Annotated in this window: 45 protein-coding genes and 1 other annotated feature (2 of these 46 cut by a window edge); of the genes, 15 read left to right on the forward strand and 30 right to left on the reverse strand. The window is 51.8% G+C overall.

The features are described 5' to 3' along the window. The 3 genes from H7F31_RS30900 to asd form a co-directional block, all read right to left on the reverse strand. Nucleotides 1-483: the 5' portion of an ABC transporter permease gene (locus H7F31_RS30900; RefSeq protein WP_087572070.1), read on the reverse strand. Its footprint begins 408 nt before the window's first position; only the first 483 of its 891 coding nucleotides appear in the window; its start codon is at nt 481-483; its stop codon lies off the left edge, out of view. A gap of 560 nt (nt 484-1,043) precedes the next feature. Further along, nucleotides 1,044-1,337, reverse strand: coding sequence for an RNA polymerase alpha subunit C-terminal domain-containing protein (locus H7F31_RS30905; protein ID WP_187101956.1), 294 nt, complete (start codon nt 1,335-1,337; stop codon nt 1,044-1,046). 276 nt (nt 1,338-1,613) lie between these two features. Further along, nucleotides 1,614-2,705 carry an aspartate-semialdehyde dehydrogenase gene (gene asd, locus H7F31_RS30910; RefSeq protein ID WP_187101957.1) on the reverse strand — a complete coding sequence of 364 codons (1,092 nt, stop codon included), beginning with the start codon at nt 2,703-2,705 and terminating at the stop codon, nt 1,614-1,616. Between the two features lie 309 nt (nt 2,706-3,014). Beyond that, nucleotides 3,015-3,286 (reverse strand) — a binding site (T-box leader). A 179-nt stretch (nt 3,287-3,465) separates the two neighbouring features. On the opposite strand from asd, the gene H7F31_RS30915 reads away from it, so the two are divergent. After that, on the forward strand, nt 3,466-4,938 hold the full coding sequence (locus H7F31_RS30915) for an S-layer homology domain-containing protein (protein WP_187101958.1): 1,473 nt from the start codon (nt 3,466-3,468) through the stop codon (nt 4,936-4,938). 140 nt (nt 4,939-5,078) lie between these two features. Next, entirely contained in the window at nt 5,079-5,957 is an 879-nt protein-coding gene (locus H7F31_RS30920) for a LysR family transcriptional regulator (RefSeq protein ID WP_187101959.1), read from the forward strand. Between the two features lie 11 nt (nt 5,958-5,968). On the opposite strand, the gene H7F31_RS30925 is transcribed toward H7F31_RS30920, so the two are convergent. From H7F31_RS30925 to H7F31_RS30945, 5 genes are all read right to left on the reverse strand, one after another. After that, a complete protein-coding gene (locus H7F31_RS30925; RefSeq protein ID WP_187101960.1) occupies nt 5,969-6,700 on the reverse strand; it encodes an ATP-binding cassette domain-containing protein in 732 nt (243 codons plus the stop codon). A 15-nt stretch (nt 6,701-6,715) separates the two neighbouring features. Beyond that, entirely contained in the window at nt 6,716-8,041 is a 1,326-nt protein-coding gene (locus H7F31_RS30930) for a hypothetical protein (protein WP_187101961.1), read from the reverse strand. Beyond that, nucleotides 8,038-8,805 carry a hypothetical protein gene (locus tag H7F31_RS30935; protein ID WP_187101962.1) on the reverse strand — a complete coding sequence of 256 codons (768 nt, stop codon included), beginning with the start codon at nt 8,803-8,805 and terminating at the stop codon, nt 8,038-8,040. The genes H7F31_RS30930 and H7F31_RS30935 overlap by 4 nt, the downstream gene beginning before the upstream one ends. Before the next feature lie 52 nt (nt 8,806-8,857). After that, the gene (locus tag H7F31_RS30940) at nt 8,858-9,235 is read right to left on the reverse strand and encodes a GntR family transcriptional regulator (RefSeq protein ID WP_187101963.1); all 378 of its coding nucleotides are present in this window, start codon (nt 9,233-9,235) and stop codon (nt 8,858-8,860) included. A gap of 82 nt (nt 9,236-9,317) precedes the next feature. Further along, nucleotides 9,318-9,704, reverse strand: a complete 387-nt coding sequence (locus H7F31_RS30945) for a hypothetical protein (protein WP_187101964.1) — start codon at nt 9,702-9,704, stop codon at nt 9,318-9,320. 327 nt (nt 9,705-10,031) lie between these two features. Here H7F31_RS30945 and H7F31_RS30950 point away from each other — a divergent pair, with 327 nt between their 5' ends. After that, the gene (locus tag H7F31_RS30950; RefSeq protein WP_187101965.1) at nt 10,032-11,399 is read left to right on the forward strand and encodes a stalk domain-containing protein; all 1,368 of its coding nucleotides are present in this window, start codon (nt 10,032-10,034) and stop codon (nt 11,397-11,399) included. 128 nt (nt 11,400-11,527) lie between these two features. Here the strand turns inward: H7F31_RS30950 and gdhA are convergent, their stop codons facing one another. Further along, nucleotides 11,528-12,898 (reverse strand): NADP-specific glutamate dehydrogenase, encoded by a 1,371-nt coding sequence (gene gdhA / locus H7F31_RS30955; protein WP_187101966.1) that lies wholly within the window; start codon nt 12,896-12,898, stop codon nt 11,528-11,530. A gap of 117 nt (nt 12,899-13,015) precedes the next feature. Continuing rightward, nucleotides 13,016-13,993 (reverse strand): diaminopimelate dehydrogenase, encoded by a 978-nt coding sequence (locus H7F31_RS30960; RefSeq protein ID WP_187101967.1) that lies wholly within the window; start codon nt 13,991-13,993, stop codon nt 13,016-13,018. A gap of 866 nt (nt 13,994-14,859) precedes the next feature. Here H7F31_RS30960 and H7F31_RS30965 point away from each other — a divergent pair. Further along, nucleotides 14,860-16,485 carry an AraC family transcriptional regulator gene (locus H7F31_RS30965; RefSeq protein WP_187101968.1) on the forward strand — a complete coding sequence of 542 codons (1,626 nt, stop codon included), beginning with the start codon at nt 14,860-14,862 and terminating at the stop codon, nt 16,483-16,485. 108 nt (nt 16,486-16,593) lie between these two features. Continuing rightward, nucleotides 16,594-17,628: an ABC transporter substrate-binding protein gene (locus H7F31_RS30970; RefSeq protein ID WP_187101969.1), complete on the forward strand. Its 1,035-nt coding sequence runs from the start codon at nt 16,594-16,596 to the stop codon at nt 17,626-17,628. Nucleotides 17,629-18,315: 687 nt separating this feature from the next. On the opposite strand, the gene H7F31_RS30975 is transcribed toward H7F31_RS30970, so the two are convergent. From H7F31_RS30975 to H7F31_RS30985, 3 genes are all read right to left on the reverse strand, one after another. Next, nucleotides 18,316-19,116, reverse strand: a complete 801-nt coding sequence (locus H7F31_RS30975) for an undecaprenyl-diphosphate phosphatase (protein ID WP_187101970.1) — start codon at nt 19,114-19,116, stop codon at nt 18,316-18,318. Nucleotides 19,117-19,283: 167 nt separating this feature from the next. Next, entirely contained in the window at nt 19,284-19,808 is a 525-nt protein-coding gene (locus tag H7F31_RS30980; protein WP_187101971.1) for a GNAT family N-acetyltransferase, read from the reverse strand. A gap of 4 nt (nt 19,809-19,812) precedes the next feature. After that, a complete protein-coding gene (locus H7F31_RS30985) occupies nt 19,813-21,528 on the reverse strand; it encodes a bifunctional diguanylate cyclase/phosphodiesterase (RefSeq protein ID WP_187101972.1) in 1,716 nt (571 codons plus the stop codon). 222 nt (nt 21,529-21,750) lie between these two features. On the opposite strand from H7F31_RS30985, the gene H7F31_RS30990 reads away from it, so the two are divergent. Both H7F31_RS30990 and H7F31_RS30995 read left to right on the forward strand, forming a co-directional pair. Next, nucleotides 21,751-23,457, forward strand: a complete 1,707-nt coding sequence (locus H7F31_RS30990; RefSeq protein ID WP_187101973.1) for a hypothetical protein — start codon at nt 21,751-21,753, stop codon at nt 23,455-23,457. Between the two features lie 12 nt (nt 23,458-23,469). Further along, the gene (locus tag H7F31_RS30995) at nt 23,470-23,958 is read left to right on the forward strand and encodes a hypothetical protein (RefSeq protein WP_187101974.1); all 489 of its coding nucleotides are present in this window, start codon (nt 23,470-23,472) and stop codon (nt 23,956-23,958) included. Between the two features lie 71 nt (nt 23,959-24,029). Here H7F31_RS30995 and H7F31_RS31000 read toward each other — a convergent pair whose 3' ends face one another. The 3 genes from H7F31_RS31000 to H7F31_RS31010 form a co-directional block, all read right to left on the reverse strand. Beyond that, on the reverse strand, nt 24,030-25,310 hold the full coding sequence (locus tag H7F31_RS31000; RefSeq protein WP_315970535.1) for a molybdopterin-dependent oxidoreductase: 1,281 nt from the start codon (nt 25,308-25,310) through the stop codon (nt 24,030-24,032). Nucleotides 25,311-25,358: 48 nt separating this feature from the next. Beyond that, nucleotides 25,359-28,433 carry a hybrid sensor histidine kinase/response regulator gene (locus H7F31_RS31005; protein WP_261800197.1) on the reverse strand — a complete coding sequence of 1,025 codons (3,075 nt, stop codon included), beginning with the start codon at nt 28,431-28,433 and terminating at the stop codon, nt 25,359-25,361. A gap of 433 nt (nt 28,434-28,866) precedes the next feature. Continuing rightward, a complete protein-coding gene (locus H7F31_RS31010; protein WP_187101975.1) occupies nt 28,867-29,997 on the reverse strand; it encodes a Gfo/Idh/MocA family protein in 1,131 nt (376 codons plus the stop codon). A 153-nt stretch (nt 29,998-30,150) separates the two neighbouring features. On the opposite strand from H7F31_RS31010, the gene H7F31_RS31015 reads away from it, so the two are divergent. Next, nucleotides 30,151-31,053: a helix-turn-helix transcriptional regulator gene (locus tag H7F31_RS31015; protein WP_187101976.1), complete on the forward strand. Its 903-nt coding sequence runs from the start codon at nt 30,151-30,153 to the stop codon at nt 31,051-31,053. A 492-nt stretch (nt 31,054-31,545) separates the two neighbouring features. Here H7F31_RS31015 and H7F31_RS31020 read toward each other — a convergent pair whose 3' ends face one another. Further along, nucleotides 31,546-34,059, reverse strand: coding sequence for a pullulanase X25 domain-containing protein (locus H7F31_RS31020; protein WP_187101977.1), 2,514 nt, complete (start codon nt 34,057-34,059; stop codon nt 31,546-31,548). Between the two features lie 351 nt (nt 34,060-34,410). Here H7F31_RS31020 and H7F31_RS31025 point away from each other — a divergent pair, with 351 nt between their 5' ends. The 3 genes from H7F31_RS31025 to H7F31_RS31035 all read left to right on the forward strand — a co-directional run bounded on the left by H7F31_RS31025 (nt 34,411) and on the right by H7F31_RS31035 (nt 38,097). Further along, complete coding sequence (locus tag H7F31_RS31025) at nt 34,411-35,217, forward strand: alpha/beta fold hydrolase (RefSeq protein ID WP_187101978.1); 807 nt, start codon at nt 34,411-34,413, stop codon at nt 35,215-35,217. A gap of 22 nt (nt 35,218-35,239) precedes the next feature. Continuing rightward, nucleotides 35,240-36,214, forward strand: a complete 975-nt coding sequence (locus tag H7F31_RS31030; protein ID WP_187101979.1) for a sensor domain-containing diguanylate cyclase — start codon at nt 35,240-35,242, stop codon at nt 36,212-36,214. Between the two features lie 323 nt (nt 36,215-36,537). Next, nucleotides 36,538-38,097 (forward strand): IS1182 family transposase, encoded by a 1,560-nt coding sequence (locus H7F31_RS31035; protein ID WP_187101891.1) that lies wholly within the window; start codon nt 36,538-36,540, stop codon nt 38,095-38,097. Between the two features lie 291 nt (nt 38,098-38,388). Here the strand turns inward: H7F31_RS31035 and H7F31_RS31040 are convergent, their stop codons facing one another. From H7F31_RS31040 to H7F31_RS31085, 10 genes are all read right to left on the reverse strand, one after another. Continuing rightward, nucleotides 38,389-38,775, reverse strand: coding sequence for a hypothetical protein (locus H7F31_RS31040; RefSeq protein ID WP_256975886.1), 387 nt, complete (start codon nt 38,773-38,775; stop codon nt 38,389-38,391). A 30-nt stretch (nt 38,776-38,805) separates the two neighbouring features. Then, on the reverse strand, nt 38,806-39,282 hold the full coding sequence (locus tag H7F31_RS31045; RefSeq protein WP_187101980.1) for a hypothetical protein: 477 nt from the start codon (nt 39,280-39,282) through the stop codon (nt 38,806-38,808). Between the two features lie 38 nt (nt 39,283-39,320). Further along, entirely contained in the window at nt 39,321-40,169 is an 849-nt protein-coding gene (locus H7F31_RS31050) for a stalk domain-containing protein (protein ID WP_187101981.1), read from the reverse strand. Nucleotides 40,170-40,689: 520 nt separating this feature from the next. Then, nucleotides 40,690-42,075: a DUF2252 domain-containing protein gene (locus H7F31_RS31055; protein WP_187101982.1), complete on the reverse strand. Its 1,386-nt coding sequence runs from the start codon at nt 42,073-42,075 to the stop codon at nt 40,690-40,692. Between the two features lie 209 nt (nt 42,076-42,284). Next, nucleotides 42,285-43,463: an IS110 family RNA-guided transposase gene (locus H7F31_RS31060; protein ID WP_187101894.1), complete on the reverse strand. Its 1,179-nt coding sequence runs from the start codon at nt 43,461-43,463 to the stop codon at nt 42,285-42,287. 306 nt (nt 43,464-43,769) lie between these two features. Continuing rightward, entirely contained in the window at nt 43,770-44,537 is a 768-nt protein-coding gene (locus tag H7F31_RS31065; protein ID WP_087570365.1) for an SDR family NAD(P)-dependent oxidoreductase, read from the reverse strand. A 16-nt stretch (nt 44,538-44,553) separates the two neighbouring features. Then, entirely contained in the window at nt 44,554-45,396 is an 843-nt protein-coding gene (locus H7F31_RS31070; protein ID WP_187101983.1) for a fumarylacetoacetate hydrolase family protein, read from the reverse strand. A gap of 202 nt (nt 45,397-45,598) precedes the next feature. Next, a complete protein-coding gene (locus H7F31_RS31075; protein WP_261800198.1) occupies nt 45,599-46,594 on the reverse strand; it encodes a zinc-dependent alcohol dehydrogenase in 996 nt (331 codons plus the stop codon). Nucleotides 46,595-46,610: 16 nt separating this feature from the next. Beyond that, nucleotides 46,611-47,759: a mandelate racemase/muconate lactonizing enzyme family protein gene (locus H7F31_RS31080; RefSeq protein WP_187101984.1), complete on the reverse strand. Its 1,149-nt coding sequence runs from the start codon at nt 47,757-47,759 to the stop codon at nt 46,611-46,613. A gap of 81 nt (nt 47,760-47,840) precedes the next feature. Beyond that, nucleotides 47,841-48,473 (reverse strand): GntR family transcriptional regulator, encoded by a 633-nt coding sequence (locus H7F31_RS31085; protein WP_187101985.1) that lies wholly within the window; start codon nt 48,471-48,473, stop codon nt 47,841-47,843. A 79-nt stretch (nt 48,474-48,552) separates the two neighbouring features. On the opposite strand from H7F31_RS31085, the gene H7F31_RS31090 reads away from it, so the two are divergent. Then, the gene (locus tag H7F31_RS31090; RefSeq protein ID WP_187101986.1) at nt 48,553-49,191 is read left to right on the forward strand and encodes a GntR family transcriptional regulator; all 639 of its coding nucleotides are present in this window, start codon (nt 48,553-48,555) and stop codon (nt 49,189-49,191) included. Between the two features lie 505 nt (nt 49,192-49,696). On the opposite strand, the gene H7F31_RS31095 is transcribed toward H7F31_RS31090, so the two are convergent. Beyond that, complete coding sequence (locus H7F31_RS31095) at nt 49,697-50,944, reverse strand: MFS transporter (protein ID WP_108995106.1); 1,248 nt, start codon at nt 50,942-50,944, stop codon at nt 49,697-49,699. 365 nt (nt 50,945-51,309) lie between these two features. Between H7F31_RS31095 and H7F31_RS31100 the strand changes: the two genes are divergently transcribed. Further along, nucleotides 51,310-52,422, forward strand: a complete 1,113-nt coding sequence (locus tag H7F31_RS31100; protein ID WP_187101987.1) for a metallophosphoesterase — start codon at nt 51,310-51,312, stop codon at nt 52,420-52,422. Between the two features lie 78 nt (nt 52,423-52,500). Here H7F31_RS31100 and H7F31_RS31105 read toward each other — a convergent pair whose 3' ends face one another. Beyond that, entirely contained in the window at nt 52,501-53,502 is a 1,002-nt protein-coding gene (locus tag H7F31_RS31105; protein ID WP_187101988.1) for a phosphotransferase enzyme family protein, read from the reverse strand. After that, complete coding sequence (gene rsgA, locus H7F31_RS31110; RefSeq protein ID WP_187101989.1) at nt 53,495-54,538, reverse strand: ribosome small subunit-dependent GTPase A; 1,044 nt, start codon at nt 54,536-54,538, stop codon at nt 53,495-53,497. The genes H7F31_RS31105 and rsgA overlap by 8 nt, the downstream gene beginning before the upstream one ends. Before the next feature lie 441 nt (nt 54,539-54,979). On the opposite strand from rsgA, the gene H7F31_RS31115 reads away from it, so the two are divergent. Both H7F31_RS31115 and H7F31_RS31120 read left to right on the forward strand, forming a co-directional pair. After that, a complete protein-coding gene (locus tag H7F31_RS31115; protein ID WP_187101990.1) occupies nt 54,980-57,112 on the forward strand; it encodes a sensor histidine kinase in 2,133 nt (710 codons plus the stop codon). A 10-nt stretch (nt 57,113-57,122) separates the two neighbouring features. Next, a protein-coding gene (locus tag H7F31_RS31120) for a response regulator transcription factor (RefSeq protein ID WP_187101991.1) crosses the window boundary here: on the forward strand, nt 57,123-57,671 show its 5' portion. Its footprint extends 147 nt past the window's final position; only the first 549 of its 696 coding nucleotides appear in the window; its start codon is at nt 57,123-57,125; its stop codon lies off the right edge, out of view.

Raw genomic sequence — 57,671 nt, forward strand, 5'->3', positions numbered from 1 at the left:
GACGATCATCGGTCGGAACCATTCTGTCGAGCCCAGAAAGAAGATCGATTCGTTGCCCGTCTTCTGAATAACATCGTTCACGAGTCCGCCGTCCAGCGTCAGGAACGATTGCAGAATGTACGCGACGACGATCCAAGAGAAGAAGTGGGGCAGGTAGCTCACGGATTGCACGAATCTTTTGAATCCGGAATGCAGAACCTCGTTAATCATTAATGCCAATAAAATTGGAGCCGGAAAGCCGAAGATGAACTTCAGCACTGAAATGTACAGCGTGTTGGTGACAACGACCCAGAACTGCGGTTCTTTAAAAAAGGCGAAGTTATCGAAGCCCACCCAAGCGCTGTTCCAAATCGACGACCCGATCTGAAAGTCCCGGAAGGCGATCTGAATGCCCGCCATCGGGACGTAGTTGAATAGAAATAGCAGCGCGACTGCCGGTAAAATCATGGCATATTGCCAGCGGTATTTATAAAATCTTCCCATCCGGTTCCCCTCCCTGCTTTAAATGATAAGCCTTTCGAGATTGGGGAACCATATAACAACGATTGGTTATCTATCGAAATCATTAGTTGTTTCTTATTCGCTTGCAGGTTGCGTTGTCAGTATGCCCAGAAATGACCAAAACAAGGCGGGGCTTAGCGCTCCGCGCGGCCCTGTAACCCGATTTTTTCGGGTTACAGCTCACCATGTCGCTACGAGCGGCTCTGTAACCCGATTTTTTCGGGTTACAGCTCACCATGTCGCTACGAGCGGCTCTGTAACCCGATTTTTTCGGGTTACAGCTCACAATATCGCTACGCACGGCTCTGTAACCCGATTTTTTCGGGTTACAGCTCGCAAAGTCGCTCCGTGCGGCTCTGTAACCCGATTTTTTCGGGTTACAGCTCACAAAGTCGTTCCGAGGCGCACTGCAACAACTAAAATAGCCGCGGCTTCCACCATTAGGTGAAAGCCACGGCTTAAAACCGCCAATCGTTAATATTATACGTGCGGGGCGACTCTCGAGATCTCCTTGCCACAGTCTCAAAGAGTCCCCAATCAGACTAAGACTTAAAAGACAGCCCTTCTTCCCGGAGCGCCTCACGGAGCTTCGGCATGCAAGACGGACCAACACCGTGAAGCTTCAAAATTTCCTTCTCCGAATAAGCGGAAAGCTCCGTTAGCGTGGAGATCCCCTGCGTCTCTAGCGCGCGCCGCACCGGCGCAGCCAAGTTTGCCATAAAGCCGGTCTCAGGCGCATTTCCGCTCTCGCACTTCGGACAAGTGTTGCACTCGCTGCTCTTATAGTAGCGATGCCCTTTCTCGCATATTCTTAGCGTCTTCGGCGCTGCAACCATTATCGTACTCCTCCTGTCCATTGAAGGTGCGCTCTCCGCTGTCGCTGCCTCGGAAGCGAAGCAGCCTTGCCATGCTGCTGCATGTATAAACAACCGTCATGCGTAACCGCCCAGGCACCGGGAAAATTGCGTGGAACGAAACAGAAAATGTTTGCTTAGCCGTAACATACCCTTCTGCTTTCATCAGCTCGGCGATCAGTACCGCTCCGCCAGCCGCCCACGCAGCGTATTGTGCGAGAGACCACGAACTTGTTGTGCGAGAAACCACGAACTTGGTTAGCCTTGCTTTGCCGTAATATACCCTTCAGCCTTCAGCAGCTCGGCGATCAGCACCGCTCCGCCGGCAGCGCCGCGCAAAGTGTTATGCGACAGACCGACGAACTTGAAGTCGTAGAGGGAATCTTCGCGCAGGCGGCCAGCGGATACTCCCATGCCGCCTTCGATATCACGATCCAGTCCCGTCTGCGGACGGTTCTCTTCTTCGAAGTACGTGATGAATTGCTTCGGTGCGCTAGGAAGCCCGAGCTCTTGCGGGCGACCTTTGAAGCTGCTCCAACGATCCAGAATTTCTTCCTTGGAAGGTTTATTCTCAAACGATACGAATACCGTCGCCAGATGGCCATCCGTTACAGGGACGCGAATGCATTGCGTCGTAATATGCGGCGCGCTTGCTTTCACGATCTCGCCGTTCTCTACGCTGCCCCAGATACGAAGCGGCTCCTGCTCGCTTTTCTCTTCTTCGCCGCCGATGTAAGGAATGACATTGTCCAGCATTTCCGGCCAATCTGTGAAGTTTTTGCCCGCTCCGGAGATGGCTTGATACGTCGAAGCGACGACCGTCTTCGGACCAAATTCATTAAGCGCGTTGAGCATTGGCACATAGCTCTGAATCGAGCAGTTCGGCTTGACCGCGATAAAGCCCGTCTCCGTTCCAAGGCGCTTGCGCTGAGCCGCAATGACGTCCAGGTGACCCGGGTTAATTTCCGGAATAACCATAGGGACATCTGCCGTCCAGCGGTGTGCGGAGTTGTTAGATACGACCGGAGTGCCCGTTTTTGCATAGGCTTCCTCCAACGCTTTGATTTCATCCTTCTTCATGTCGACCGCGCAGAAGATGAAGTCGACGCCGGAAGCAACCTCTTCTACCTTCGAAGCATCTTGCACCACAATGGACTTTACGCCCTCAGGAATCGGAGTATCCAGCTTCCATCTACCCTGCACGGATTGCTCGTAAGTCTTGCCCGCCGAGCCCGCGCTCGCCGCGATTGCCGTTACTTGAAACCACGGATGACCATCCAGCAGTTGAACGAACCGCTGACCTACCATTCCCGTACCGCCTACAATGCCGACTTTCAATAACTGTGTCATCTGTTTCGTTGCCTCCTCTATAGTAGTAAACCTGAGTCCTCTATACCTTCATTACATGTTTATTGCGCATATTTCGGAACCTCTTGCTTTAAAATGCGATTCCGGTACAGCCCGCTTATGTGCAATTTCCGTTTACAGCCAGTTTATATGCAATTCCGCTAACTGCCGGCATATTTCCAATTCCATTTACAGCCAGCTTGCTGCTCTGCCTATTGAATACGCAACTCCGGAACTTCTATGCTCATCATATAGCGAAATTGCGCGGATGCCTAGAATCAAAAAAATCCCACCCCCAAGACTATTATCAGTCTCAGGGGCGAGATTGAACTCTCGCGGTACCACCCTAAATTCGCGTATACGTCGCCGCATGCGCCTCTTCAAGTACGACGCGGGTCTCCCCTCGTTTATACTCTAGCTCTGTAACAGGAGCTCCTGTCGCATCACCCCCCGCCCATTCGGGGTTCAGGTTCCGACGCGCTGCTCGGAGTCTTTCTTCGATAAAGTCTTCTTTGCTCCATTTCACCGGCCGGAGCTCTCTGATAAAGAATACATTTACCTACTTGTCTCGTCATCGCATTTGTTGTCATATATAATATCAATTTCTAGCCCTTAGGTAAACCACTATTCGCAATTTCCTCAAAAAATATTGAAAATCACATGTTCGAACAGTGTTAAATTTTTCTTGGCTGCTTGACCCGTGGATGTTACACTGTAAGATAGTTCTGGAAATGTCCACATTTTGTAAGGAGGGACTTAAAAAGTGAAAAGAAAAAAAACGATGATCCTCGCCGGGCTGGCTGCCGTGCTCGCCTCTTCCGCGCTCGCATTCGGGCCGGATCAAGCCGAGGCTAAAACATCGGCGGACTTCACCGATCTAAAGGATTTGGACGCGGCTACCAAGGCCAAGTTCGATGCCATGATCAGCGCGGGCATCTTCGATGGCGTCAGCGATGGCACGTTCGGCTTGAAGGATGAGATGAACCGAGCCCAGTTCGCCAAAGTAGCAGCGTTGATCTATGGACTTGATGTCAATAAGGATGCAAAAACTTCATCCTTCTCGGACGTCAAAGCCGACGACGCCGCCAACGGTTACGCTCTTCCGTATATCGAGGCTATCAAAAAAGCTGGCATTACGGATGGCATGGGCGATGGGAGGTTCAACCCGGCCGGCGACGTTACCAAGGAGCAATTGGCCACGTTCTTGGTTCGAGGACTAGGCAAGAACGATGAAGCCAAAGAAGAACAAGGAGTCAAGGATGACACCGTATCCGAATGGGCCAAGGGTTATGTGGCGCTGGCTTTGGAGCTTAAGCTGCTTAGCAATGGATCAGACGGCAAATTCGGAGGGAACTCGAACGCCACAAGAGATTTGCTCGTGTTAGGCGCTTATGAGGCCAAGGAGCAGTTTATACCTCCTGGATCGGTAAAACCTTCGGCATCGCCTACACCGACAGCGACGCCTACGCCCACACCAACGGCGACGCCGTATTACCCGCCGGTGTCAACACAGACGCCTACAGCAACACCAACGGCGACGCCGACGCCTACTGTTGCGCCTATTGAGAACTATGTGCTCAAAATGGGATCCGAGTCTAATTCCGTAGCTATCGAGGCTTCTTCTCAACCTAACAATAGTCTTTTAATCAAGCGAAGCAGCACGGCAATTAGCACGCCGATCGTAGGTTATAATGCCTTCGAAAACGAAGTCGGTTCCGACTATGAGTCCGGCGATGTCATCGTAGATGTACCTCTCCCTTATCACATTGGTCTCTATGAAGTGACTAGCAATGGCGTGGTCGTTAAGTTTAGCAATATTGCATTGACGGCGCCTGCAGATATTGACGATTCTGCATACGACATAGAGTCAATCTATGAAGAGAATAAAATCAAGCTGACACTTAACAGTGTTCCCACCGGTGCAACAAAGTGGCAATTCAAGATGAGCGGATCGATGATCGGGACACCTCCTGCCGGAGCAGTTTTCGGCGGCAATGATCTTGTTGCCGGCATAAACGTCATCGAACTCGAAGTTGGCAAAAACTTTCTCGCTATCGCTGCCGTAGATGACGATGGAAAAGTCGTCTCTTACAAATGTGTAGATATCAATGAAGAGTCAGGGACCGAGCAACCTAACCCTACCGATCCAGTGGAACCGGATCCAAACAATCCTGTGGAGTCATATCCTCCTGTAAACCCGCCAGTGATTCCTTTTCCTCCAGTTTATATCCCTTGACTCATATAAAATAGAAATAGGTTTTTCTTTACAGCATGCCCGGCTCTCCCCAACGAGCCGGGCCTTTCTATTTCACCGCATCAAAAAATGCATTAGAATAATTGATATTACTAATATCTAATATAAGGAGTACTAATTTCATGATTAACCTCGAATGGTATCGCGTTTTTTATTGGATTGCCAGAACCGGCAGCCTCACGAAAGCCGCCCTTCGGCTGCATATTACGCAGCCAGCGGTCAGCCAGACCATCAAGCAGCTCGAGAACGCGCTTGGCGGTCCGTTATTTTTCCGAACGTCCAGGGGAGTCACTTTAACGAACGAAGGTGCCATCCTTTACCGCCAGCTGGAGCAGGCCTTTGCGGCCATCGAGGTTGGCGAGAAGTCGATCGCGGATATGAACCGGTTGCATAGCGGAGAAATTACGATCGGAGCAAGCGACACGTTGTGCAAGCATTACCTGTTGCCCTACCTGGAGATGTTCCATGAGCGGTATCCCGGCGTCCGCATTGGCGTAACGAACCGGACGACCCCGGAGACGCTCGCACTGCTCAAAGAGGGCAGGATCGACTTCGGCATCGTCAGCTTGCCGGCATCCGACCCCACCATCCATTTCAAGAGCAGTGTTCCGCTGCAAGACTGCCTCGTAGGAGGCAAACAGTACGCGGAGCTCGCCGCCGGACCGCCTCTCACGCTGGAGGCGCTTGGCGGGCTTCCGCTGTTAATGCTGGAGGAAGGCTCCAGCACGAGACGTTTCCTTGACGCCTATGCATCCGGTCACGGCATTTCGCTCCAACCGGAATTCGAACTGGGCAGCGTGGATTTGCTCGTCCAGTTCGCCCAGAGCGGCTTCGGCGCAGCCTTCGTCATTCGGGACTATGTAAAGAAGGAGCTGGATTCGGGCTCTCTTGTCGAGATTCCCCTCCAGCTCCCTCTTCCCGAGCGACATATCGGCATCGCTACCCTGCGAGGAGTCCCGTTATCCTCTGCGGGCAAAACGTTCCTGGACATGCTGCCCTAAGGCGAGGCCCTTCAATCCGAAGGGCTGCTCAGGAACCGCCGATACCGCTCTCCGTCATGTCCGACGACTTCGGCCAGCAGCGATTCCAGCCGTTTGCCGCCCTCTTGCAGCTGTTCCATATACACATCCGCCCGTATGGCGCCTTGATGAATAATAAGCGCCCTGTCGATGACATGCTCGATCTCGTCCACCAGATGGGTCGTGATCAAATAGGTTTCGCCCTCCTGCAGACTGGTCACCATCAGCTTCAGGAAGTCGCGTCTCGCGAAAACGTCCTTGCCGAGAAACGGCTCATCCATCAGAATAAGCTTGGCTCCCTTGGAGAAGCCGGCGCAGATTTCCATCCTTGCCCGCTGGCCTCTGGACATTTTCCCCATCCGGACGTATTCGTCCAGCTCGAAAAATTTCAGCAGACGCTCGTAACGCTCCCGGTTGAACTTTGGATAGAAGTCGGCAAGAAAGTCCGCGTATTCGGAAGCGTTCATATGCGGCGGATAGCTGCCTTCTTCCGTAATGTAGGCGACCTCGCCATACTGCTCTTGAACCGGACGACCGCGCCACGACACCTCCCCCTCCTGCAATTCGCCCAGCCCCACAATGGCTTTCAGCAGCGAGGTTTTGCCGGCGCCGTTAAGACCAAGCACACCTACGATTTCGCCTGTCGGGATCGTCAGGCTGCCGATGGACAGCGCCGCCGCGGCCCCTTTGCCGAACGGCTTATAGAGTTGCTTCAGCTCCAACATTCATGCTCCCCCTCTCTACTTTGCATTGCCGATCCGCAGGCCGCCGATCTCGCGATACTCGCTGCGTTCCTGCTGGAAGTGCGTCGAAGCCAAATATCGATCCTCGATGACATCGTCGTTCACATCGGTTTGGAGCTCGCCGGCATACAATTTCTCGCCATTTTCATACACTTCGATCATGACCTGTTGGTCATACAAACCTTCAAATAAGGTATACATTTCCGGCTCTACGCTGGAGACCTTCATGACGTACAATCTTCCATTCCGGAAGCTGAACCAATTGTTCGACGCTCCCGACGGGGAGCGGTCCCGTCCCTCGTAACTTAACTCCTGCTTGTTGATGAGCTTTACTTCATCCTTCATGGAGATGCTTGCGATCATATGCCTCGTTTCATTCTCCGGCGACCCCGTATTATAAAACTTCAGATTCAACACGCCAAGATCCTCATCGACATATGCTTCATAATCCTCGTAATAATCGTCAGCCTTTGGCGGTTCCGTTCCCTGGCCCAGCATATAAACATATTCGGCTAGCCGAACCCGACCAAGCGAATCTCCCGTCTCGCTGTCATACGCGCTTACCACGATCTCGCCATCCTCCAAGGAAATAAGCGCCAGCTTGTCTCCGACAGCCTCCAATCCCAGAATTTCGAGTCCCTGCCACGCTTCCTGCCGATTCCCTTCCATGTTCAGCTCGACCAATATGCGCGTCTCGTCTTCCTCGGGCTTCTGCATGCTGTTCCGATTCCCGAAGCGCAGCACCTCGTAAATGCCGCTCTTCCCCGTATATTCACGGGTAGTAGGAGGAACGTAAAAAATACGTTCTCCGACGAAAGCCAGCCCCTTCTCCTGATGGTTGGAAAACGAATAGCCGTCCCCCGTCCCTTTGTACTGCAGAGCCGTTTCCACCAAAGCCGTTCCTTTCACGTTCATTCTGTAGCCTTCTTGCATGCGCCAAGCCTGAATTTCAAACCCGACTCCGGCATAGAAACCAGGATAGATTTCATAAGCCATATCTCCTCTCGGCAGCGGCAAACCGGGAGAATAATTAGCGACCGGCTGTTTAGGCTTGTCAAACACGACTGTCTCTTTGTCTATTTTGTCCTCCGTTAGCTGAAAGCTCATCCTGTGATAACTATCCTGAACATAACCGGACAAAACAACATCCCGGAGCGCGGACCGATCGCCGTAGAGATCGACCAGCTCCAGCTTTCCGTTATTTCTGGCCCCCGAGATCTGAAAGTAGAGGATAACCAATATCGCCAGCCCTGTCGCGAGCAGCGGTAGAGCGGCATGCCGTTTCAGCAAGCGCTTTACTCTTGCAACTCCGTCCCTTCTCATACGATCGCTCCCCTTCTCATCAACCGAATGCTGTGCCCTGCGAACCACAGGACAAAGATCAGCAAGGCGACGCTGCTGGCGTTCAAGTTAAAATCCGTCAAATACGAATGCGGCAAGCCGATGCGATAGATCAGCACTCTGATGACGAGGAACAGCGATCCGGCAACAAGGACGAGCCCCCAATACCGCTTGCTGCGCTCGCACAAAGCGCCGTAATAGATGCCGGTCGTCACCGCCGTGCCTATGCTGATCGTGGACAGTAGCCCCTGCCAGCCAAAAGGCAGGATCAAGCGCAAATAATCGGAGCGAATAACGGCCAGAAACATGCCATTAGCGGGAACGCCAATGCCATTGGTCGCATGCAGGACCCTATCGTCCAGCAGCCCGAAGCCTAGCCAGATCCCCAGGACCGAAGCCGCCCAGAACACCAGCATGCTAACTGCGAAAGCCGCGAGCTTGCCCAGATACAAGCTTTCTCTGCGGACCGGCAACGTCAGCATCGCGTACATGCTTTTGCCGCCCCAATAGCCGGAATAAATGGACTTTAGAAAGAGAGCGAGCAAAGCAACAAAGTAGACAAGCAAGGACGCAAGCGCTCCCGATTCGGCGAAAAGATGCTCGTACCGCCGGATTTCCGCATAATCCTTCCCCATCTCCGCATGCAGAAACAGCAGCGGCGTCACGACTGCGCCAATCGCGAGCAACAGCGTCCCGCGAAAAAGCAGACTGAATTCGTATTGCCATAACCGATACCATGATTTCAATGTTATCCCTCCATGTACTACTCGACTAATACATGTTACTCAAAAAAATTGCTCATTCTACTTCCCAATGCTCGCTCACCAAGTCGATAATCTTCTTGAAAGACAGGTTCATCTCCTTGGCGGATGCGATAAATGACAGCACGAGCCCCTGGGTCAACTCCTCCTCCAGCCTGGCCAGCATAAACGCATCAGCGAAGATGACACTTCCCTGATTGCCGCTCGTATGAACATAACCTTCGTCTTCCATCATCTTAAAAGCTTTCTGCACTGTATTGGGATTGATGTTGAGCTGCGCGGCTATTTCTCGTCTGGACGGCAGCCGCTCTCCGGAGGAGACGTTGCCGAGGACAATCTGACGCTTGATGTATCCGGCAATCTGCATATAGACCGGCTCCTTGCCGTGCAGCGCCAATTCGTGGAATGAAAGCACGTTTCCGTCACCGATCCTTTCTATTTTTGTATTATATGTGTAATACACGAATGTTGTAAAGCCTCTTATTCGCACACTTCACTTAAGGCAAATAAGCGCCTTCCACTGCAACGACGAAACCAGCGGCTCCATCCTCATATTTGACGTTAATCTCTTGGCCGGGTTGAAAGGCAGGGATATGAACGGAGTGTATGGCGGTTCTGACGTCGATTCGTCTGGTACTGCCGTCCGTCATTAAGACGTCCAGCTCCAGGATCACGACGGGTTCGCCGCCAAGCCTCGCATTCGTAGGTTCAATAGATCGAATGACAGCTCTGGCGGACGTTCCTACCGTCAATACCCTTTTAGCCGCGGTTCGTTCCTCCCGGCCCGAATCCCGAAGTCCCCGGCGCAGAAGCGGCAGCGTTATGAATAACAAAGTAAGCAGCGAAAATACAGCGATCGCAATTCCGATCCATGTCGCATTCAAGCCGATCACCTCCATTGCGTATAAAATTCAACTTATTCTTTTACCCCAATCCTAACAGTTTGAAACAAGAAACAATTATAATAGATTTAATATTAATTAAAAGTTGGGGGATATCGCAAAATGAGGAAAAAATATTTTATGATCCTGGTTTTTTGTACTTTGTTGTGCATTCCAAATCTGGGATCGGCCAATGCAAGCTTTTACTTACCCGACTCGTCAAGTATCGAGCTTCAATGGGAGTATACAGAAACTCCGCCGAAACGTCCCTATCCCCGGCTTCTTAATTCCGCTCAATACTCCGTAAAATGGAAGCTGGATAACCCGCTCATGTTCGAAATCGTTGAAGACCGTAACGGCATCATTTACATTTCAGATAGTGACAATAGGGTTCTAGCCATCTATCCTAACGGCCAGGAAAAATGGAGCACGCAACTCGCCTCGGACCAAGATCTTTCCGTTTTCAACTTACATCTAGGCAATGACGGAACCCTATACGCCTATAGTTCCGACACTTTGTATCAGGGGGGCGGAACGACGGTTTTTGCGCTGTCCGAAGATGGAGCTATCAAGTGGAAGCTCGAATCAGACAATATCTTTAGCCGTTTTGAAGGCAAGTTTTCAGGGGATGTTTCCGGCAACTTGATTTATTTCACGAACGAAGGGCTGGTTTCAAGAAACGCAAAAGGCGATATTAATTGGATTAATGGCGACATTACGACTACTCCCCCTGTCGAGTATAACGGCCATCAAACAAAAGTGTATACGGATCTTCAAGGGAATATTTATGTAGATAACAACAAACAACAAATTATCTCTTTGGATCAGGAAGGAAACGAGAGATGGACTTCGCAGCCTCAAACGTATCTCGATTCCTTTAATGTTTTTCATCCTTTCTTCTCCGATACAGGATTTATCTATATGCTGACGGAAGAAGGGCTTCATGGCTTGGATAGCCGCAACGGTCAAAACAAGAACGCCGCCTCTTTATTCGATTACAAAGATATTCGCTCTTCAGGCATCCCTACGGACGGGCAGGGCGGGTATTATATCTCGATAAGGGGATCTATAAAAAAGATAGATGCGAATGGCAACTCCAATTGGATGTACACTCCTAGAGAAACCGAAAAATACGGAGTAGGCTCGTTAAAACCTTTAGCTACGGACAGTAAGGGGAATGTTTATTTTCCGACCGGCGTCGGTAATATAATCGGATTGGACCGCGAAGGCCAGGAAATATTCGCGTTCCTTCGAAACGGCTTTTGGCACAGGATAACCGAAATCGTCATCGGCGCCAACGACAATATTTATTCCATTAATCATGATATCGGCATTGTCGCGTTCGGCTTAAAAGGCGTACAAGTGTATTCCGATAATTTGCCGCTTCCGTTATCCGTAAAGCCTATTAACGAAAAAGGAACGATACTGGTTCCATTCCGGTCCTTGTTCGAGGCTTACGGTATGAAAGTGGTTTGGGATTCCAGCAGCAAAAAAATAACAGGCTCCAAAGAAGGTCTTCGTCTAGAGCTCTCCATTGGCTCGCGCACGGCCTATGTGAATGGAAATGCGATGGAGCTGACCGAAGCGCCTCGAATCGCGAACGGCTCGACTTATGTCCCCCTTCGTTTTATAGGGGAGTCGCTTAACAAAAAAGTGAGCTGGGATGGTAAAAGCCAATTCGTAAATATCGATATATAGGGTACAATCCCGACCAAATAACGTCTCTCATCTAAACAAGAACAAAGACACCCCGCATGCTGCACTTTTAGAGTGTAGCTGCGGGGTGCTTTCATATGGTTTGTAAAAGAAAATAATAGCGAGTCGTTTTAAACAACGCCCTGAGCGATCATAGCATCAGCCACTCGGACGAAACCAGCGATGTTGGCGCCAACGACAAGGTTGCCCGGATGGCCGTATTTGGCCGCTTCCGTTTCGGCATTGCGGTGGATGTTGCGCATGATGTCATGCAGCTTCGCGTCTACTTCTTCGAAGGACCACGACAGACGCATGCTGTTCTGAGCCATCTCCAGCGCCGATACGGCTACGCCGCCGGCATTGGCTGCTTTAGCAGGTCCAAATAGTACGCCTTCATTGATAAATACGTCGATCGCAGCCAGCGTAGAAGGCATGTTCGCTCCTTCACCTACTGCGATAACACCGTTAGCGACAAGCAGCTTCGCCGCATCTTCGTCGATCTCGTTCTGAGTCGCACAAGGAAGAGCGATTTCGCAAGGAATGGACCAGATGCCTTCGCAGCCCTCTGTATAAGTCGCGTTCGGACGGGACTGAACGTATTCGCTAATCCGCTTGCGTTCAACTTCCTTCAAGCGTTTCAGGAGAGACAGATCGATACCTTCCTCGTCGTGCACGTAACCGCCGGAATCGCTGCAGGCAACGACTTTAGCGCCCATTTGCTGAAGCTTCTCGATCGCGTAGATGGATACGTTGCCGGAGCCGGAGACAACTACCGTTTTCCCTTCCAGTTCCAAACCCTTCCCTTGAAGCATTTCGTTAACGAAGTACACGCAGCCGTAACCGGTCGCTTCCTTACGCGTCAGGCTTCCGCCGTATTGCAGGCCTTTGCCTGTCAGAACGCCGGCTTCGTTGCCGCTGCGAATCCGCTTGTATTGACCGAACATATAACCGATCTCGCGCGCGCCAACGCCGATGTCACCGGCTGGAACGTCGATGTCGGGTCCAATGTAACGATACAGCTCCGTCATAAAGCTTTGCGTGAAACGCATGACTTCTTGCTCGGACTTGCCTTTCGGATCGAAGTCAGAGCCGCCTTTACCGCCGCCGATCGGTTGGCCGGTCAGCGCATTTTTGAAGATCTGCTCGAAGCCGAGGAACTTGATAATGCTTGTGTTAACGGAAGGATGGAAGCGAAGTCCGCCTTTGTATGGACCTAGTGCGCTGTTAAACTGTACGCGGAAACCGCGGTTCACTTGCACCTTGCCTTTGTCGTCCACCCATGGCACGCGGAAATAGACAACACGATCCGGCTCGGTAATCCGCTCCAGAATGTTTTGCTCGATGTAATGCGGGTTCGCTTCCAGAACCGGAACAAGAGAATCCAGAATTTCTTTTACCGCCTGAAAAAATTCCTTTTCGCCTTGATTGCGGTGGATAATCAACTCGTAGACGGATTGTACATAGTCTTTCGCCGACTGCTGCTTGGTCAATAACTCATTCACTTATGTGGTCGCTCCTTTGGCTCCAAACGTCGGACCTTAGTACAGGTAATCCGAAGTTTGCGCTATGAATAGGGTAAAGCATATATATTGCGACAATCGTGATTCATGCGGTATGCCTTACAGCAGCTCGCGGCGAAGCTCTTCGGCCGACTTTGGCGACAGATAGGACAATGGTACGTCGAATACTGTGCGCGCTCCCGTCTGGCCCTCCTTGCTCATCCGCTTAGCTGCTCTTGCATAGGCCACAAGCACGCTTGCTGTAAACTCAGGGTTGCTCTCCAGCTTTAGGCCGAAGTCGATAATTTGTTTTGTGCCCGATCCCGTTACGCCGCTTCGAATGACGAAGCCGCCATGCGGCATGCCGCTATGCTCGGACTTCAGCTCATCCTCGGTGATGAACGTAACAGTCGTATCATAATCGGCGAAGTAGTTCGGCATGGATACGATCGTCTCTGCAATGGCATCGCGATCCGCGCCTTCTTCTGCAACGATGTAACATTGGCGAAGATGCTTCTCGCGCGTCTCCAATTCAGGCGTCTCGCCGTTGCGAATGCGCTCGATGACCGATTGCACGGGCACCGTGTACTGTACGCCTGCTTTTACGCCGGGAACGCGGCGAATCGCGTCGGAATGTCCTTGGCTGACGCCCTTGCCCCAGAACGTGAAGTCCTTGCCTTCCGGCAGGATGGCTTGCCCCAGCAGTCGATTAAGCGAGAACAGCCCAGGATCCCAGCCCGTTGAGATTATACTCAGTTTATCGCTTTGCTCTGCTAAAGCATTAACCTTATCATAAAATTCCGGTATTTTGGCGTGCGTGTCAAAGCTGTCTACCGTGTTGAACATGCTAGCCATAAAAGGCGTTTGCTCCGGAAGATCCGTCGCAGAGCCGCCGCATAGAATCATGACGTCGATTTTGCCGATGTACTGCTCAGTCGCCGAAATATGCTCAAACTTGGCGTCGCCCGAAGCCATCTGATCCGGCTGTCTGCGCGTAAAGATCGCAACAAGCTCCATATCCGGATTTTGTTTAATGGCCAGTTCGACTCCTTTGCCAAGGTTGCCGTATCCCACGATGCCTACTTTCACAATTTCCATTTTGCTCCTCCTAAAATAAAGCACACACCCCTACAATCCCGTTTAGGAGTTTAGCCAAGATTTTGCCGCTCTTGCCGAAAATGAGTTCATTTACCTCATAATATCGTTTTATTTTAAATAATCTATCGCAATTATGCAAACAAATAATTAAATCCTGCAAACGCAGGTAATCTGACATGAGTTAGCGATTCTAATCCGAAGCAAATGCCAGTGGAAAATTGATGCAATGCCGACGTGATGACCGTTTTTTCAATTTCCATTTTCGGATGCATAAAAATGCCTGAAAAATGTTGATTTTACATCTGCATTTACTGACTAGACGCACTGTTTCGCAATTTAAAAAGACTAATGAATCGGTGTAACCCATCCAGGTTTTCAACCGAATAACATCAGTTACCGGCTTAAAAAAGCGCATACAAAATGGCATTAAAACGGCTAGCAAATGTACATATATTCCTCTCCCGCCTTAATTTTAGGGTCATTCAGTTACTCGTAGAGTTAAGCAACATAACATATATCTACAACCATGTTCATATTCAACTTATATACACTCAATACAGCACGTTATCTAACACGTTTTGTTCGGTTCAACTGAACAAATTTACTATTTTCTTCCCAAAAAAACAAAAAAAAACGTCCCTGGAAAGCTTAATTAGCCCGATAGGGCCTACATCCAGCCTGTTTCGACGCCTGTTCTCGCACATTTTGTTCCGACAATTGCCACAATTGCGGACGGCTTCGGTTGCCTTTGACTTTGATAATAATGATGGGAAATCGTCTCCGAGTTCTCGAGCTTGTAAATTCTATTGTGGTCAAATAGACTGAAACTATTGGATTCAACTGTTTCTATTATGGAGGTAAACGACATGGTGGATGCCCCCCTCTACGGAAGGCAAGCGCCTTCTTCTCCCGTCATTAATGCATTCGTATCCGCCGACCGTTACAGCCTACACGCTGAACTGCGATTGCCGCATGAGCACGCCGTACTGATCGTCGAATCGGGAATGGGCGCCTTAACTTTGAACGGTCGCAAATATCCCGTCTCTTCGGGACGTTGCTATTACGCGCTGCCTAACATGCCCTTTTCCATTGAGCCCTATTTCAACGAATTTTCTGCCATTCTGGTCCGATTCGACAGGCTCATGCCCTTGGAACGTAGCGCGGAGGGCATTCGATACGCCAGAGAGAACGGCGGCTTTGCCGATTGGGGAGAATTGGCTTCTCCAATGCCAGAGCGCATGCTGCAGCTCGCGCGGGATATGGCGGATCTTGGTCATAGCCATGACCTGCTGGGCGTTGCCCGGAGAGAACGCTGCTTCCACGAATGGATGTACGAGCTGACAGCCGCCAATACCTATTCCTCGGACATCGAGTCAGACAACGGGGAAGTTATAAATCGTGTCATGAAATACATCGATTTGCATTACCACGAGAATTTAAAGCGCAGCGCACTTGCCGGGATGGCGGGGTTCAGTCCTGAATATTTCTCTTCCTTATTCAAGCAAATCAGCGGTCGCAGTCTGACGGATTACATAACAATGCTGCGTATCCGCCACATTAAAGAAAGGCTTTTGTTCGCAGGAGCACGGTTAAGCGATGTCGCCAAGGAAGTCGGTTACAAGGATGAATATTATGTCAGCCGGCGGTTCAAGCAAGAGGTCGGCATCTCTCCTACGCAGTATGTTCTTGCGGACAAAAGAATCGTCTCGCTTAATCCCCATCTGACGATGCATATGCTCGCGCTTGGGATTGTTCCTGCCGCCACTTCCGCCTACCCCTGGGGCTTCGGCGAATACGACAGTCTTTTGAGGGGCGCCGGATGCGAATGCCGGGACTGGACGACTGATTTCACAACCGATGAGCTTGCCGTCCTTCGTCCCGATCTCCTGATCGGCATCGACAACCTGGATCACGAGCGCCTGCATGCATGCAGGCTATTGGCCCCCACGCTTGTATTGCCCTGGTATATCGGCGATTGGCGCGGCCACTTCCATATACTCTCGCAAGTATGTCGGCGCTCCGTCGAGGAAACGGAATGGCTGTCACAATTCGATAAGAAGGTCGATTGCGTAAGGTTGGCCATGTCGGAAAGCGGCATGGCTAGCCTTACCGCTACTATCGTAAACATCAGGGATACGACTTCCTATGTTTACCTCAACAGAGGCATGGGCAGCCAGGTTGTTTATAAAGAGCTCAAGTTTAATCCGCCGCCCGACGTCAGGACAGCCATAGGAGATCGCGCTTCCGCTGCAATCGAACTTTCCGACATTCTTCCCCGGTTCGAGGCTGATCTAATGATTGTAGTTACCGCATCTTCTCCCCTTGCTGCAGCCCGAACGCAAGACATGCTGGCCAGCGAGCCGTGGGTGAAGTATCGCAAGCAAGGCGGTCTTGTCCGCCATGCCGATATGAGTCGCTGGCATGGCTACGATCCGCTGTCTATCCAGTGGCAGTTGTTGGATGTCCAGCAATGGCTGGACAGACCGGAGTAACTTCCTACAATAGTCCAAACAACTTCTTACACTAGACTATGGTCGCCCAAAGGTACCTTTGGTATGATTCTTTACGACAATGAGAATCAATATCAGGAGGTAATACAAGTGAAAGCACAACAAAAGTTATGGATGACAAGCCTCTTATTGCTGGCAGTCTTCCTGCTCGCAGCTTGCGGGAATAACAGTTCGAACGCGAATACGGCCAGTCCCTCGACGTCGTCTTCGCCATCGCCCACAGTCGCATCGACAGACACAACTGGCGGTTCCAATGCAGCAACCAATAGCGGAGAAAACGAGACCAGAGAATTCGAACACGGCAAAGGCGTCACCGTCATCCCCGCTAACCCGGAACGTGTCGTAGCGATTCAATATACTGGCGCCATGCTCGCGCTAGGCGTCAAGCCCGTCGGCGCGGACAACGAATGGGCCAAGTACCCTCTCCTGGAACAAGAGTGGGCAGGCATCGAGCATGTGGGCGATCCTTGGACAGGCTTGAATCTTGAGAAAATCGTCGAGTTAAACCCCGACCTGATCGTGACGCATGTCGAGGACACCTACGAAGCCTTGTCCAAAATAGCGCCAACCATCTGGATTCCTTGGCTTCAATACGATCCGCCTGGTCAGATCGCCCTTTTCGGAGATATTCTGGGCAAGCAGGCCGAAGCGGAGGCTTGGCAGAAACAATTCGATGCCAAAGTCGCGGAGACGAAGCAAACCGTCGGCTCTATCATCGGCGAAGACAAGACGGTTACGATCTTCAACATTCGTCCTGCCAATCAGTTTATCTACGGCAACAAAGCAATGGGCGGCTACGTCATCTATGACCTGCTAGGTCTGAAAGCTCCGGAAATCGTTCAGCAGGAGGTCATTGACAAAGGGCTCGGACAGCTGGAAATTTCGCTGGAGCTGCTGCCGCAATATGCAAACTCCGACTATGTCTTCCTCTCCGTGCTCGCAAATGACGGCGGAACCGAGCGAGCTGCCGAAGTGACTGAAGGAGCGATTTGGAAGAACCTCCCCGCGTCCGAGAACAATCGAGTCTTCGATCTGAATTGGGATACGTACTTCACGACCGATCCGCTCTCCACCATGAAGCAGCTTGACGCTTTCGCCGAACTGCTGCAAGCTACGCAGCAATAGGAACGCAGGCTCTTGGGCGAGCGAGTACGGTATGTAAGTGGCTTGCCAGCACAGTGGTTACAAGACTTGCACATTTTGGATTCATAGACGCTATTTTCGCTTATGCTGCTAATCAAAGTTACTTTCCGGTCCATCGGCGTTTTTAACGCCTACAGCTGCTCGTTCGCCTACTTTTTAGAGCCATAAGCGTTACTAGCGCCTATGGCTGCTAATCAGGTTACTTTACGGTCCATCGGCGTTTTTAACGCCTACAGTTGCTCGTTCGCCTACTTCTTGGAGCCATAAGCGTTACTAACGCCTATGGACGCTAATTAGAGTTACTCTCTGGTCCATCGGCGTTTTTAACGCCTACAGCTGCTCGTTAGCCTACTTTTCGGAGACATAAGACCGAGCCGACGGCTCGGTCTTTACTTGTGCGTACCAATTGAGTTACAGAGACTCCATTACATCCATCATTCGCAGCATCCTGTACAATTCCGCCTAGCTCGATCCACTTGCCCAGGGTTTCGTCCAAATGTGAAATGTAAAGCCGTATTTGATCAAGTTCGTTAGCTGCAGGTCATGCAAGCACAAGAAATGCCCCAAAACCATTGTTTGCCGCACAAAAAAAGCACACATCCGCCGCACACCTTATAACAAAGTGTTGCATGAATGTGTACTTTCTTTGGAAAACGACGATTAGAGGAATTATCTCATGACGAACAGATAGAACAGAATAGCGATAACGAACCGGTAGATCGCGAACCACTCCAGACGGAGCTTCTTGATCAGGTTAAGGAACGTCACGACGGCGACCATGGCGACTACGAACGCGGCGATAAAGCCGATAAGGAACAGCAGCAGATCATCCGAGGTCAGCATGTCGCGGCTGTCGTACAGATCCAGTACCGTCGCGCCAAGCATGACGGGAACCGAGATCATGAATGTAAAGTCCGCGGCAGCCTTCTGGCTTGTCCCGAGCAGCAAGCCGCCAGAGATTGTAGAGCCCGAGCGGGAAAAGCCGGGCCACAGCGCCAGACATTGGAAGAGGCCGATGCCAAGCGCCTGCTTGTACGTGATATCGTCCGTCTCTTCGGCGGTGATCTTACGCTTTACACGCGCCGCGATGATAAGCAATATGCCACCGGCAACGAGGCTGATGAGCACCGGACCGGATCCGAACAATACGCTTTTGATAAAATCGTTGAACAACAAGTACACAATCAGTGCCGGAATCATCGCCAGAATCATATGTATGGCGTTCAGCTTCTTCTTCTTGAAGTCGAGCTTTACCATATCCTTAAGCATCGACATATACCGTTTCCAGTACAGCAGCAGAACCGCCATTACCGCGCCTAGCTGTATCACGATCATGAACGTCTTCTTCGCTTCGCCGTCGAAGCCCAGCAAGTCTCCTGTCAAAATGAGATGGCCCGTGGACGAGACCGGCAGGAACTCCGTCAATCCTTCAACAATACCCAATATAATCGCATTAATAAAATCTTGCATGCCATATACTCCGCCTTTCCATACAGTCTTCCTCTTGCCCGTCTAAATCCCAAACTCTATTTAGAGGTTGTTCAACACACGTATTATTAGTTTAGTTGAAGAACGGGGCAACAATCAATCGAAAATGAATGACAGAAAGCTTACAATATTGTAACCCGTACAGTCCCTTAGGAAGATGAATCGGCGCCAAGCAGCTTGTAATAATAGCGGGTTGCTTCCAATTCCCCGTTCGCGGACCGCGCATAACGAGGAATGGTTCCGGCATGGACGTAACCGAGGGATGCGTATAAGACGTTGGATGGATCCCCCTCCCGCGTATCCAGAACCAGAAGGGACCGCCCTTCCTGCCCGGCTCTCTCCTCCGCCCGCTCCATCAGCAATCTTCCGATGCCCCGGCGCCGACTGTCCGCATGGACCATCAATTTGGCAATCTCCGCGCGGTGCAGCCCGTTCGGCTTCATGCATGACTGCAACTGCACGCTGCCCACGATCGCGGATCCTGCCTGGGCTATCCATAACGCGACTCCGGGCTGCAGCGCCCCGGCCCAATACTCCTTAGCCGAGCTTCGGCTTAAAGGGGGCAAGAAGCCGATGGATGCCCCGTCCTCCACCACCGACATCAATAACCCCGACAGTTCCTCGATGTACGGCTCTATGGAATCAACGCTTACGATCTCGACCCTATCCTTCATGACGTCACTCCTCCTTTCCATTCAGCAGCTCTGTTATGTCATCTGCCGGCAGCGGCTTGCTGTAGTAATAGCCTTGCACGTTAAAGCAGCCCTGCAGCTTTAGCAGTTCTACTTGCTCTCCCGTCTCCGCTCCTTCGGCAATAACATCCATTCGGAGGATACGCGCCAACTCGATTATCGTTCGGACGATAGCCAAATTCTCCTCAGAGCTTGTGATGTCCTGGATAAAAGAGCGGTCAATCTTAAGTGTATGCAGCGGGAGTCGCTTTAAGTAGCTTAAGGACGAGTAACCGGTGCCGAAGTCGTCCATCGCGATAGAGATGCCGCGCCGCTTAAGCTCGCCCAGCGTCGCCAGCGTATGCTTCTCATCCTGCATGGCTATGCTCTCCGTCAACTCCAGCTCGACATATTGCGGATCGAGCCCCGTCTCGCGCAGCAATGCCGTGACGACCTCGATGAAGTCCTGCGCCTGGAATTGCAACGCGGAAATGTTAACCGCAATCTTGACGGGATTCAGTCCTTCCTCATGCCACGCCTTGAGCTGCTCGAAGGCGGTTCTCATAACCCAATTTCCGATCGGCACGATCAAGCCCGTGGATTCCGCTACCGGGATAAATTCCGCTGGAGATACGAGCCCCACGCCTGCCCGATTCCATCGCACCAACGCCTCCAGCGTCGTAATCCGACCGGTTTGCGAGTGGTATTGCGGCTGATAATGGAGCAAAAACTCTCCTCCCGCCAGCGCCTCCCGCAGCCCCTTCTCCAGATCAATCGTCTGCTCGAAGTCCCTTCTCATCTCCCATGAGAACGTTCTGACCGGGTTCGAATTGTCCTGCTTCGCCTGAAGCATGGCTGCATCCGCATATTTCAGCAGCGATTCCGGATGCTCTCCGTCATTTGGGAAAGCGCTAATGCCGATGCTTGCCGTAATAGAAGCTTCATAGTGTTCCAATCGGTAGGGCTCGGACAGCCGGGATACAATCTTTTCCGCCAGTTGATAAGCTTCTTCTACATAAGTATCCGGAAGCAAAATCATGAACTCGTCCCCGCCGAGCCTGGATGCGATATCCTTCGGACGAATGCATGCCAACATCCGCTCCGCAGCCTGCTTGAGCAGCAAATCCCCGTACGAGTGGCCAAGCGAATCATTTACGAACTTGAAGCGGTCCAAGTCGATACACAGAATCGAGACGCTGCGATTGTCCGGCTTAGCCCTCTCGATGGACTGCTTCAGACTTTGCTGGAGACTGTCCCGGTTGAACAACCCTGTTAACGTGTCGTGATAAGCAATATGCCGGATCAGCTCCTGGTCGCGTTTATGCTCCGTGATGTCCGTGCGGATCGAGACATATTGATAGGGCTTATTGTTTTTCATAAACGGCACGATGAAAGTTTTTACCCAGTAGTGCGAGCCATCCTTCGCCCGGTTCTTGACCTCGCCGGACCACACCTCGCCCGATGCGATCGTCGCCCACATTTCCCGAAAGAACTGCTTGCTGTGATAACCCGAATTGAGAATGCGGTGCGTGTTGCCGATCAACTCGTCATGGCTGTACTTCGACAGCTCGCAAAATTTATCGTTGGCATATGTAATAACGCCGCGCGCATCCGTCATGGCCACAATGGAGGATACGTCAAGCGCGTATTTGATCGCGGCGAGTTCTTTGATGCTGCTGGATATCCCGCTGTTGCCGTCGTCCAGGGAGTATGTGCTATTCAATTCGGTTTCGCCTCTATCCTCTGTCTTTTTTCGTTTCTATGTTGTGTTCTATATATTTTCCCACTAGAATGCCGTTATTTCAATCTCTTTCACACAATATCCCTGCTCGCAAAGTATTGCCTAGTGCCAAAGGACCAGGATTATGCTACTATATAATTGTCTAATCTAGCACGGAATGGTAAAAACGAAGATAGATTCCCACTTAGCAGAGGGTGTTTGACAATGGCCGAAACCGCCGATCACGTGCATCAATCCAAATCCACCGCATCTCCTGCCCCCGCGGGGCGCAGCGCAAGTACGCCTCAAGCAGCTCCCGGACAAGCCTTGTCGAACTTCAGGCAAGGCAGCATGTCGCCTGCCGACGTCATGCAGTTGCAGCGTTCCTCCGGCAATCAGGCAGTGCTGCAGCTGTTCCGGGATCGCAGCGCGGCGGCCCCGGGCACGCAGGCCCCGATTCAACGGCAGATCACGCGTCCCGGCAATATGTTTCAATCCACACGAACTCCGCCGGCCGCTTCGACCGCAGCAACGCCTGCCGCTTCGGTAGCCGCCCCCTCGACTGCCGCTTCGGCAACGCCGGTCGTCGAGACGCCCGCTCGGGCAGAGTCATCGGCGTCTTCCCCGGCCGCCGACGTCCCGGCAGTCCGGACACCGCCGAATCTGCAAGGCAAAGGCGGTTATGGCGAGGTCTACAGCTGGCTGAGGGCGCAGGCCTCTTCCTCCAAGAAGACGGATCTGTTCGGCTTCTTCGATACGCTAAGTCCGGAACAGAAGATGAGCGCCATCCGCTCCATGGCGGGCGGCGCCAGAGTGATCTCGGTCGACGCCGTCAAGAAAAAGATGCTGTCCGGCATTATCAGCAAGTCCGTCGACTGGGACAAGTTCTCCGTTATTGTTAGGGAAGCGAAAAAGATCGACACCACCAACTACAATGCCGATCAAGATCGCGACTACGCCAGCTACGCGGCGATCGGCACATCCAGCGCGGCAGGCGGCGTATCCGGCTCCTCCACGATCAGCCAGACGCTTGGCGCGGCCGGCGCCAAGGGCACGGCTCTCGTCTCCGCTCCGATAGCGGGAGGACTGGGCGGCGTTGCCGCGGTGTCGCAAATCTATAATGCGAGCCAAAATTATGACGGCGCGCTCAGCGCAGCCGGCAAGGCGCAGGTCGTCGCGGGCGAAGGCGCCGGAGGAGCGGCTGACCTGGCGAGAGTCACCGCTGGTACGGTCAACAGCGTTAGACAGGTATCCGGCATGGCGCTCAATGGCGCCGCTACCGCGGCTGCCGGCGCCGGCGCAATTATTGGCGGCGCGGCTTACATGGCGGGAGGCGCGGCCGGCTATATCGAAGGCCGACGCAATGTCAAGCGCATGGGCGAAGTCGAAGAGCGGCTGGCCGGGCAAAGCGGAGAGCTGGCCGAGCAACAGCGGCTCGCGGCCGGACTCGGCAAGTCGACGCAAGAGATGAACAAATCCAAGAGCGGCATGACCGCCGTCAAGGGCGCCTTGATGGTCGCGGGCGGAGTAGCATTGCTTGCGGCAGCGGCATCTCCGGCCGGACCTATCCTGATCGCGCTTGGCGCGATATTGGGCGGAGTCGCGGCTATCGTGAAGTTTTACAAGAAACACAAAAGGAAAGAAGCGTTTGTGGACAAGGCGCTTAAAGTCGACGAGGCCATGGCCTCGGAGTCATACAAGGGCCTTGCCAGAGACAAGGTTCGCCAGTCGTTGCTTGAGAAGCACGGCTTCAACAGCTTGGGGCAATGCTACAATCAGCTCGTCACCGACCTGGCCGGCATGCTGTATGAGAGCGGGGTCGTGGGCGACGACCAGGAGAGCCGGGCGATTATCGAAAACATCGGCCTCAAGATCGACAAGGCGAAGAAGAAACCGGGCAAAGATCTGATCGCCAAGAAATTGCATACGTAGAGGAGAATCGCCATGACCGAGTCATTATCGTTCGCCCGCTCCGTGTTGAGCGGCCTGCACGACTATTACGGCAGACACGGCATCGCCGCCAAGCTGGCCGAGCCGGACGACGAGGCTCCCTATGCCTCGCTGCTGATCCGATTCGACGAGATCGGCTCCGGCAATGAATCGGTGCTGCTGGAGATGAGCTTCCTTCCAGGATTAGAAGAAGCAGAGCAGGCCGGCGTCTATCTGCTTCAGACGTTCGCCGTACTCCGGGACCGGACGGCCCAGGAGCGCTATACATCCTTGGTACAAATATGCGCGAGCCTCAATCTTACGCTCCCGATCGGCGCTTTCGGCGTCTCGGAGCCTGGAGGAGCCTTATACTTCAAGCATAATGCCATGCTGCGGGCAGAATGGTTGGAGGGTGAGTCGGGCGTTCAGCATCTTGATCGGGTCAATGGCCTGGCGCTTCACCAGCTTCATCTATACTCAGATACGCTTATAGCCGAAGTCTGACACAAAAACGGGGTTGTTCAAGGGTCGATATGACTCTGCGGACACCCCCTATTTTTTTGGTATCGGCTTTCCTACACCCACGCCTCGTTCGCATAACCGCGCTGCTCCCAATACCCGATATGTTCCCCTTCGATGAGCTCGATCCGGTTAAGCCACTTGACCGATTTATAGGCATACATACCCGGCATGATAAGCCGCACGGGTCCGCCTAGATCGCTCGGAATCGGATTGCCATCGTGCATGACGGCAATCATCGCATCGTCCTGGGCCAGCTGCTCCAGCGTAATGCCGCTAGTATAAACACCGTCGCCCGAGTAGAAGATCGCGGACTTTGCCTTCCCTTTTACACCAGCCAGCGCCAATATCTCCTTGACCGGGATACCCTCCCATGTGTTGTTGTAGACCGACCACCCCGTCACGCAGTGGAAGTCGCTAACCTGCACCGTCCGCTTAAGCTTAACGAACGTATCCCAGTCCCATTCCAGCGGCTTGTCTACGAGTCCATCGATGCGCAATGACCAGTTCTCATTATTGAACGAGGGGATGGGCGTTACAGTGTACACGCGGAAGCTGCCCTGCGCTCCTCCGCCAATGGGAGGCGCCGAGTCTGGAAGAGGCTCCGGCGCAGGCAGCATTACGTTCGAATCGTTCTGGATCAGTTGCTCCATGTTTCTGCCATTACCCACGCTGCCGAGCTGATCGCCGAACCACTTCAGAAAGGACGGACCGACAGTCACCGCAAGACCGGCGCCTATTGCGCCGCGAATGAACGCGCGGCGCGTATATAACGGCTGCGGGGCCGCCGGATGGTAGACGTCCCTCTCTGCAGGCGGCAATTGCATCGTGCGCCGATTGGAGTCTTTGATCCAACGGGCTCTCGACAAGGAATGGTAGATGATATAAGGCAAGCCGATCCACGTCAGGAGATCGTGAGTTACGAGCGCCGCGTTCGACAAGCGAGGTCCTGCCAGCTTGAACTGCCAGAGGATAACGCCTGACAGCAGCCATCCGAATAGAAAGGTTAGCACGATATAGACGTTAAGCTTCTGAATGGGCTTGCCCTTCAGCCTTCTCCAATGCTTGCCCGCAAGCACGAGATAATAGGCAATAGGCAGAACGGAGGCGATTCCGACGGCGATATGAAACCACTTGAGCCAGACGCGCCCTTCGCCAAGGACGCCTCGCCAGAAGCCTCCCAACAGAACAAGGCCGGATAAGGCCAGCAACAGAACGATCCACCCATTCCAGGCATGGATGGAGACAAGCTTCTTGCCGTACCCTTGACGCAGCTTTTTCAACAGTCCAGTCATACTGGCATCTCCGCCCTCCGATGGTTCATTATCTGCTTTCATTGTACCGTAATGCTCCCACAACGCGAAAGACCAGCTCCGCGAGAGTGATCATTCCCCAGGCTGGTCCTTCTTCTGCTGTTCCATCGGGATTGCAAAGGACACCGTCGTGCCAGTCCCCGGCACGCTAACGATAGTCAGGCCTTGCCGGTAACGCTGAGCAAGCCGTCGGTTCGTATTGGCGATGCCAATGCCTCCCGTCCCGCCGAAGACATGCTGAAGCAGACTGTCCGCATCTTGCTGCGTCATCCCCTTGCCGTTGTCCCTCACCTCGAACAACGTATCCTGCCCCCGCCGGATGATCCGGATGACAACCGTGCCTCCTTCCGCGCGACTCAGCGCCCCGTGCTTGACGGCGTTTTCTACGATAGGCTGCAGGCTAAGCGGCGGCAGCATGAGATCGATGTTCGCATCGATCTCCCACTCGACGGACAACAACGACCCAAATCGTTCTTGTTCGATGTATAGATAGGAACGAACAAGCTTCAACTCATGAGCGAACGGCACCATCTCCCCCGCGTTCAGGAAGTTGAAGCTAATCCGCAGATAGGATGTAAAAGCTTCTGCGAGCTTCCTCATCTTGTCCGGGTCGATATCGCTTAAGGCCAGAATGGAATTTAAGGTGTTGAACAAAAAATGCGGATGAATCTGCGCCTGCAAATAAGCGGCCTCGAGTCGCAGTCTCTCCGTTACGGAACGCTTAAGCGTTGTTAACGACCAGACGCGGTATTTCAATTCCAGCGCGTCTACAGGCTTGGTCAGATAGTCGTTCGCTCCAGCGGAAAACCCCGCATAGATATCCGCCTGTTGGCTTCTCGCCGTCAGGAGCAGTACAGGCAGCTCGGAGATGGAATACCGCTCCCTGATCGCTTTGGTCAATTCATAACCGGACATGCCCGGCATCATGACGTCGGAGATGACAAGATCCCACTGGCCGTTCTCCAACTGCTTCAGCGCTTCAGCAGCGTTTGCCGCTGGTGTGATGGTATAAGAATCATTGCCCAATATGCCAGCCAACACTTGAAGATTGACAGGATCATCGTCGATAGCGAGAATGTTCTGCTTTACGCCATGCGTTCCCATTTCAGGCGGAGCCAGCTCTATCCAGCTGCCGCTCTCCTCATGTGCCAGGAGTGGACTCTCTTCCGCCGCCCATACATGATTCCATGGCTGCGCCGCCGCATCGGGATCTCCTGTGCCATCCGGCGATTGACTATCTGCGAGAGGCAGCGTGAATTGAAATTCCGTTCCTTTCCCGGGCCACGAACGAGCGGTAAGCGTTCCTCCATGAAGCTCCGCAAGCTGCTTGCAGATGCCGAGACCAAGCCCGATGCCTCCGTTGTCCGAATGCCCTTGCTCGTACGGGAGGAAAACGCGGGCAAGCGTCGCCTCGTCCATGCCGGCTCCGGTATCCGTTACGCTAACGACGGCTCGTCCCTGAATGATCGCCGCTTCGACGAAGACCTCGCCTTTTTCCGTATACTTAATGCCATTATGAATAAGATTGAACAGAATCTGGGCTAGCCGCTTTTCGTCCGCCATGACGACCGGGAAGAAGTCCGGTATTCGCGAAGCCAGCTTGACGGGTTTCTGCTCGACAAGATAGCCCAGCATGCCAATAACGCCTTCCGCGATGGATTGCAACGGGATCGGCCGCATCTGCAGAACGACGTGTTTGTCCTTTAATCGCACGAGATCCAGCAAATCCTCGATCAAATGCGACATACGCCTGCCGATCGTAATGAGAAGCTCCATATCCTTGTAGCTTCTGTCCTCGATCGACTGGCGTTCCCTTAGAGCAACCGTCTGGGCGATATTAATAATGCCGTGGATCGGCGTCCGAAGCTCATGCGACGTGTGTGCAAGAAATTGGTCTTTCAGCTTGTCCGACTGCCTGAGCTGTTCATTAAGCTTCGCGTTCTCGGCCGCATTGCGGAAGTACAGCTTGAACCAGTAAGAAGAGAAGCCGATGATGGCCGCAATAACATCGAACGGATAATATTCCGTGTAATTCATGCCATACGTATTAAGAAGCCCCCACACGATGCTGGATATGACGCCGATCGCGGACAGCAGCAAAAAGATGGACCCGCTGTGGTTATTTACCACCATTTTGCCTATGAGGTATAGGAACCAGACGACAGGCACGACGTAGAAGAACAAGCCTACGCGGAGGCTCGACAAATAATGAACCGTGTCGATTGGCAGCACCATAATCGTAATAACGTATGCCACGAACAGCCACGAGAATAAACGAAACAATCGTCCGTCCGACACGCTCCCCGAGAAGATTCGCGTCAGCATCAACATGAAATACGTCAGCATGACATAAGAAATGCTTCCAAGCTTCACCACCCAGGTGTAGTTGACGGGCAGCCAGTGCAAAATAAGCTTGTCATGGATTGTAATGATAGACAGCGCAGATGAAAGCATCATCATGAAAAAGACCAGAAACGCGTATTGCTTGCGATTGAAGATATATAAAATGATGGCGTAAATGCCATGCAGCATCAAAATAACGAATGTCATCAGTTGAAAGCCGATGGAATACCAGCGTTCTCCGTCGATCGCCGCTTGAGAGCCGAAGCGGATCGGAACTACGATTCCGCCGCGAACCGGGTTGTCGTAATTGGAGACGCGGACAAGCAGCTCGATGGAGTCCTTTCCATCAACGTTGGAGTAGGTTGCGGTATAAGACCAGCGACTGGGCTTGTATTGGTCTTTGCTTAAGCCGAGCTGTCCGAATGCCGACTGGGTCTCTCCATTTACGACTACCTGCGAGGCGGCCTCGATTCGTTTGATCCAGAAACCATACGTCTGCTCGGGCTGCTCTTTAAGCAGAATGGTCAGCTTATACGTGCCGGAGCCGTATGCCTCCCCGTCAGGCATGGCCTCTCCCCAGCTTCCAGGCACTTGCACATACCGGGGTTCGCCGAAAGGCGTTCCTTCCAGCTGGCCAGGGTAGAATGCCCATTCGCCGTCAAGCAGCATGGAGGGTGATTGTTCGAAGTCCCAATGCCCAAGATCGATGACGCCTTGTCGAATGGGAGGATGCTCCGGTATAGGATTCCATGCTTGCCATAACCATCGAAAGCCAAGCAGAAGTCCGAGGAAGAGTATCGTCATGATAGCGGATCTTATTAGCGGGTAGTCTCGTAAAGTTTTCATACAGCTAAGATTCGACATCAGGAGCGTTACTCCTTTATACGATTACGGTAACGGGCCCTCATAACCCCATATCGCCTCAAACCAGCAATATTCTGCGTAGGTGCGATCTTGAGCTGACCGCAGCCGCAGACCGTATGCTGAATGTCCTGGATGCGAACAGCCGAGTCACGGCTCAGTTATGCAAATGTGCAGAACTTCACGCGCAGCTTCAAGCAAGTGATTGTCGTAACGCCTGGTGAGTATAACAAAAAACAAGGGGCTGTCATTTTGGGACAGCCCCCTGTTCAATGCTCCGTTCCGATGAGGAGGCACGCCTTGCGGCATCCGATAACTCCCCTCCCCAGGTTTCGTCTTGCGCCAGCAGTATGCGCTAACCGGGTGGGACGACGTTTTATGACCATTCCACGTTCTGGAACGTATTCGTCTCGGCGGACTCGTTTGCCTTCAAGCAGAGCAGCGCGCTCAGCAAGCCGTCGCCCAACGTCGTCCGCGAGCGCTCCTTGCCCCGGACGGCCTGCAGGAAATTGTTCACGAGTATCCCGTCTCCGCCGCCATGTCCATCCAGCGCATTGGCATCGATGGCATGCGTCTCCACCCGCGCCTCATGATGCATATAGACCTTAAGCTCATTCGTATACCAGTCGAACTCCAACGTTCCCTTGTAGCCGAGCAGACGGGCGCCGCGCCTTGCCGCTCCCCTGCGCGCAAAAAAGTTCTGAGAATAGTTGACATGCATGCCCGTCTCGTATCGCAGCAGCGCCCCGCCAGAATCTTCGTTGCCTGTATCTTCCGCAAAACAGCAGTAGTCATACCCATAACGATTATGCGGCTTCAGTGCGCTTTCCTCGCAGGTTCTATTCTCTTCGCAATTTGAGCATTTCAATCCCGCCGGCTTCGTTCCCGTAAAGACCCGCTTCGACTTCATCGCGCATACGGCAATCGGCTTAAGTCCGATGAGATAGTTGATATAGTCGAAGTCATGCGTCGCCTTTTGCAAAAACAGCCCGCCCGTAATGCGTTCGTCCCTGTACCAAGAATGATAATACACGCCTCCGTATGGGACGTTGTTAACCGCCTGCACATGCTCCACCGTACCGATCTTCCCGGAATCGATAATTTCCTTGGCCAGCCTGACGAGCGGCGTATTGCGGAGCGGGAACGAGACGACTACCTCCGACCGAGAAGCCTCGTATCCGGCCTTTAGCCGCGACAAATCCTCGTATGTGGTTGCGACCGGCTTCTCCAGATACAGCGGCAAATGCCGGCGAAGCACTTTCAGCGCCATATCCGTATGAAGGTCGCAGCGCGTTCCGATAATAATGCCGTCCAATTCGCAGGAATCCAGCATTTCGTCCGCATTGTCAAAAAATTGCGTATGGCGAGCTTCCTCTCCAAGCCTGGTTTTTAGTTCATCACGTTTCGGATCCGCTATCGCAGCGATGCTGTAGCCTAATTCATCCGATTGAAGAGCGGGAAAAATACTGCTAACCCGTAGTCCGTAACCAATTACTCCCAATCTCATGTTCCGCACCTGGCTTTCCATAGTATGAATTGAAAAACTTATTTATAATCGATTAATTACGGAAATAATAACATGGATATTAAGGGAAGTATTTGCTTGTTTCAGTTCATTAGTTGTATATTATCGATATATATTAACGTGGAGGATTGCCTCATGGAACGAAGCTTGCAACAGAATCTCTCTTCCGACATACAGGATATGAATCCAAGCGTCCACTGGACACAGCATCAATGGGTGCCTCCCGCCCTGCTGCCGGCAAGAAGAATTTACGATTTCGAGATCATGTATGTTTATTCGGGAGAAATGTGCGTCCATTTCCCTCTTTCTGACGAAACCGAAACCTATCTGCCTGGCGACCTGTTGTTCCTCCATGCCGCCATGCCTCACCGCATCGAGACCCGGGCTATCGAAAAAACGCATCTGCTCGGCATCCATTTTGATTTCTACGATGAATTCGAGATCTCTCCCGAACTGTTCGTCGATGTCGATGAGAGGGATGTACGCAACGATCGATTTTGCCGGCCGCCGCTTGACAGCGAAGGGAACGACCTCTTTGCCCGTCGCTATGCTTCCGTACCCGAAGACATTGTCCGCTTGATGGAGAAGGTTTGCGAGGAGTTCACCCTGGAGAAACCTGGCTTCGGCGCGGCCTGCAAGGGAGGCATGCTGTTGATTGCGACTGCTCTGTCCAGATTGCTGCCTATCCCGGAGCGGACTGTTCCCCAGGCCTATCAAGACGCGTTTAAGGAGCTGACGGAAGAGATTGCCCGCGCCTTACACTTTCCTTGGACTAGCGACATCATGGCTAATCGTCTGAACGTAAGCCCGGATTATTTCATTCGGCTGTTCAAGAAACATTACGGGACGACCCCGGGGCAATATGTCAGCAGGCTTCGCCACCAGGAGGCCAAGCGCTGTCTGAGGGAAAGCGATCTGAAGATCGAGCAGATCGGCCTGCTTATCGGATACGAGGATTTGCATCACTTCAGCCATGCGTTCAAGCGATGGCAGGGCGTCTCCCCTCGCGAATATCGCAAAATGTCCTCTCTCTTGTAGCGCAAACAACAAAATCGTCCTGACGGTGATTCGATCGCTCCGTTGTGCGAGGGTGTCCTTCTAACGGACAGGAGCGTCGCTATTCTTCGATTAGCTGATGTTTCTAAAATCTAACAGACACACGCAACCTTATTTGCACCATCCGAGCAACTTTCAGCTATATTTTGGCCATATTGCGTCGCTACTGTCCGTTAGAATTTGATCCTTGCGTAAAACGGGCTAATAGTGTTGCGTGAGTCCGTTAGATCTGAGCCGGTCCAGTTACTTTATGGGCCATCGGTGTTTTTAACGCCTACAGCTGCTCGTTCACCCACAGTCTGGTATGTCGCATAATTTCCTATACAACAACAAAAAAAACGCAAGCCACCCGGACTCTGCCGCAAGCTTGCGTTTTTCTCTGCTTTTTTCTCTGCTTTTTTCTCTGCTTTTTTCTCTGCTTTTTTCTCTGCGCTTTATTTGCGTTTTTCCGTTGTCCATGAACTCTTTGCACAACTATTCGTCGCGCTGTTCATACGCGCATTCATTCGCAAACTGCTCCCGCTCCTTCATCCGTATAACAACGGCGGTCAGCGGCTCCAGCACGATCGCCTCCCGCGACAACCTAAATCCTGCCTGTGCCGCGACTTCGTTGGAGCCAGCCGTCTCGCCATCCACGAGCACCTCGCCCCGCGTCAGGTCCGCTTGCAGCGACAACCTGATCGTCCTCTCGCGCTCATCCGCGTTCACGAAGACATAATATGCACCCGTCCCGTCGGTCGATTGACAGCGATAGGCGATCACAAGGTCGAATTCTCCGATATCGGGAGAAAGAATCATCGTCATATGACGATTGACAGATTCCATATCGCCGAGACGGAACGCGTTCGTGCTTCGCCTCAGCTCAATCAGACCGGCTGTATAAGAACGGGTCAGAACGTTTTCCGGAAATATCGTTCCGTCATCCGTCGCTTTGCTCCAATCAAACTTGTTGATGGCATCCGAGGAATCGTAGGAGTTGTGCACGAAGTATCCGATGATCTCGCCATGAACGTTATAGTGCGGATGGGCGTGGGCGGCCGGCGCCGCGCTTCCTCCCCATTGTTTCGTCCTGCCGAACTCTTGACCGGCTTGCATAAAGATTGTCCCCTGCGATGTAAAGAGCAGCACGTGGCCAAGCCGAAGCCTGCGATGGATGCGCCTTGCGTCCGCAGGAATTCGCGGATCCGCCCGAAGCGTCACGGCAATGACGTCGTGCAGCGTCAGGTTATCATGCGCCTCCAGGTATTGCACCATATCTCCAGGAGAATCAGCCGGCGTATTGTACGGCTGCGCCTTCAAATTGCGGAACAACGTGTCGATATGGCGCGCTCCTCCCATCAGGAATCGCGGCTCGCCTTCGCTGCCGAATCCGGACTTCAGCTCGTTTCGGAATTCGTCGGAGAAGACGCCAACATCGTCCGTTTTGTTCATCCAATCCTGATCTGCGCCCATTCCCGCGAGGGATGGTTCCCCGATATGACCCGCGAAGGTCCGCCAGCCTTCGCCGATAAATAAGGGCTTCGGATGAATGGCTGCCGCCTCGTCGAATGCCCGCTGCACCGCCGGGTACGTCGCATCGCCCATCATGTCCCAGCGCATGCCGTCTATTTTGTACTCCTGAAACCAATACTTCACGGAATCCACCATCAGCTTCTCCGCCATCTTGTGGTTGGTGGCCAGATTGCTTCCGAAGCCTCCAAGCAGCTCGCCAGCTTCATTCCGGTAGAAATAATAACCCGGCACGATATCCTCCAGCAGCCATGCCTTCGCCATATGCGTATATACGACATCCAGAATAACGCCCATGCCTGCACGATGGATCGCGGCAATCAGCTCCTTGAGCTCCTTCACACGCAACTCAGGGTCGCACGGATTCTCGGAATACGCTCCATCCGGGCAAAAATAACCATGGGGATCATAACCCCAGTTGTACTGGTTATTCTCAGTGGAGTCGTGTAGTTCGCGCTGCGACATTGCGGCTTCGTCGCCATAATACCAGGCCATAACGGGCAGTAGCTGCACATGCGTAACGCCAAGCTTTCGGATGTAGTCCAGCTTGTCGATAAACGCCCGGTAAGTGCCCCATCTCGCATGCAAATCTCCCTCGATGGCAGGATCCGACGTAAAATCCCGGATATGCGTCTCGTAGATGATGGCGTCTTCCCTGCGCTCGTAACCTTCGATCTCCGCGAGTCCGAGTCCGCCTTCCGGCTCCGTCTCGCTCAAGTCGATGATAGCTGCCTTGCCGACGGCATCGCGATCGGCTCCGAGAGGCAGCCCCGCCGGACTGACCCGGAATTCCGCCATCGACTTCGCGTACGGGTCCAGTACCCTGCGCGTCGTCCTGCCGTGCGAAACCTCGTACTGATAGTAATATCCTCTCAGATCCGCGATGTCCAGCATCTCCGGCGTTGCCGTCACGGACCATACGCCTTGCTCGCCTCGCATCAGTTCGGCGGCGCCGAGTTCCCGTTCCGCATCGTCTTTATCGTAGAAGCGGACCGCCACCGCGTCCGCCTTTGGCGCCCACAGTTTCAGCCTGGCTGCGCCTTTGTCGTACGTCGCGCCCAGATCATCTCCGCCATAATAAAATTTTGCATCCAGTTCAGCCCAATCTGCGCCTGCAGCATCGGAGTCCGGTTTGCCTTCATACCACTCCGCCACTCTCTTGGATGCGGCATCGTCGTGAAAAATAAACGTGACCTCCTTGGGGGCGTCAAGCTTAAACTTGATATTGCCTCCTCCCAGCATCCCGTTGACGCCGTAGTTTTCGGTCCAGCCGCCATTTATGGCAACTTTATATTCATAATGACCGGGATTCAGCGGTACTTTCAGGATATGCATTTCTCCCCCGATGTTGATCATTCGGAGCTCTTCGGCGTCCGTAGACCAGTCGCTGGCGATGCCGGCTTGCGTCCAAAAGTTGCCTGCGACATGCGCGACTCTCCCCGCGGATCCCGGCTTCCCGGTATGTAATGGATGATTCATGAGAATGGACAAGGACTCCACACCCTTTTCTGGTAGTGTGCAATCTATCAGCGCTCGTAGGAGATTAGTAGATTGTTATCTGTAAGTATGGTCACGTTGCGGAGCGATTAAACGAATGTGGCTTATCCACCATCCAGCACGTCTTGTCCGCCTTATTGATATGATCGTCAATCGGACGGGGTTTGTTTAGCTTTGCCGAAAAGGCATGTCCGCTGTTTCTGCAGATGACTTCATATTCTTTTTCGACTGGATATGACAATCTTGTCCTTTGCCTGCTATTTTCCGCTATAATAGGAATGATAGCCTCTTACTTCCCAAACCTATCAACCTTACCTAAAAGGGGGCAACGACATGTCCATTGACATTCTCCAACGAAATCATGTTAAAGTGCTCGGAAGCGGCGACCAAACGATCGTCTTCGCCCACGGCTTCGGATGCGACCAGGAGATGTGGAGACACATCGTGCCGGCCTTCGAGCAGAACTATCGTATCGTGTTGTTCGACTACGTCGGATCGGGAAAGTCGCAAATCGACCTTTACGATTCCACTAAATATAATGATCTGCATGGCTATGCGCAGGACGTGCTGGACGTGATGGAGGCGCTGGAGCTTAAGGATACCGTCTTTGTGGGACACTCCGTAAGCGGAATGATCGGCATGCTGGCATCCATCCGCAACCCCGAATATTTCTCGCGGATGATCATGATCGGCTCGTCCCCGAGATACATGAACGATCAGCCGGACTACTTCGGAGGTTTCAACAAAAGCGATATTGACGAGCTTCTCGAGATGATGCAGCTTAACTTCATCGGATGGGCCAGTTACCTGGCGCCGATCGTCATGCAGAATTCCGACAGGAAGGAACTAGCCGAGGAGCTCGAACGAACCTTCTGCTCCCGGGATCCGCATATCGCCCGGCAATTCGCCGAAGTGACCTTTTATTCCGATTACCGTTCTAGTCTGGAGAAGGCCTCTGTTCCCTCCCTCATCCTGCAATGCTCGGACGACAGCATCTCTCCTGTAGAGGTCGGCGATTACTTGCATGCGCATCTTAAGAACAGCAAGCTTCGTCAGATGACGGCGAAGGGGCATTATCCCCAGTTAAGTCACCCGGACGAGATGGCGCAATGTATGAAAGACTATTTGGCTGGCGTGTAAGCGCTGAGAAAGGCATGACGAAATGGACGCAAGATTAGACAACGCTCCGTGCGGATACTTCTCGATTACCGATGCCGGCATTATTCGAGAGGTCAATCAGACCTTGTTAAACATGTTGCAGCACGACAACCCCGAGTTGGCCGGCCGTCATGTCGAGTCGGTCTTGTCCGTCACGAACAAACTCCTGTTCCACACGTACTTCTATCCGCACATCCAACTGTACGGTCAAGTAAACGAGATGTATATGTCGCTTCGCACGAATAGCGGAGGGGATGTGCCCGTCCTGCTGAACGGCATCCGAAGGACGCGGGACGGCGAGAGCCGCATCGACATCGTCGTCGTAGAGATGCGCAAGCGGATCGAACATGAGAAGGATGTTCTGCAGACCAAGGTAAAGCTCCAGGAGCTTTACCAAGCGACGAACGAGGCGAACAAGCGGCTCGAGCTTCTTAACGAGGAATACGAACGGAAGCAGCAGGAGCTCATGCTGATCAACAGCAGGCTCGAGTCCATGGCAACCACCGATCCGTTAACGGGGCTTCGCAATCGGCGGTACTTCCAGGACAACTTAACGACTCTTCTCGCGGAGCACCAAGACAGCGGACTGCCCCTGTCCATGCTTATCATCGACATCGACCACTTCAAGCACATTAACGACACGTACGGCCATCCCATCGGCGATCTCGTGTTGACCAAGCTCGCCGAGCTTCTCCAATCTATGTCGCGGGAGACGGATATCATTGCGCGGTTCGGCGGCGAAGAGTTCGTGGCGATTCTCCCCGAGACCGGCAAGGAACAAGCGGTGGATATCGCTGAGGCGTTATGCCAGGCAACCGCCGCCACTCCGATGGGCGATTACCGGATCACGATCAGTTTGGGCGTTGCTACGGCTGAAGTCGGGGAAACGAATGGAACGCTTGTCAAGAAAGCCGATACGGCGCTGTATGCGTCCAAGAGCGGCGGCCGGAACCGCGTGACGCATGCGGAGGATCTTTGAAATAGAGGACAGCGGCACGGCGAGGACCGTCGACGGCGGGAGTTGCTGACATTGAAGTTTACATTGACGTTGACTGAAGTAGTTCGTTGCAGCAGTTCAGGCGGCTCGGGATAAATAGAAAGGACAAGGTCGAGTAGTTGGATGCGGAGTTGGATGAGTAGTTGGATGATGACCAAGCGGATGACAAAGAGAAGGGGCTGTCCCAAAAGTCATCGTCAGTTGACTAAAGGCCCCCCCTTTTCTCTAAATTGTAAAACAAAAAGAAACCTTTCCTTGGTAAAATGGAGGTACCACCCAACCACATACCAAAGGAGAGGTTTCTTTTGTACATTCAATATACCATGGACCAACTTCATCTGCCAATGGACTTGGAGGACGACATTCCTCCCAATCACCTCGTTCGTGTAGTCAATGAGGCTGTCAATCGCTTAGATGACAAGATCTTCAGGGATGCTTACCCCGGTGGAGGAAGAGACAGCTACCATCCCAAAATGCTCACCAAAGTCATCATTTATGCCTATACACAGCGGATCTACTCTTCTCGGCAGATTGCCAAGGCGGTCCGTGAAAATATCATGTTTATGTGGATTGCCGGCAGACAACGCCCAGACTTCCGGACCATCAATCGCTTTCGCTCCGAGCGGATGAAAGACATATTGGAGACGGTCTTCACTGGTGTGCTTCAATTTCTTGCTGCTGAGAAATATGTGAAGCTTGAGCATTACTTTGTAGATGGCACAAAAATCGAAGCGAACGCGAATCGGTACACGTTTGTCTGGGGTAAGGCAGTCGTGAAGCAGAAAGCGAAGCTCCAGGAAAAAGTAAAAACGTTGTTTGCCACCATTGAAGCGACTGAAAAACAAGAAGATCAGGAGCAGGCCGGACAGGATCTTGCGGAGCTAGGCGAAGCATCCGAGTTGACCAGCGAGAAATTGGAATCGGCCGTTCAGCAATTGGAAGCCAACCTGCAAACTCGGCCGAAGGATAAGCCCCTTAAAAAAGCGGTACGCGCCCTTCGTAAGGACCTGTTGCCTCGTCTGCAGAAATACGAGACCCAGCAAGAGATTCTCGGAGATCGGAACAGCTTTAGCAAGACTGATCATGACGCCACATTCATGCGAATGAAAGAAGATCATATGCGTAATGGTCAGCTTAAGCCTGGCTACAATGTGCAGATCGGAACAGAGAACCAGTTCATTATCGGGTACAGCTTGCACCAACGTCCGACCGATACGCGATGCCTAAAACCTCACTTGGAGAAGGTCAAAGCAGCGCTCGGCAAGTTGCCGAAAACGGTTATTGCGGACGCTGGATACGGTGGTGAGGAAAACTACGCCTATTTGGAAAGCGAACAACTGGAAGCATTAGTGAAGTACAGCACCTACCATAAGGAAAAATCGAAGAAATGGAAGCAAGACATCAGTAAGCTGGATAATTGGCAGTACAACGAGATCGAAGACACGTGGACGTGCGCCGCAGGACGAAAACTATTATTCCGTTATGAAAGCAAGGAGAAATCGGAAAGTGGGTATGAGCTAAGGAAGCGGCACTATCGGAGCGAGAGTTGCGAGGGTTGTCCGTTTAAGGAATTGTGCACGAAAGCGAAAGGAAATCGCGAAATCAGTGTAAGTATGAAGTATTTAAGTTACAAGCAGCGAGCACGCGAGAAGCTCAGAAGTGAGGACGGGTACGCCCTCTCGGTTCGAAGGATGATTGAGCCGGAAAGTGTATTCGGGCAAATAAAGAATAACCGCGGATTCAGACGTTTTCTGCTTCGAGGCCTGCCAAAAGTGAGCCTAGAGGTCGGGTGGCTTTCGCTCGCCCACAATTTGCTCAAGAAGGCGGCAATAGACCAAAAAGCAGAAATGGTGGTGCAGGGATAGCCTCCCTAGCACCACCATTTTTCCATTTTAGACGCTTCATTCATCAAGTGAGCTATTACATAAGCGAACGATCTTACTTTTGAGACAGCCCCTTTCGCCCATGCAGAGATATTATAGGAATTTCTCCCTCTATTTCATGAGCATACGGGACTATCTGCAATTCGATAGCTATTAGATGGCATATTTCCCTTTATCTTCGCAGAATAATCTATAAACGCGAGATTAGAGGGTCTTTTTCCCATTGTCTTTAAGCATGAAGGTTTAAAACCCACAACAGCTCACCTGGCAGCCCTATTCGAATTGATCCGTCATATCCGTCCAGTTGCTCCAGTCGGGCAACTTCTGCTCCCCCCAATACTGCAGGAACATCCTAATGACCTCGTTGCTGTCCACGGTGGAATAGCCGTAATGCTTGAAGGTGCCGTCGTCGTTGACCAGACGAAGCTCGACCACAAAGCCGTTGCCCTCGCCTTCCGCCGTTGCCGCTTGCAGATAACTGCTGCCTTCGACCGGCTCGCTGGGGTCGAGAACAATGAAGTCATCGGAGTCCAGCGCAAGGATAATATCCGTTATAAGCGAAGCATTAATCGCTTCATTCTCGAAATTTGCCCATTGCGAGGTAATTCGGTAGGTCAATGTACGGCCACCATCTTGCGGTGCGTTCGTTGTTTCGCTCATCTTTGTTCCTCCTCGTGAAGTTGTTCCATTTTACCCGTTTAGGAGATCGTATTGTCCCGTCACCGGGTTGAAGATAAGAGTTACCGTTTCTTCAGTTTCCTTCGCTTGAAACACATATCCCGCATTGACGAACCAGTTCGCCCGCGGTTCGAAAGCCATCAAATGAGACTTTTGGATATCATGATATGCAGAAGTGGCTTTAACCTCCGCCAATGCTTCATGGACATTGAATGCAGGTTTATATAGCAGAAACAGAAAAACGGCCAGCGCAGGCAACAACAAGGCGATATAGCGTATCGTTAGTTTAGCGCGAGTTCTCTCTTCGATTTTGCGATAAGACAGTGCAACCAGCCAAATACTGAAAAGACACAAGTATATGATCATCTGGAGATCGAATACCCCCAAATAATCCATTTGATTACGAGCGATCAGATACACAAGAACGCCAATCGCATACACCGCTGCCACGATTGTCATGAACCAGCCCTTACGCAACATTCGGCTCATACTCATTCCCTTCCTCAGGATCAGTCTTAAGACTCTCCTTACACGACGGTATTGCTGATCTCTATTCTATAACCGTTTTGCTCAGCGGTATCCATGATCTCGTATATGGATTTCCATGCTGCATCGTTGAACAAATACCACTGATCTTCGGTTACATCATGAAGCAGCATAGGCGGGTATTCCGCTAGCAGCTCGGCCGGGAATGCGTTAACGATGGAATAAACATCGTAACGAAGCAAGCTCTTTCCTTTTTGATCCAAAAAGTCAAACTGCGCGCCTTTATAATAGGATCCCAATATATCCATCGTGTAGCGCCACGAATAATCCTTCGGCGCTTCGACCTTGTCTCCTTTGTTTTCCGCAAAAATATGATAAATGGATTGGTTTTGCATTGGACTCGTATAGTGAGAGACAACGCCCCCCATTGTCATGTGGTATTCGTGCTGCAGTACTCCTACTTGTACGCCATCGATTAACAAGGGCGGAGTGTCGACAGTAACTACGTTGTTCGCGTAATTGACATTGCAGCCAAACGCTTGCGCGATGAAACGCAGCGGCACGAACACGCGATTATTTTTTTTGTAAGGCGGAACATCCAGCTGTACCTTGTCGGCATTAATCTGCGCCGTGCTGCTGTTAATCGATAATGTCACTTTCAGATCGCCTTTGGTAACGACAACCTCGGGATTCAACCATTCGACGCTTGCGCCTAGATTCTCGCTAATGACTCGTACAGGCACCATCATCCGTTGATTCTTGATTTCGGGCTTAACATCGGATGCAACAGTCACTCCGTCAATAATAATTGGTTTATCAGCTGCATACACAGTCGACGCCGTCATACTTAACAATACGGCAATCACAATGGCTATTACGGTTTTCTTCATGACCTGACAGCTCCTCCTCCGCATATTGATCTAACCCTCTGCCTCTGCTCCCAATACTAAGACGTGTCTGGATAAAATTAGTTGCACTTCTTCTTTGGACGAACAAATTTTTAAGGCTCACCATTTCCCGTAGAGAAACTTGTTGCCGGAGTTGCACATGGCATGGCCCGAACATCGGCCTCACTACACATTTGTGCATTTCTACCCAATTTCTTAAACAATTGGGGCCTCCGCAAAGCGAATTGTACGAAAATACACAAATTCTCGCGTCACATCGTCGTTTTGGGCCTCTCTGAACCAAAATTTATGTATATATGTACAAATGTACGAAAGAAATGCCCTTACCTCATCTAAATTGTGTATTTTCGCTCAATTGTTGTACCGTGACGGTGAGGCCTATCCGGCACAAAATGCTGATGTCGGAACTTGTTCGATGACCTCGATGAGCTCGATTAGATTCGTCAGTACAAAGGCCATAATAACCTGCCCTCCGGCAAGCTGTCATGGCCTTTTAATTGCCTTATTGGCTCATCCTGCGTCTCCTCCGCGCTGCCGAACGGCGGCGATTCGTTTCCCAAGACTCGCTCCATGCCTTAAACAGCTCGTAGTCCTCCACAACCTGCCGCGAATAGGCCACAGCTCTCTGAGTCACATCATCGCAAAATGTATCGGTATCCTTGCCGATGGCCCGCGCGATCTCGTCCTCGCTATGATAGCTCAAAATGCCGCTCTCCACGTCCGCATCCGCCCGCGCATGCATCTTGGCCGTAATTTGGCCCATGGTCTCCGCCGTCTTGACCCAATCCTTGTGCTCCCTCAGCTTGATCGGCTTCAACTTCTTCTTGTACGGCGACCTCTCCCTGGCGTAGAAGTGACGGCCGTTTAACGTCAAGTGGCCCAGGAAAGGATCCGCTTCGTGGTGCATCGCGCGTTGCGTCGTCGCGACCCGCTTGCCCTGATGGGCGAATTCATCCCAGAACGATTCGTCGTACGGCATAAAATAGACCGGTACCGGCGCGCGCACTTCCTTGATCTCGATAATGATGTCGTCGAGTCCCTCGTTCTCTTCTCCGCCCTCCATCAGCACATAATACCGATCGAGCCCGATCGACGCCGTACCCGAGCCGTGTTTGACCGCGATGTCCTTAATATGGTAAAACGATGCCGGAAGCCCGAGATTGGCAGAAAGTTCATTCATATATTCGTTCCAGCCGCCTACGATAAGTTCCCTCTCCTCATTCGTCGGCTTTTCGATCTCCTCCGACCACCGGAACATTCGCCGCCCTGCTTCCACCAGCGTTATTTTCTCGATAAAATGGCTGCTGGCCAACTGCTCCGTCTTCCTCAGCAGCTTGCGGACGGGACCTTTGGTCGTCGCTTCATCGAAAACAAGATCCCCGGGATCATCCTTGCGGTCGGCGTACCTTCTTATCTGATCCGCATAAGCCGTCAAGTAGGCTCTCACCGTATCCGTCTGTTCTTGTTCGGACAGATCATTATCGGCCATTACCAGGTACAGGCTGACGGACATACGGAGAATATCGTACAAATAGGAGCCCGTGCATCCCTCGTCGAAATCGTTAACGTCGAATACGATGCGTCCGTTCCCGCTGCGAAAGGCTCCGAAGTTCTCGAAGTGCAGATCGCCCTGTATCCACGTAGGGCGTTCCGGATCGGTATGATAGGGCAGCCATTCGCTGCCTACGTCGAAGTAAAACAAGTAAGCGCTGCCGCGAAAAAACAGATACGCGCTTCCCCTCATTTTGCTATACTTCAACATTCGCTTCTCGTCGCTCAGTCCCATAATTTCGCCGTCGAATTCCTCCAGCACCCGCGACAACGTCAACCCTCTCAACTTGCGCTTTGTATGCTTGACCACTTCCGTGATATTCTCTTCCAGCTTCATAAGTCCACCTCCGCGATTGCGATAATAATCATGTTCATGATTCCCATATTATAGCACGTCCCGAAGACAGCCTGTCATAATTGATCACTAAAACCAGCTAATACTTGTCAAGCATTTAGTATTGGAGTGGGGCAGTTTAATTGGTATACTGATTTCTAGGCACGACAAATAACCTTCATTGGCGTGAAGGTTATGGGTAAATTTGGTTTTTAGTTTCTGTAGGGCTGCTCTTTACTAAGGATGGCGTACACGTGATGGAGAAGCTTGTTGGCGCAAGCGATCACGACCACCTTGTATGGCTTGCCCTCTTTTCTTTTCTTGTCGTAATATTCTCTAATCCTCTTGTTGGTGCTTCCCCGGATCCCGCATTGCACAGCTAAATACAACGATCGGCGAAGTCTCTTTGAACCCCGCTTAGTAATTCGTGAACTTGTGGCGGTAAATTTCCCGGAACTAAAGATTCCAGGGTCTAATCCCGCATACGCCACAAGCTGTTTAGCGCCTTCAAATTGTCCTACATCTCCAACCTCCGCAACAATTGCTGCAGCTAATTTATCCCCGATCCCAGGTATGCTTTTCACCAGTTCTACCTCAGGTAAATCAAATGCGAGTTCATTCATCTGTTTCTCAAGATCACTTAATTGCTCCGTGAACGAAAGCAACAAGGAAACCATACCACTTAAGGCTACGGTCTGAGATTGGCTTCTAGGCTGTGCTCTCCAATCTAACAAGATCTCTCGAAGTCGTCTTGCTTTCTCATCAACCCAACGTCTCGAACGGGATTTTCCAGCGCATGCCTGAATAGTTTCAACAAGATCCCCATCATCGCCCTCTAAACAACGCTCCAACACGCTTAGCGACGTGACAGAGAACAGGGCATAAAAGATCTCCTCATAAGCCGGAAAGACCTGTTCGAGCAATGCTCTCGCGTTTAACTTCGCTTGGACGAACATTCCCGTCACAAACTCATGCTGCCTGGTCACATGCTGCAGCTCTGTAAACGTTTCGTCCCATGTACGATGCGGTAAAACGTCCCCGCGGTAGTACATATCGGCTAGATGCCAAGCATCCGCAGCATCTGTTTTTACCTTCCTAAGTTGAGTTCCTTTCGCACGCTTAGACTGTAACGGATTAACGATGAAATGCGTCCATCCACTACGTTCGAGATAAGCTACAAGCCCCCGATGATAATGTCCTGTCGCTTCAAGAATAACTACAGGGGCAATTGCCATCCTCGCCTGTAACTCCGCTAAGAGCTCCCCTAGCCGCTCGAATCCGCTATCCCCGTGAGAGATGCTCTCCAACTTCCCGTACGGTTCGTTCCTCCTTGTAAAAGCTTGTACTACGCTAGATCCTTTCGCTACATCCACACCTACGACTGGCTGCATAACAACCTCCCTAATAAAATTGCCGGCACTCCCACGATGGTTCCAAACCCATAGCTTCGCTTGTGATGCGAGGTCGTTGCCTCTACCAGCTCAAACATGGTCATTGGGGGTAGTGGGAGAACAGTTTTTGTGACGGGGTCTGACCCCTAAAAGACGCACGTTCTCCCGGCTACCGCCATCGTATACCGACCATAAAAAAAGGCCAACCAGTAATAACTGGCTAACCTGATAATACGAAAAAGATGCCCCCCGAATACATCCCCGCAGCAACAGGTTCGTATCGAAGAAGCATCTTTATCCACTTTTCTATAACTGCGCGATCATGCCGCCGTCAGCTACCAATGTAGCTCCCGTCATAAAGGAATTGTCGGGGCTTGCCGCGAACATGACGACCGAAGCGATTTCTTCGGGCTGACCCACCCGACCGATCGGCTGAGATTCATTCCACTGGCGCATGATATCTTCTCTGGGTGTATCCAGATTTTTTACGCTGCTTTCCAGCATCGGCGTCTGCACCGCACCCGGCAGCACCGTGTTGGCGCGAATATTTTGTTTGGCGTAATCCAGCGCGATGGCCCTGGTCATCCCCGCGATCCCGGCCTTGGACGCGGCATATGCGGAATAACCGTCAAGCGTGGCAAGCGCATGCACGGAACTGACGTTTACGATCGCGCCTCCCCCTTGCGCCAGCATAGCCGGTATGACGCCTCTGCAGAAAAGGAAAACGGATGTCAGGTTATTCGTGATTACGCCATTCCACTCGTCGAGGCTCATATCCGTTAACCGGACTTGAGGACATACCGCCGCGTTATTGATCATCACGTCGATTCTGCCGAATATGCGAAGCGTGTCCGCGATGACCCGGGCAACATCGCTTTCCGAAGACACGTCGGCCGCCATCGCCTCGGCGCTTCCGCCGCCATCCCCAATCTCCGCCGCAACGTCCTGTACTTTGCCAAGCGTACGTCCGACGAGGACAACATGAGCGCCCTCGCGCCCGAATCTCAGCGCGATCGCCCGCCCGATGCCGCCTCCGCCTCCCGTCACGATTACGACTTTATTTTCCCATGTCATATGCGCACCTCTTGTCCTAACCATGATCGGCAGCAAATGTGTTCCGCAGCGTGCCAATTCCTTCGACCGTCGCTTCCACGACATCGCCGGCCTTTAGCCACACTTGCGGATTTTTCCCCATACCCACGCCAGGCGGCGTTCCCGTGCTGATGATATCCCCAGGCTGCAGCGTGATTGTCCGCGATAGGAACGAAATCAAGTAAGGGACGTCGAATATCAGTTCCTTCGTACTTGAATGCTGCATCGTCTCGCCGTTTAGCTTAAGGGAAATGCCGAGCTGCCCAGGATTTCCTATTTCGTCCCCGGTTACGATCCAGGGGCCAGTCGGCGCAAAACCGTCAATCGTCTTGCCGCGCGTCCATTGCGGTTCGTTTAACTGAATGTCCCTTGCGCTGACGTCGTTTACGATCGTGTAGCCGTATACGTATTCCATCGCGGATTCCAGCGATACCTTGCTGGCTGTCCGTCCGATAACGACCGCAAGCTCGACCTCGTAGTCGCATTGCGACACTTCTTCCGGAATGATAACCTTATCGTCATGCCCGACAAGGCAATTGTTGTATTTCGGAAATAACACCGGCACCTTGGGCACCTGCATGTTCGATTCTACAACGTGATCGTGGTAGTTCAACCCGATGCAAATAATTTTCTCGGGATTCGTTACCGGCGGAAGAAGCTTCACTTCGTCCAACTTGCAATGTTCGACCTCTGCCAGCAAGGACGGGTTGCCGGAATCCTTAATGATATCCATAGCGGTCAAACCTTCGCGCAATACCGCGATTTCGGAACCATCCTTCAGCAATCCGACCCTCAAGCGACGTTCTTCATCCTGAAGCTTATAGAATTGCAACATTTTCATTATAATCGCTCCTCCTTCTTTGAGAGGTGGTTCAAAAAGTCCGCTTCCCATTACGAAGTATTCCCTGAAGATTACTCGACATCGAAGATTGAATGCAGCCGAACCTTCCGTTGCTCACGTAGCTCTGCTACGCTCCGCTACTCAGTTTCTAGCTGCCTTCAATCTTCTCGGTACTGAAAACCAAACTTTTTGAACTTCCACTCTAATTATGCAAAAATATTTTAGCGGTTTTGCCCGGACCCGCGATCAACTTCTCAAAGCAGGCCCCTCCCTCTGCGAGAGGCGCCGTCTCGGTCCATGCCGTCAAATTCACTCGGCCCTCGGAAATCCATTGCAGCGCAGTCTCGAAGTCCTCCCGCGAATAAGCGAATGCGCCTTTCGCTTCAATCTCGCCGCGGATCATATCGTTAACAGGCAGCGCGCTCTCCGCTTCGTGAAGCCCCGTAAACACGACTCTCCCGCCGGAACGCGCCGCCGAGACGCTTTGCTGCCGGGTAAAACTCGCGCCGACCGCGTCAATGACGGCATCGAAGCTTGCCGTCTCACCTATTTCCTCAAGCCGGGTCGCCGCCATGCCTCCCAGCTCGCGCGCGATTTCGAGTCTCGCCTCGTTCAAGTCGAGGATCCCCGGATTCCTCACCCCATACGCTTGCGCAGCTTGAAGCGCGAGCAACCCGATCGGACCGGCTCCATAGATCAATAACCGATCTGCCGGCGTCAGCCGCAGGAGCCGACACACGTGTACGGCGCAAGCAACCGGCTCCGTTAATGCGCCTTCCTCCATCGTTACATTGTCCGGAAGCCGATAGACATTTTCGGCCGGCACGGCAATGTACTCGGCAAACGCGCCTGGCCGATGGGCGCCCAGCAGCTGTCTGGCGCCGCATAACTGGGACTCCCCGTTCCGGCAATAACGGCAGCTGCCGCAAGTCACGAGCGGATTGGCCGTAACCCGCTCACCGGATGTAAAGCCATTTGCGCGTTCGCCCGTCTTCGCCACGATGCCCGCGAATTCGTGTCCCATTATAAGCGGCGGCTTGCGCAAAGAATTGTGACCGAGATATCCGCCAAGCTCGGAGCCGCAGATGCCGACCCGCTCCACGCGGATCAGCACCTCGTCCGGTCCCGGCTCAGGAACGGCTACCGACCGTACGTTCATTTGTTTGGGTCCTTCATAGACAAGGGCTTGCATGTTCATATTCTTCTGCCTCCTCCTACTCGACGGGTTCCCGCTTCTCCCAATTCTGCTTGAACAACGGCAGCCAATGACCGGGGTGATACGGATATTTGGCCGCCTCCTCCAATTGAAGCTCTACGCCAAGGCCGGGACGGTCCGGCGGCTGCAAGTACCCGTTTTCAACCCTGAACGGAGGGGAGAAAATGTCCTGCGCCCACGAATGATTAAAGTCGTCGAATATTTCATGAAGGAAAAAATTCGGCGTAGCCATGTTCAAGTGCGCGCACACGATGGAGCACACGGGGCCTTGAGCGCTGTGCGGAGCGGTAACCCCGTTATGCGCATGTACCATGCCGCAAATTTGTTTGGAAGCGCTGAGGCCAAGGAACTGCGGCTCCAGCTGAATAATATGAACCGCGTCATGTTTGAGCAGCTCCGCAAACTGTTCGCGGTTGTAATAATCCTCTCCGCATGCGATGGGAACCGGGCTTCTCCGCGCCACTTCCACCATGGAGGAAATTCGATAAGGAGGAACGGGAGCCTCGAACCAGGTCGGCTCGTAAGGCGCCATTGCTTCCGCGAATTGCAGCGCCGTATGCACGCTGAACCGATTATGTCCCTCGATCAGAATGTCGACGTCCGGTCCGACTGCATCGCGGACGGCGGCGATATTGCGGATCGCGCCCGCGAAATCGCTTCTATCCACCGTTCTCCAGGCTGCCCCGAACGGATCGAACTTCAGCGCCGTATACCCTTTGTCGACAACCTCCTTGGCCTGGTTGAAGAAGCTCTCCTCGTCCGCTCCTCCGCGGTACCAGCCGTTGGCGTAACAGCGCAGCTTGTCATGTGCTTTTCCGCCTAGCAGCTTATACATCGGTACGCCAAGCGCCTTGCCCATAATATCCCAACATGCCGTCTCGATCGCGGCAAGCGCCGACCCTTGCACCTGACCTCCGTCCGAATAAACATCCCGAATCATCTTGAGCGAGATGGTCTCCACATCGAAAGGGTCCATCCCTATAACGAGATGTTTCAGCTCGTGAATGGCCGCTTCGACCGTTTTGGCGAAGCCGTTCAACGTTCCTTCGCCAAGCCCCGTTATTCCCTCGTCCGTATCCACTTGAACGAACAGCCAGTTTTTCCACGGATTGCCGACAATATAAGTGCGTATATCCGTTATTCTCATGCCAATATCCCCCCACATGTAAGCGTTGAGACTAACTTAGCATGGCGATTTGGGATCTACAAGATGTCTCACTTGTATACATCAAAGCATCACTTTTTCGACAAAATGAATATGCTGGCTGATCAGTCGAACGGTTAGCGCCGGGTCGTTGCCTTCTAGCGCTTTCCGAATTTGTTTATGCTCCTCCAGACTGCCATACATTCTGTTCCGGTCGCGGTAAAAGGTTGTCCGGACGGCTCGCAGAAATTTATCCTGAAGACGGGACATCGCCTCCGAATATTCCTCGTTGTCCAGCCCCGACACGATTAACTCGTGAAATTGCCGATCGAGCTCCACGTATTCGACGATATCACGGGTTTCTACCGCCTCGGCCTGCTTCGCCAGATTTTCGTCCAATCGCTCAAAATAAGGGCTGTCCATCTTGGCCGTCAATTGACTCGCTGCAAACGTTTCGAGCGCCAGGCGCAGCTGATAGACGTCCAAAATTTTTTTTAGCGACATTTCCTGTACGACAAACCCTTGGTTGGCCACAAGCTTGACCAATCCGATCATTTCCAATCGATCAAGAGCCGATCGGATCGGCGTTTTGCTCATCTGAAGCCTTTCGCATAGCTGCTTCTCCGAAATAAACGTGCCTCCCTCCCACTCTCCGCTGACAATGCCATGCTTGATAAGTCCGAAAGCTTTATCCCTTAACGTCGTTCCTGTCGTCATATCGCTCAGATCTTCCTTTCCGCAATTGCCTATTATATGATGATCATACTTGATACACCAGGTCGAAAGGAAGATGAACATGGGCAAGCCCACCCTGCGGCAGCTGGCATACGACAATATTCACTCCTGGATCGTGAACGGAGAATTGCCAAGAGGTTCCGTGACTTCGGAGATCGAGCTCGGCAAAAGGCTCGATATGAGCCGCACCCCGATTCGTGCCGCGCTCCAACAGTTGGAGCTGGAGGGTTATGTTCGCATAGCCTCCAAGCACGGCATTCTCATTCTGGATTCTTCCTCCGAGCGGGTCGGCGACCTTCTCGAGATGATTGCGTCCATGATCTTGTTTGCCGGCATCCTTTCCTGGCATACGCGACAAGAAGAGCTTCTCCTGTTTTCCCGCAGCCAATCGGAACGCCTTGCCGTTCTCTTAAGGGAAAATGATGGCGATGCCGGGAACCGGCAAGCGTTTATCGATTTCGAATACGGACTGCTTCGGGACTTGATTGCGATGTGCCACAACAAGGAGATGGACAAGTCCTACCAAACCGCGTCATCCAGGTTGTTATGGCATCTTAATGATCGCAGATGGACGGCTCCCTATAACGGAACGACATCGGAACAGTTGACTCGCTTCGTTCAGTCTCTCGCCTTGGGGATGGAAGCGTTCCGCGAAGCTTTATTCGCGTATCTGCACACGTTGAAACGTACATGGTCGTAGCTCCAAAATCGGTTCTACATTTTTCACTGGTCATTTCGACACGAAATTACGAGCATATCGCAGGATGTTTTCGGCTGCATTAAGCTATGCAAATCTTTTACCTTCTGAGCGCTTTATATGGGGAAAAATGCTCCGACATGAAAGTTTTCATACCGGTTTTCATCCGATATACTTAAATAAACCGATTGAAAACACGATGAAAGGGTGATTTCGCTGAGTTATGTAGACTTGTTGGGACGTCGTAGCACGATATTGAAACACCGGATGGATGATTTGATCAAGAAGAACAACTCGCAAGGATTAAGCGCCCAGGAAAAGAACTTATACCAAACCATTGTTAAAGAATGGCATCAAGTCGAGAGCGAAATCAACTCCGCTCGCAAAGAATCATAGCTTTGGCTCACATTAAAAGGACGATACCCAGGCATCTATGATGCGAGGGTACCGTCCTTTATTCGTGCTGTAAGTCGATATTTTGCCGTCTATAAATCCGAGATCGATGCCGCTACCCTTGCGTTGCTTCTTTGACTGCCGGCTTGCCAGCCTCGATCAATCGTTTGTTGCCTACGAAGAATATGGTCAGAACCACGATTAACAATCCCGTTCCCGCAAGCAGCCATTCTATTTCGATCACATCCGCCAGCGGGCCGAAGATCATCATGCCGATTGGCATCATCGAAGTCGAGATCATGCCGAACACGCCAAAGATGCGGCCCATATAGTCCGGATCCACCTTCTCCTGCAGCAACACCGTCGTCGGCGTATTCGCCATAGGCATTGCTACTCCGAACAGCCCCATGATGATTAAGTAAATCCAAAAGACAGGCATAATTCCGAGCAATAACGTACACACTCCCATGACCAGGTTGGCGAAGGCCATCGTGTACACCTTGTTGCGGAAACCGCCCCATGATGCGATAATCGCTCCACCAGCCATCATGCCGACGGAGAAAGCAATTTCAATAGCCGTTAACCGCCAATATTCCTCCCCGAAGCTTCGCGCAACTTGCAGCGGCGTCAAAAATGCAGCCGGTGCCATCAAGACGAAGAAAAAAGCGAAGAAGATAAAGAAGGGCTTAAGAAAGCTATGATTCTTAATGTAGGTTAACCCCAACTTAAAGTCATCCATATAACTAGTCGATTGTTTATCGGTCGCCTTCTTGTGCAAGGGAATCTTGAGAAAGAGAAGTAAAGTGAGGATCGCAAGGATTGCGGTTACGACATCGATAAAAAGAATCAACTCAATGGTTGCAAAGGTGAGCAATGACGCGCTGACAATAGGCGCAACGAACATCATAAGCGCCTGAAGCGTCCCGTTAATGCCGTTAACTCGGGTCAACTTGTCCTCTGGTACAATCTGAGGCAATATGGCGCCTACTGCCGGCGTTTGGATACCCGCTCCCAACGCGCGGACGGCGGCGATGACAAACAGCAGCCATGTCGCATTATATCCCATTAGAAAAGTGATCGCGAGAATAAGCGTAACCGCCGCAATCATCGCATCCGCAATTATGATGAGATATTTGCGGTTGAAACGATCCGCCCATACGCCTGCGAACGGCGACAACAGAAAAGTGGGAATGAACCCGCAAATAATAAAGAGCGTCATCATAAGTCCTGATTTGGTGGTCAGCGTGACATGCCACATAATCGCGTATTGAACCAAGGCGGAACCAAATAACGATATCGTTTGACTGCTTAAGAAAAGAATGATGTTTCTTTTCCAGTTCTTTTTTTCTTCCTCATGCGTCATCTTGTGCCCCTTTCTGGAGATACCCGAATTGATCATCAAGAATTTCTCCGTTTCTTATAGTAAGTCATTACCAAATTACATGCAACTAGGGCGTGTCTGAAAACCCGCTCTGGGGCATCTTTCACCGCCTTTCCGCCCCCTGCTTCGTCACTTTTGCTTGACGTACCCCCGGTACGCCTTCACAAAAGTTCCTTGCATGGAACGAAAATTCGGCAAAATCTGCTCCCCTCGGAGTATTCAGACACGCCCTAATTCCAATTCCCCGTCGATCTGTCCACATCCGTTTGCATCATGACACCCATGGAGGTGCTGCTACGTATTGCTTGGAATTGAGGTTAGAATAGTAATAGGTTAAGGAGGACAAAATGTTTATCGTCATTGGTCTCGTATTTATCGTCTTGTACGCACTGATCGTATTCTACATAGGTTGGAGCGGCTGGAAGTGGATGAAGCCGGCGGTCTCACGCAGGTTCCGGCTATTCTATATCATCGCGATCGTTTTCCTGGCCAGCTCTCTTTTTCTCTCCAGAATCGTCGAGGGCTCAACCATACTAAGCGTAATCGGCAGCTATTGGCTAGCCATATTTAGCTTATTGGTTATGCTCCTCCCCCTCGTGCATCTAATCGTCTGGCTAACCAAGCTGACGAGATTGCCTCGACGCTCCGTCCAGAAGTGGTCGGGTATCGTTACTTTGATCCTGCTGGTCGGCTTGCTGGGTTATGGAAGCTACAATGCGTTTAGCCCGACCGTGCGTTTCTATGACATCCAAATCGACAAGCAAGGCCCGGCAAATGGCGTGCTTCAAATCGTAATGGCCTCCGATATGCATTTTAGTTATCTATCCGGCAGAAACCATGCAGAACGAATGGTAAAGGAAATTAACGCGCTTAATCCCGACATCGTCTTGCTGCCCGGCGATATTGTGGATGACGATATTATTCCTTACAAAGACAAAGGGATCGGCGACGTGTTATCGGAGATCGAAGCGCCTCTCGGCGTGTTCGCCTCGCTTGGCAACCATGATCGGTTCAAGGGAGAGACCGAGGAGTTAATCGGACTTCTGGAGGAAAGCGGCATCGATGTGCTGTACGACGAGACAATCCAAGTGGATAGCTGGCTGACGCTGGTCGGACGGAAGGATTACAGCGATAAGGAAAGAGCCGGGCTGGCCTCATTAACAGACGGCATTGATCGCTCTGGACCCATTTTTATGCTGGAGCATCAACCGGTTGAATTCGACATCGCGGAGGAGCAGGGCATCGATCTCGTGGTCTCCGGACATACCCATTATGGACAAGTCGCGCCTGGCAATCTGATTACCGGCATGTTGTTCGAAAATGATTGGGGCCTTCTGCAGAAAGGGCAGCTGCATTCCATCGTTTCTTCCGGTTTTGGCTTCTGGGGCCCCCCGATCCGGATCGGATCGCAGTCGGAAATCGTCTCGATTCGTGTCCATTTCGCCAATTCGGGCAGTTAACGCAGAAGGGTCAACACGGTTAGCCGGGTTGACCCTTTAATAGCTTCGATAGAGGTTCTCTCGCCTCCGTTAAACCAATCAAAACCATCCAGGCTCCAAGTCCATACAAGGCTGCTCATCCGCAATGCCATCTATATTCCAGCGCAGCCAATGACGTTGCTCTTGCGTCCCGCTACCCCATTCCTCCCATAAAATCGCGCATAAATCGATGCGTCTCTTCTCGATAAACAAAGGAAGCTGCTTCATCCAGTATGAATCGATGCGGCGAATCCGATTGTATCCCTCCATAAAGCCGGCAAAAAACCGGTTAGCCCTTTCGGTCGTCTCTTCCCTGCTTGCCGCCGGTTTGCTCCATTGCGAGAAGGTCGATGCATAGTAGACAGCCATAGCAACATCCTGAACAAAATAATCGTAACCGCAATCGTCAAAATCAAACGCTAATATGACCCCGTTATGCACATAAAAATTGCCATGATGCAGATCGCGATGGCATAAGCCGTAGCTGTCCTTCTCTCGGGGCAGACGCAGAATTTGTTCCTCGCGCTTCTTGAAAGCTTGGTACAGCAACTGCTCCTCTGCAGAGGAGGCGTCGGTTGGCTGGTAAGGCAACTCATCCTCCGTAATCCGATCCGGTTCGCCGGCAGGGACAGAATAGTTCACAGCGCACTCATGCATGAGCCCGGTAATACGCCCCCACTCTTGGAACAAGGAATCGTTCCATTCCGATTGGCCTCCATGGATATGCCCGCCGGGCGCTTTCTCAAACGCAGTCAGCAAGAATGTGCCGCCCTCGTAAGGAATACGCTCCAGAAGCCGACCTCCGGGCGAAGGAAGAGGTTTGCATACGTTCACGTTATGTTCCGCAAGATAGGCGACGAAATTCAGTTCCGCCTGCAATTGCCTCTCTGTACGATGCGAGTCGTGCGTCACTCGCAGAATGGTGTCCCGACCGTTGTCATTCATGGCGTAAACGAGATTCTCGAACCCGCCGAATTTGGAGATATCGTGTTCGGCAATGCCATAACAAGCTGCCGCAGCCCCAAGATGCTCCAAAGTAAATTGTTTTTGCCAACTATTCAACTTCCCGTCTCCTTTCCGTTTTTCGATCCATTTTGTTTAACATTCTGTCTTTCGCTTGCTCGCGTCGTTTGGCGTAAGCCATCTCTTTCTCCAATTTAACATAGTTCTGATATCGTTTAGCATCGAGCTCGCCGCTCGCGATTGCGCTCCGAATCGCGCAGCCGGGCTCTCGTTCATGCTTGCAGTCCCGGTATCTGCACGATTCGCTTAAAACCATTATATCTTCGAATGCGGCGCCGGCCCCATCGTCCGATCCATTTAACTGCAGCTCGCGCATACCCGGCGTATCGATAATGATTCCGCCTTGAGTCAGCACGATCAATTCGCGATGCGTGGTCGTGTGTTTGCCGCGTCCGTCCCCGTACCGGATATCGTTTACCCGCTGCAATTCCTTGTCGGCCAGGGCGTTGATGAGCGTTGACTTGCCAACGCCGGACGAGCCGATCACGGCCAGCGTATTCCCTAACACAAGATAAGTCTGAAGCTCATGCATGCCTTCGGTGTTTAAAGCGCTAATGGTGTGGACGGGTACGCCCGGCGCAATAGCCTGCACTTGCGCAGCTTGCCCTGCCGGGTCAGGGCTCAGATCCGATTTACTCAGCACGATAACCGGACTTGCCCCGCTTTCCCAGACAAGAAGCAAGTAACGTTCCATTCGTCGAAGATTAAAGTCCTGATTAAGCGCCATGACGATCAGTATCTGATCTATATTGGCAGCCACGATCTGTTCCTCCGTCACGGCTCCGGCGACATTGCGGGACATCTTGCTTTTTCTGGGGAGAACAGCGTAAATAATCGCACGATCCGACTCTTCCTTCATGACCACCCAATCGCCTACCGCAGGAAGATCGGCCCTCTCCATCGCATGATATCGCAGCTTGCCGGCCAGTTCGGCCAGCTTCTCGCCGTTGCTTGAGGCCACATCATACAGTTGCCGATGTTCTTTGATCACACGCCCTACCGAATAGCCGCGTTCCCGGTACGGTTCGTAGTGTTGCTGGAACATGGGGCCCCAGCCTAGTTCAACTAATTTCAATGATTATTCCTCCAATTTTCCATATCTTCTCTAACCATTACAACCCGTTGCAGCACAAAAAAGCCGCGACAAATGAAACTTTATCGGCGGCTTTACAATGTCAGATCATTCGTAAAATAGACATAGGAAAGCCCCGGAATCCTGCACTTCGGTTTCCGGGGCTATTAACTCATTCGCTCATTCGTCCAAACAGCTTAGAATAGTGAACGGTGAGGAACGCCTCCTTGAACCAAAGCATTTTTGATCATTTCAGCCATTGTCCTCACTCCTTTCAGTCTTTGTGAAGTAAATATAGCATACAGATCGTTCCAATCATAGACCAAGAACGAGTATAAACAATTAGTTGGAAAGGAATTTAATCGCTTGGAAAAAGAGGTAATATCGTTTAAATTGTCGAATTTTAGCATCTATGATCGATTACCACTTTAAAGGATGACATAAATGCTTCGAAAATTATGGGTGTCCGCCCTTATTCTTTTTACTATCGCTCTGATGGCGCCTTGGCTAACATCCGCGATGGAGCAGCCTAAAGTTCCTTCATCCGGAGAATTGCCTGATCCCGCTACGTCTCCCTCCCTCAAGGCCGTTAACGGGATGCTCTCGCTAAATGACTGGGATTTCGCAAGAGACGGAACGGTCCAGTTGCAAGGGGACTGGTTGGTGGAGTGGGAAACGATGGGAGATCCGAACCCCAAAGTAACGGAGCACTCCTTTGGAACAGTCAAGGTTCCAAGCTCATGGGGAAATCTTCCCGAACCTAGATCGGATTACGGCCTTGCTACCTATCGATTGCGCGTGTTGCTGCCCGAGGAGTGGAGGACTTCCGATCAGGTCCGCCCCCTGGCGATCTATATGCCTGATGTAGCGACGGCTTACACTTTATGGATAGACGGTCAACAGGTATTGAAGGTAGGTCAAGCAGGAGCAAATAAGGAAGAAATGGTAGCCAGCAACGTGCCTCGAACCGCTTCCTTTGCCGTTAATCGGGATTGGCTGGACATTACGATTCATATTTCGAACTTTGTCCAACGCAAAGGCGGGCTTTGGACGACTCCCTTGCTTGGCACCGCAGATCAAATCGCGCGGTATCATCAGACAAAATTAATTGTCGATAATGCACAGGCAGGCATCTTGATTGTAATGGCGATCTTCCATATCGCTTTGTTCTTCTGGAACAGAAAAGAAAAAAGCCCTTTCTTTTTTGCTATGTTATGCCTTGCTGTAGCTGTCCGAACCCTTTCATCCAGTCAAATGACACTTATCTATTTCTTCCCGGAATTTTCATGGGAATGGAACACAAAGCTGGAGTATATGTCCGTTCTTGCGGCAAGTCAATTCACGCTCCTCTACTTTTTACAGATGAATGCTAGAAGCGTCGTACTTCCTCGATTGTCCGCTATCTTTATTTGGTTCGGAAGCTTTTATCATTTATTTGTGCTGGTATGCCCGGCGTCCGTTTTTACGGCAACCATGAATGTTTTGATGACTTATCTTGTACTGATCTCCTCCTACGTCCTTGCCATTGTCATTCGCGCCTCCTTGCAGCGAGAGGATGGAGCCTTGTTCAATCTGATCGGAATGAGTGTGTTTTTTATTTGCGTACTAAATAATGTTTTATACTATAACTTTATTATCGTTTCGATAGATATGACTGCCATCGGCATGCTGGCCTTCTTGATTTTACAGTCTCTTAATGTTACCAATCGCTTTGCGAAGGCGTACAATGTGGCGGAAGAGACGTCAGCCAAGCTGGTTCAGCTGAACCAAAGCCTGGATAAGCAGGTAGAAGATCGTACACATAAGCTGGAGCACAGCCATCGCGAACTGAAGCAAGCCTATGAGCAGCTTTCCAACATACACGAAGAACGCCGACGGTTGTTTTCCGATATTTCGCACGAGCTTGGCCATCCGGTAAATTCGATTCAAGGTTACATCCGCGGCATGATTGATGGCGTCGTACCTCAGGGAAAGACGGAATATTTGCATACGGTTTATGAAAAAACCTTGTATCTGCAACGGATCTTTCAAGATTTGATCGCGCTCGAGCGGCTCGAATCCGGTCAGATCGAACTGGAAAAGAAACAAATCGATCCCAGTTTGTTCATCAAAGAGCTTGTTGATAGTTATCGTTGGGATATAGAAGAAAGCGATATTGCGTTTCAATATCTGGAAGGCGTACCCCGGGACGAATATTGCGCAGAAATAGATCCTAGCCGAATCGAGCAGGTATTTTGCAATTTATTGTTTAATGCCAAAAAATTCACGCCTGGCGGCGGAACAATTACGATACATACGACCATTGTAATGGAAAAGCCTAAAACTCCTTATATGCAGGTTACTGTTCAGGATACCGGCGCGGGTATTTCGGAGAGGGATCTCCCCCATCTATTCGAACGATTCTATCAGGTTCGCAAGGGTGACCGCCAAGGAAGCGGGCTGGGACTCGCGATTGTTAAAGGTATTGTAGCGTCACATGGCGGCCATGTGGGCGTACAGAGCGCAATGAGCGAAGGTAGCCGGTTCTACTTCGCCATTCCTGTTGCATTTGCGTCAGCCTATAGAATGAGAAGGTGAGGGTTCATGCTTGTCAATAAATGAGAAAATCATGATTGTAGAAGATGATCCGGATCTTAGCGAGCTGATTCGACTGTATTTAGAGCAAGCCGGATACGATGTAATAAAAACCGATCAAGGATTACATGCAGTTATCGAGTGCAAAAAAGAAAATCCTCCTGATCTCATCTTGCTCGATATCATGCTTCCGGATATGAACGGGATAGAGGTTTGCCGCATGCTTCGCGAGCATTCCAATGTGCCGATCGTTTTCATTAGCAGCAAACAAGAGGCGGACGTGATGGTACGCGGACTCGAATGTGGGGGCGATGATTATGTACTCAAGCCTTTCCATCCGAACGTATTGGTAGCGAAGGTCAAAGCTCTGCTTCGCAGAGTGAAGGGGCAGCACTCGGAACAGCTGGAGTTGGGGAACTGGCGGTACGATTACAAGACCGCCGAGCTGTATGTGGGCGGAGAAGCTGTGCCGTTGTTTACCAAAGAGAGACAAATGCTCGAGTTTTTTCTCAGAAACCCCAATCAAGTTTTTCATGTGGAGGAGTTGCATCAAGCGATTTGG

Origin of the sequence: Paenibacillus sp. PAMC21692 (assembly GCF_014303795.1) — a bacterium.
Classification (GTDB): Bacteria; Bacillota; Bacilli; order Paenibacillales; family Paenibacillaceae; genus Pristimantibacillus; species Pristimantibacillus agaridevorans.

Coding starts and splice junctions, on each gene's coding strand:
- H7F31_RS31050 (WP_187101981.1), bottom strand. CDS start 40,169: ATGAAGAAAACCGTAATAGCCATTGTGATTGCCGTATTGTTAAGTATG.
- H7F31_RS31095 (WP_108995106.1), bottom strand. CDS start 50,944: ATGACGCATGAGGAAGAAAAAAAGAACTGGAAAAGAAACATCATTCTT.
- H7F31_RS31115 (WP_187101990.1), top strand. CDS start 54,980: ATGCTTCGAAAATTATGGGTGTCCGCCCTTATTCTTTTTACTATCGCT.
- H7F31_RS30960 (WP_187101967.1), bottom strand. CDS start 13,993: ATGGAAATTGTGAAAGTAGGCATCGTGGGATACGGCAACCTTGGCAAA.
- H7F31_RS31020 (WP_187101977.1), bottom strand. CDS start 34,059: ATGAATCATCCATTACATACCGGGAAGCCGGGATCCGCGGGGAGAGTC.
- H7F31_RS30920 (WP_187101959.1), top strand. CDS start 5,079: ATGATTAACCTCGAATGGTATCGCGTTTTTTATTGGATTGCCAGAACC.
- H7F31_RS30995 (WP_187101974.1), top strand. CDS start 23,470: ATGACCGAGTCATTATCGTTCGCCCGCTCCGTGTTGAGCGGCCTGCAC.
- H7F31_RS30980 (WP_187101971.1), bottom strand. CDS start 19,808: ATGAAGGATAGGGTCGAGATCGTAAGCGTTGATTCCATAGAGCCGTAC.
- H7F31_RS31040 (WP_256975886.1), bottom strand. CDS start 38,775: ATGAGCGAAACAACGAACGCACCGCAAGATGGTGGCCGTACATTGACC.
- H7F31_RS31045 (WP_187101980.1), bottom strand. CDS start 39,282: ATGAGCCGAATGTTGCGTAAGGGCTGGTTCATGACAATCGTGGCAGCG.
- H7F31_RS31075 (WP_261800198.1), bottom strand. CDS start 46,594: ATGAACATGCAAGCCCTTGTCTATGAAGGACCCAAACAAATGAACGTA.
- H7F31_RS31090 (WP_187101986.1), top strand. CDS start 48,553: ATGGGCAAGCCCACCCTGCGGCAGCTGGCATACGACAATATTCACTCC.
- H7F31_RS30975 (WP_187101970.1), bottom strand. CDS start 19,116: ATGCAAGATTTTATTAATGCGATTATATTGGGTATTGTTGAAGGATTG.
- H7F31_RS31000 (WP_315970535.1), bottom strand. CDS start 25,310: ATGAAAGCAGATAATGAACCATCGGAGGGCGGAGATGCCAGTATGACT.
- H7F31_RS31030 (WP_187101979.1), top strand. CDS start 35,240: ATGGACGCAAGATTAGACAACGCTCCGTGCGGATACTTCTCGATTACC.
- H7F31_RS31065 (WP_087570365.1), bottom strand. CDS start 44,537: ATGACATGGGAAAATAAAGTCGTAATCGTGACGGGAGGCGGAGGCGGC.
- H7F31_RS30965 (WP_187101968.1), top strand. CDS start 14,860: ATGGTGGATGCCCCCCTCTACGGAAGGCAAGCGCCTTCTTCTCCCGTC.
- H7F31_RS31025 (WP_187101978.1), top strand. CDS start 34,411: ATGTCCATTGACATTCTCCAACGAAATCATGTTAAAGTGCTCGGAAGC.
- H7F31_RS31100 (WP_187101987.1), top strand. CDS start 51,310: ATGTTTATCGTCATTGGTCTCGTATTTATCGTCTTGTACGCACTGATC.
- H7F31_RS30990 (WP_187101973.1), top strand. CDS start 21,751: ATGGCCGAAACCGCCGATCACGTGCATCAATCCAAATCCACCGCATCT.
- H7F31_RS31060 (WP_187101894.1), bottom strand. CDS start 43,463: ATGCAGCCAGTCGTAGGTGTGGATGTAGCGAAAGGATCTAGCGTAGTA.
- H7F31_RS31070 (WP_187101983.1), bottom strand. CDS start 45,396: ATGAAAATGTTGCAATTCTATAAGCTTCAGGATGAAGAACGTCGCTTG.
- asd (WP_187101957.1), bottom strand. CDS start 2,705: ATGACACAGTTATTGAAAGTCGGCATTGTAGGCGGTACGGGAATGGTA.
- H7F31_RS31080 (WP_187101984.1), bottom strand. CDS start 47,759: ATGAGAATAACGGATATACGCACTTATATTGTCGGCAATCCGTGGAAA.
- H7F31_RS31085 (WP_187101985.1), bottom strand. CDS start 48,473: ATGACGACAGGAACGACGTTAAGGGATAAAGCTTTCGGACTTATCAAG.
- H7F31_RS31010 (WP_187101975.1), bottom strand. CDS start 29,997: ATGAGATTGGGAGTAATTGGTTACGGACTACGGGTTAGCAGTATTTTT.
- H7F31_RS31055 (WP_187101982.1), bottom strand. CDS start 42,075: ATGAAGCTGGAAGAGAATATCACGGAAGTGGTCAAGCATACAAAGCGC.
- H7F31_RS30905 (WP_187101956.1), bottom strand. CDS start 1,337: ATGGTTGCAGCGCCGAAGACGCTAAGAATATGCGAGAAAGGGCATCGC.
- H7F31_RS30925 (WP_187101960.1), bottom strand. CDS start 6,700: ATGTTGGAGCTGAAGCAACTCTATAAGCCGTTCGGCAAAGGGGCCGCG.
- H7F31_RS30930 (WP_187101961.1), bottom strand. CDS start 8,041: ATGAGAAGGGACGGAGTTGCAAGAGTAAAGCGCTTGCTGAAACGGCAT.
- H7F31_RS31005 (WP_261800197.1), bottom strand. CDS start 28,433: ATGACGATACTCTTCCTCGGACTTCTGCTTGGCTTTCGATGGTTATGG.
- H7F31_RS30950 (WP_187101965.1), top strand. CDS start 10,032: ATGTTCGAAATCGTTGAAGACCGTAACGGCATCATTTACATTTCAGAT.
- H7F31_RS31015 (WP_187101976.1), top strand. CDS start 30,151: ATGGAACGAAGCTTGCAACAGAATCTCTCTTCCGACATACAGGATATG.